Below are 55,781 nucleotides of genomic sequence, written 5' to 3'. Positions count from 1 at the left end.
CTGGGCGGGCTGCTGCTGGTCACGGGCGTGGCGCGCGATGCGCCGACCATCGGCAGCCTCAAGCCGATTCCGGCCGAACAGACGCTGCGCGAGGGTGACCTGATCCTTGCCGTTGAAGGCCGTCCGACGCCCGACACCAAGGCCTTCGGGCAGGTTCTGGGCGACCTACCGCGCACGCCGACCGTTGCCGTCACCCTGCAGCGCGACGGGCAGGAGATGACGGTGCAGGCGCCGAACCCGATGCTGCCGCTGATCGCCTCGGTCGCGGTGAAATCCGCCGCCATCGACGCCGGTCTCAAGGCCGGTGACGTGATCCTGCGCGCCGGCGGGCGGGACATGGTGACCTTCACCGATATTCAGGACGTGGTCTTCAACTCGGACGGCAAGCCGGTTCCGCTGACGGTCTGGCGCGCGGGCGAAACCTTCGACCTGACCCTGACCCCCCGCCGCCGTGACATTCCGCTGGCCGATGGTACCGGGTTCGAGACGAAATGGATGATGGGCCTTGCCTCTGGTCTGCCGTTCGAGATGGACACCCGCCCCCCCGGTGCGGTGGAATGGGTCAGCCTGACCGCCCGGCAGATGTGGGACATGACCGCCACCACATTCCAGGGCCTTGGGCACATGATCGCGGGCAAGATTTCCACCTGCAACATGTCGGGCGTGATCGGCATGGCCGAGACGATGGGCGATGCCGCCAAGGCCGGCTGGCAGAGCTTCGTTTCGATGCTGGCGGTGCTGTCGCTGGGGGTGGGCATCCTGAACCTGCTGCCGATTCCGGTGCTGGATGGCGGGCATCTGGTGTTTTACGCCTATGAGGCGGTTACCCGCCGCCCGCCATCAGACCGGGCGCTGCGCTGGCTGATGGCGGTCGGGCTGACGCTTCTGATCTCGCTCATGGTGTTCGCGCTGTGGAACGACGTGACCTGCGTCTGATCCCCGCCTGTTGCGGGTCTGAAATACCATATGTGGCAAAGTTATCCACAATTACCGCAGCCTTTTGACAAGGCTGGGCTTTCGGGCTAACCAGACGGACAGTCAGAAGAACCGCGGGGCGAGGGTATGGTCAGGTACAACATGGGTCAGATGCGCCGCACGGGACGCAGCCGTACCTCGGCCCGGCTGCTGGCGACGGCGGTTTTCCTCGGCGCTGCGGGGCTTTCCGTGCCGTCCTTCACGCCGGCACAGGCGCAGACCTTTGCCTTTTCAACGGTAAAGGTTGAAGGCAACCAGCGCGTCGATGCGTCCACGGTTATGGCCTATGCGGGAATCAAGCGCGGTCAGGAAGTGTCGGCCGGGGGGCTGAACGACGCCTACCAGCGGCTTGTCGCCTCGGGCCTGTTCGAAACGGTCGAGATTTCGCCGCAGGGATCGACGCTGGTGATCAAGGTCACCGAATATCCCTTCGTCAGCGTGATCAACTTCGAGGGCAACAAGCGGATCAAGGACGAAGAGCTGGCCAAGCTGATCAAGTCGCAGTCCAGCCGTGCCTATTCCCCGGCGACCGCCGAAGCGGACGCCGCCACCATTGCCGAAAACTATCGCGCCCGTGGCCGCATGGCGGCGACGGTTGAGCCCAAGATCATCCGCCGCGCGGGCAACCGGGTCGACCTGGTGTTCGAGATCACCGAAGGCAAGGTGGTCGAGATCGAGCGGCTGTCCTTCGTGGGCAACAAGGATTTCTCGGATCGCCGTCTGCGGCAGGTTCTTGAAACCAAGCAGGCCGGGATTCTGCGCACGTTCATCCAGCGGGATACCTACATTCCCGAACGGCTGGAGATGGACAAGCAACTGCTGACCGACTTCTACCGTTCGCGCGGCTATATCGACTTTCAGGTCATGGATGCCACGGCCGAAGTCAGCCGCGAGCGCGACGCGACCTTCGTGACCTTCACGATCAGCGAAGGCCTGCCCTACACGATCGGCAACATCACCACCGTCTCGGAAGTCGAGGGGCTGGATGCGGCCGAATTTGCCGCCGTGCAGCGTATCCGCAGCGGCCAGACCTACAACCCCGCCGTGATCGACAACAACATCGCGCGGATGGAAAACCTGGCCCTGAAGAAGGGCCTGAACTTCATCCGGGTCGAGCCGCGGATCACGCGCGACAACCGCAATCAGGCGGTGAACATCGAATTCGCCATCGTGCGGGGCCAGCGCATCTTTGTCGAACGGATCGACATCGAGGGCAATGCCACCACGCTGGACCAGGTGGTTCGTCGGCAGTTCCGCAGCGTGGAAGGGGACCCCTTCAATCCGCGCGAAATCCGCCAGTCGGCTGAACGCATCCGCGCTCTTGGCTACTTCAAGGACGCGCAGGTCAATGCCGAGCAGGGATCGTCACCCGATCAGGTGGTGGTCAATGTCGATGTGGAAGAACAGCCGACCGGGTCGCTGAACTTCGGCCTCAGCTACAGCGTGGCCAGCGGTGTCGGGTTCAACGCAGCCTTCTCGGAATCCAACTTCCTTGGCCGGGGCCAGACGCTGGCGCTCAGCCTTTCGTCGGGCACCGATACCAAGAATTCGTCCTTCACCTTCATCGAGCCGGCCCTGCTGGGCCGTGACCTGAAGTTCAGCGTGAACGCTTACTACCGCACCTCGGACAACGAGTATTCGGTGTACAACACCCGCAACATCGGGCTGGGCTTCGGGCTTGGCTTCCCGGTGGGCGACCAGTCACGTCTGAACGTGACCTACCGCCTGGCCGAGGACAAGCTCTACGACTACACCGGAAACTCGCCGATCATCACGCGGGAAGCGGCGGTGAATGGTGATGGTGCCCTGATCACCAGCGCCCTTGGCTATACTTACGAATACGACAACCGGATCACCGGCCTCAGCCCCGATTCCAGCTTCCTGTTCCGCTTTGGGCAGGAAATCTCGGGTCTGGGGGGCGATACCGAATTCCTGTCCACCACCGTTCTGGCCGTGGCCGAACGCAAGGCCTTTGCCGAGGAAGTGACCTTCCGCGCCATCTTTGAAGGTGGCTACATCCATTCCTTCAGCGATACCGGCACGCGGGTGACGGATCGGTTCTTTGCCGGCGGCGGCAAGATTCGTGGCTTCGAACCCAAGGGCCTTGGCCCGCGCGATCTGGGCGCGACCGAAAAAGACGCGCTTGGCGGCAACGCCTTTGCCGTTGCCCGCTTTGAAGCCGACTTCCCGCTGGGTCTGCCGGAAGAATATGGCCTGACTGGCGGCGCCTTCCTGGATGTCGGCTCGGTCTGGAGCCTGGACGACACCGCCGGATTCTCTGGTGAGGTCGATGACAGCTTCAACCCGCGTGTCGTGGTTGGCCTGTCCTTCCTGTGGTCCACGCCGCTTGGCCCGCTGCGCTTCAACTTCAGCAAGGCGATCAAGAAGGAAGACTACGACAAGGAACAGACCTTCGACCTCACGGTCTCGACCAAGTTCTGACATGGGCCTGCTTTCCGGCCGGTTTTGCAACCTGTTGACCCTGCCGCAGGGCAGGGTCTTGGCCGGGATGGTGGCGTTGGCAGCGGTGTTGCCGGGCCTTTCGGCCGCACAACAGGCCACACCGGCCGAGGCGCCCCCCCCGGCAACGGTGGTGGCGCCCGTGCTGACGCTGGATCAGGATCGCATGTTCCGCGAGTCTGCCTATGGCAAATCCGTTCTGGACCGCGCCGAAAAGGACTCGGCCGCGCTGGCAGCCGAAAACCGCCGCATCGAGGCCGGCCTTGAAACCGAAGAGCGGGCGCTGACCGCCCGCCGTGCCACCATGACCCCCGCCGAATTTGCGCCGATTGCCGATGAGTTCGACACCCGTGTCGAAGCCATCCGGTCAGCCCAGGCCGCCAAATCGCATGAGATCACCGACAGGCTTGAGCAGGAGCGGAAAACCTTTCTTGCCGCAACCGGGCCGATTCTTGGCGAATTGATGCAGGAATCCGGTGCTGCGCTGATCCTGAACAAGGAAGCCTACATCATCTCGCTCAGTTCGATCGACATCACCGACCGGGTCATCGAACGCCTTGACCAACGCCTGCCGCCACCTGACGTTTCCCCCGCCCAGGATACACCCGAGGCAGCGCCCGCCACGCCCTGACCGGCGCCGGGAACTTGCCCCTGCCGGCCGGACTTGCTAGCAGGAAAGGGAACGCACGGCCGCAAAGAAGGACCAGACCGTGGACGCCCAAGCTGTCACCTCTGCCGATCTTGACCTTATCCAGCGGATCATTCCGCATCGTTACCCGTTCCTGCTGATCGACAAGGTCCGCGACATCGTGCTGCACGAAAGCTGTGTCGGCATCAAATGCGTGACGCTGAACGAACCGCAGTTCCAGGGCCATTTCCCCGGGATGCCCATCTTTCCAGGCGTCATGATCATCGAGGCCATGGCGCAGACCAGCGGCGTGCTGGTCGGTCTGTCGATGGATCTGGTGGACAAGAATGCCAAGGTCTTTTTCATGGGTGTCGATGGCGTGAAGTTCCGCCGCAAGGTGGTGCCGGGCGACGTGCTGGAACTGCATGTCAAGGCGGTGCGCGGCGGTGGCCGGGTGTGGAAGTTCGAGGGCCGCGCCATGGTCGAGGGCGAACTTGCCTGCGAGGCCAGCTTCATGGCCATGTTCGACGTGCCGAAGGCCTGAGCCGATGAAAATCCATGGCACCGCCGTCATCCACCCCTCGGCCTTTGTCGAGGAAGGCGCGACGATCGGGCCTGACTGCCATATCGGCCCCTTCGCCGTGATCGGCCCCGAGGTTACCCTTGGCGCCCGCGTGATGGTGAAATCTCACGCCGTGATCACCGGCTGGACCGAGATCGGCGATGACAGCACGATCTGGCCCTTTGCATGCGTGGGCGAGGTGCCGCAGGATCTGAAGTTCAAGGGCGAACGCACCCGCCTGATCATCGGCGCCCGCACCCGCATTCGCGAAGGCGCGACGCTGAACACCGGCACCGAGGGTGGCGGCGGCATCACCCGCGTCGGCGACGATTGCCTGATCATGACCGGCGCCCATGTCGGCCATGATGCCCAGATCGGCAACCGCGTGATCCTGGTGAACAACGTCGCCATTGCGGGCCATGTCCACCTTGGCGACGATGTGATCGTCGGCGGCCTGTCGGGCATTCATCAATGGGTGCGGGTGGGGCAGGGTGCCATCATCGGGGCCGTCACCATGGTGACCAACGATGTCATTCCCTACGGCCTTGTGCAGGCACCGCGCGGCGAACTGGACGGGCTGAACCTTGTCGGTCTGAAACGCCGCGGTGTTGAGCGGGCCGGCATCACCCAGTTGCGTGCCGCCTATCAGATGCTGGCGCAGGGCGAAGGCACCTTCCACGAACGCGCCGCCCGCCTGAGCGACGATTTCGACAGCCCCTATGTGCGCGAGATTGCCGATTTCATCCTGGCCGCCAGTGACCGCAGCTTCCTGACGCCGAAGGGCCCGAAATGACGCTGGCGCTGATTGCCGGCGCGGGGGCCTTGCCTGCGGCGCTGGTTGCGGCGCTGCCCGAACGGCCCTTCATCGCCGCGCTTGACGGGTTTCCACCCGAAGGGCTGGCCCCCGACCTGACCTTCCGTATCGAGCGGCTTTATCCCTTCTTTGCGGCCCTGCATGACGCGGGCGTGACGCAGGTGACCTTTGCCGGGGCTGTCCGCCGTCCCCGGTTGGACCCGGCGCTGTTCGATGCGGCCACCGCGCAGATTGTGCCGCGGCTGATGCAGGCCATGGCACAGGGCGACGATGCCACGCTGCGCGAGGTGATCGCGCTGTTCGAGGAGGACGGGCTGGCCATTGCCGGGGCGGCCGAGATCGCCCCCGCACTGGTTCCGGGTGAAGGGCTTCTGGCCGGCCAGATCACCGCGCGCGACCAGCAGGATGCCGCCCGCGCCGCCGCCATTGCCGAGGCGCTTGGCCGTGTCGATGTGGGGCAGGGCTGCGTGGTGCAGCAGGGTCTTTGCCTTGCCGCAGAAACGCTGTCGGGAACCGATGCGATGCTGGCCACCGTGGCGGGCCTGCCGGCCGCGTTGCGCCCGCCCGCGCAGGCGGGGCGGGGTCTGCTTTACAAGGCACCGAAGCCCTTGCAGGACCGTCGCATCGACCTGCCGGCGCTTGGCCCCGCCAGCGTTGCCGCCGCCGCCGCCGCCGGACTTGGCGGCATCGCCTGGGAGGCAGGGGGTGTGATCTGTCTCGATCTGCCCCAGATGCAGGCGCTGGCCGCCGAACAGGGCCTGTTCCTCTGGGCCCGCGCGGCGTCGTCAGGGGGGCGGGCGTGACAGCGGCCCTTGTGGTGCCGGCCGTCACTTCGGGCCGCCGGGCTGCAATGGGCGCAACGGCCCGCACCGGGGGCGCGACATGAAGCTGTTTCTCATCGCCGGCGAACCCTCGGGTGACCGGCTGGGCGCGGCGCTGATGGCCGGGCTGAAGCAGCTTCATCCGGCGGTGCAGTTCGAAGGCATCGGTGGCCCTGCCATGCAGGCCGAGGGTCTGTCCAGCCAGTTCCCGATGGAAGACCTGTCGGTCATGGGCATTGCCGAGGTGCTGCCGAAGTATCTTGCGCTGCGGCGTCGGCTGCACGAAGCGGCCAGGGGTGTTCTGGCCGTGCGACCGGCCGCCCTGATTACGATCGACAGCCCGGATTTCTGCCTGCGCGTGGCCCGGTTGGTAAAGGATGTCGAGCCGGAGCTGCTGACCATCCATTATGTCGCCCCCTCGGTCTGGGCCTGGCGGCCCGGTCGGGCGGCAAAGATGGCGCGGGTGATCGACCATGTGTTGGCGCTGCTGCCGTTCGAGCCGCCCTATATGACCGCCGCCGGAATGACCTGCGATTTCGTCGGCCATCCCGTGGTGGCCGAGCCGGCTGCGACCCCGGCACAGGCGCAGGCGTTCCGCGCGGCGCACGGAATTGCGCCCCGGGCGCCGCTGATCGTGGCGCTGCCGGGCAGCCGCCGGTCAGAGGTGACGCGCCTGATTGCCCCCTTTGGCGCGGCCTTGCGCGAGGTGGCCGCCCGCCACCCCGAATTGCGCGTGGTCCTGCCGACGCCGCGGCACCTTGCCGACCATGTGACACAGGCCACCGAAGGCTGGCCCGGCCAGCCGGTGATCCTGACCGCGCCGGATGTTGCCACCCGCACGGCCGCCTTTGCCGCCGCCGATGCGGCGCTGGCCGCCTCGGGCACCGTGTCGCTGGAACTGGCGGCGCAGAACTGCCCGATGGTGATCGCCTATGATATGGCGCCCGTTTCGCTGTGGCTGATGCGGCGGATGGCGCGTATCGACACGGTGACGCTGGTCAATCTGGTGTCGGAAACCCGCTGCGTGCCGGAGTTCATTGGCAACGACTGCCGCCCCGACCGCATTGCCCCGGCGCTTCTGTCGCTGCTGGAGACCGGCCCCGGCCCGCAGGCCGCAGCGATGCGCCTGACGATGGACCGGTTGGGACGAGGGGGCGAGCCGCCGGGGCTTCGCGCCGCGGCCTCGGTCCTGGCCCATCTGGCGTGACAGCCTCCGGCGGGGATATTTTCATTCTGAAAGAAGCCGCGCCGCAACGCGAGGCGGGCTGACCCGCCCTGCTTGCCCTGCTCAGGCGGCACGCCTGCTCAGCGACCGCGCCAGATCCAGCCGCCGCCGAACACCCGGCTGCCCTCGGGGTCGTGGAACACGCAGGCCTGACCGGCGCTGACGCCGTCTTCCGGTTCGATCAGTTCGACCTCGGCCTCGGTGGCCGACAGCGGCCGGATCACCGCCGGCCGCGGTGGCCGGGTTGACCGGACCCGCACGTCCAGATGCCATTCCGCCCGGCTGTCAAAGGGGGCATCGCCCAGCCAGTTGATTTCCCGCACCGGGATCACCCGCGTGGACAGGGCCGATTTCGGCCCCACCACCACGCGGCGGGCATCGGCATCCAGCTTGACCACATACAGCGGGTCGCCCAGGCCCCCGATGCCCAGCCCCTTGCGCTGGCCGATCGTGTAATGGATCACCCCCCGGTGCGAGCCCAGAACCCGGCCTTCAAGATCGACTATCTCGCCCGGTTCGGCGGCACCCGGCCGCAGCTTCTCGATCACGGCGGCATAGTTGCCCTGCGGGACGAAGCAGATGTCCTGGCTGTCCGGCTTGTCTGCCACCGGCAGCCCGTATTTCGCCGCCAGCGCCCGCGTTTCTGCCTTGCTGGCCAGATGGCCCAGCGGGAAGCGCAGGAAATCCAGTTGGGCGGGCGTGGTCGAGAACAGGAAATACGACTGGTCCCGCGCCGGATCGGCGGCGCGGTGCAGCTCGGCCCCCGCAGCGCCCATCTTGCGCTGGATGTAATGGCCGGTTGCCATGCAGTCGGCCTCCAGATCGCGGGCGGTGGCCATCAGATCCTTGAACTTCACCCGTTCATTGCAGCGGATGCAGGGCACCGGCGTTGCGCCTGCCAGATAGGCATCGGCGAATTCCTCGATCACCGCCTCGCGGAAGGTGTCTTCGTAATCCAGCACATAATGCGGAAATCCCATCGCCTCGGCCACGCGGCGGGCGTCATGAATGTCACGGCCCGCGCAGCAGGCGCCCTTTTTTGCCAGTGCCGCGCCGTGGTCGTAAAGCTGCAGGGTGACGCCGACCACGTCATAGCCCTGGTCCTTGAGAACCGCCGCCACAACCGAGGAATCGACACCGCCCGACATGGCCACCACCACGCGGGTTTCCGAAACGGGCTTGGGCAGCCCCAGCGAGTTCAGGGTCAGGTCGCGCGGCATGGGGCAGGGTCCGGGGATCAGGGCGCCAGAGGCAATCGCAGAAATATAGGAAAATCCGCAGCACTCTCAACCCCGGCTTTCAGCATTGATTAAGCGTGATGGGCCAGTCTGTCCGCCAGACCTGCTGCCGCAAGAGGTATGGTGCCGATGTATCTGAAAAAAGTTGACGGCCCGCGACAGGTGACACTGCCGGATGGTTCGATCCTCAGCCGGGCCGATCTGCCCCCGCCCGATACCCGCCGCTGGGTTGCCAGCCGCAAGGCGGTGGTGGTCAAGGCCGTTCTGCACGGGCTGATTCCCCAGTCCGAAGCCCTGGAACGCTATGCCCTGTCGGAGGAGGAGTTCACGCTTTGGCGCCAGGCGGTGGAAACGCATGGGGAGAAGGCGCTGAAAGTCACCTCGATTCAGAAATACAGACAACTTTAGGTTGTGTGTTGATCCTGTAATGCGTTAGTAACGTTGCATTAACCATTGATCGCCAATGTCGTTAACGAAGATCCCCCGGCCCCTGACGACATCTGAGCGGAGCGAACCCCGATGCGCATTCTCCTCGTCGAAGACGATCCCACGACATCGCGCAGCATCGAACTGATGCTGACCCATGCCAATCTCAACGTCTATTGCACGGACATGGGCGAAGACGGCATCGACCTGGCCAAGCTCTATGACTACGACCTGATCCTGCTGGACCTGAATCTGCCTGACATGTCGGGGCATGAAGTGCTGCGTCAGTTGCGCATGGCCAAGGTGGAAACCCCGATCCTGATCCTGTCGGGGGCCGATGATACCGAAAGCAAGCTGCGCGGCTTCGGGTTCGGCGCCGATGATTACATGACCAAGCCCTTCCATCGCGAAGAACTGGTCGCGCGCATCCATGCCATCATCCGCCGGTCCAAGGGGCACAGCCAGTCGGTCATTCGCACCGGGCGGATCACGGTGAATCTGGACGCCAAGACCGTTGATGTGGAAGGCACGCCGGTGCATCTGACCGGCAAGGAATACCAGATGCTGGAGCTGCTTTCGCTGCGCAAGGGCACCACGCTGACCAAGGAAATGTTCCTCAATCACCTTTACGGCGGCATGGATGAGCCGGAACTGAAGATCATCGACGTTTTCATCTGCAAGCTGCGCAAGAAACTGGCCGAGGCGACGGCGGGCGACAGCTACATCGAAACGGTCTGGGGGCGTGGCTATGTGTTGCGCGACCCGGCCGCGTCGGAAAAAGCCGGCGCTCCGCGTCTGGCCGCAACCGCCTGACACCTGTCGGTCCGCCCGGACCTGAACCGGGCGGCCACCCTTTACCTGCCCCGAACCTCCGCCTAGGTTCGGCGGAAGTGTGGAGGGGGTAATGGCGCCGAAACCTGTGGACCAGTTGACCGAGACCGAGGCGCGGGCAGAGCTTGCCGACCTTGCCGCCCGCCTTGTGGCGGCGAATGAGGCCTATCACACCCTTGATGCCCCCGAGATCAGCGATGCCGACTATGACGCGCTGAAACGGCGCAACGCCGAAATCGAGGCCCGGTTTCCCAGCCTGAAGCGCGCCGACAGCCCGTCAGATCAGGTGGGCGCGGGGGTGGCTGACGGCTTTGGCAAGATCACCCATGCCGTGCGGATGCTGAGCCTGGAAAATGCCTTTGAAGAGGGCGATGTGGCCGATTTCGAAGACCGGGTGCGCAAGTATCTTGGACTTGAGGGACCGCTGCTGTTCACCGCAGAACCCAAGATCGACGGGTTGTCATTGTCGCTGCGCTATGAAGGCGGCGTTCTGGTGCAGGCCGCCACCCGTGGCGATGGTGAGGTGGGCGAGAACGTCACCGAAAACGCCCTGACCATTGCCGACATTCCGGCGCGCGTGACAGGCGCCCCTGCGGTGATGGAGGTGCGGGGCGAAGTCTACATGTCCCATGCCGATTTCGCTGCGCTGAATGACAGGCAGGCGGCGGCGGGCGACAAGACCTTTGCCAACCCGCGCAATGCCGCCGCCGGCAGCCTGCGCCAGCTTGATTCCCGGATCACAGCCGCCCGGCCGCTGCGGTTCTTTGCCTATGCCTGGGGAGAGCTGTCCGAACCGCTGGCCGCCACCCAGTTCGACGCCATCGCCCGGCTGCGCGCGATGGGGTTCCAGACCAACCCGCTGACGGCGCTGTGCGATGGTCCCGCGGCCCTGCTGGCGCAGTATCGCGCCATCGAGGCGCAGCGTGCGACGCTGGGCTATGACATCGACGGCGTGGTCTACAAGGTGAACGATCTTGCGCTGCAACAGCGGCTTGGCTTTCGCGCCACCACGCCCCGCTGGGCAATTGCGCACAAGTTTCCCGCGCAACTGGCCTGGACGCGGCTTGAGGCGATCGACATCCAGGTTGGCCGCACCGGCGCGCTGTCGCCGGTCGCGCGGCTGACGCCGGTCACGGTGGGCGGTGTGGTGGTCAGCAACGCCACGCTGCACAATGAAGATTACATCGCCGGGCGCGACAATGCCGGCCAGCCCATCCGTGACGGCAAGGACATTCGCGTCGGCGACTGGGTGCAGGTTTACCGCGCGGGGGACGTGATCCCGAAGGTGGCGGATGTCGACCTGACGAAACGTCCCGAGGGGGCGGTGCCCTATGTCCTGCCCGACACCTGCCCCGATTGCGGCAGCCCGGCGATCCGCGAGCCGGGCGATTCCATCCGCCGCTGCACGGGCGGGCTGATCTGCCCGGCCCAGGCGGTGGAAAAGCTGAAGCATTTCGTCAGCCGCGCCGCCTTTGACATTGAAGGTCTGGGGGCGAAGCAGATCGAGCTGTTCTTTGCCGACCCGGACCTGCCGGTGAAGACGCCCGCCGACATCTTCACCCTGGCCGAACGCAACGCCCGCAACCTGATGCGGCTGGAAAACCGCGACGGATTCGGCAAGCGCAGCGTTGAAAAGCTGTTCGCCGCCATCGAGGACCGGCGCAGGATCGCCTTTGAACGCTTCCTGTTCGCGCTTGGCATCCGTCATCTGGGCGAGGTGGCGGCCAAGGATCTGGCGCGGCATTACCTGAACTGGGCCGCACTTTCCGCCGCCATTGATGCGGCGCACCCCGCCGCGCTGCGCCATCTGGCCGCCGATGAGGCAGAGGCAGCCGAACGGGCCGCCGCCGCCGAAGAGGGGCGTCGTGCGCGGGTGAAAGAGGCGCGCGACAGGGTGTGGGAGACCGATCCCGTGGCGCCGGAAGCGCGCGCCGCCTGGGAGGAGATGCTGTCGATCGAGGGGCTGGGGGCGGTTCTGGCGGCCTCGCTTGTCAGCACGCTGGCGCAGGGCAGCCATGAGCGCGATGCGGTCGAGGCACTGGTAGCGCAGTTGCGCGAGATCGTGCCCCCGGTGGCCCGCGCCGCCGCCAGCCCGGTGGCCGGGCTGACCGTGGTTTTCACCGGCACGCTGGAAAAGATGACCCGCGCCGAGGCCAAGGCCCGGGCCGAGGCTTTGGGCGCCAAGGTTGCCGGCAGCGTCAGCGCCAAGACCGACCTTCTGGTCGCCGGGCCGGGGGCGGGGTCCAAGGCGAAGGATGCCGAACGCCTTGGCATCCGCATGATCGACGAGGACGGCTGGCTCGCCCTCATCGGCGCCGCATGAGCCGCCCCGAGATCCTGTTTCCGCTGTTCGCGGATCTGGAAACGCTGGATGGCGTGGGCGAAAAATCCGCCCGCGCCTTCGAGGCGCTTGAGGTGCGGCGGCCGAAGGATCTGCTGTTCCTGCTGCCCCATTCCGGGGTGGACCGCAGCCGCCGCGACAGCGTGCGCGACGTGGTGCCGCCCACCACGGTAACGGTCGAGGTCGAGGTCGGCCCGCATGTCCCGTCGCGGCGCAAGGGCGGGCCGTATCGGGTGAACGTGCGCGATGCGAAGCTTGACTGGGCGCTGGTCTTCTTTCACGCCCGGGCCGACTATCTGCAAAAGCTGCTGCCGACCGGCCAGCGCCGGGTGGTTTCGGGCAAGGTCGAGCTGTTCGACGGGCTGGCGCAGATGGTTCACCCCGACCATGTGCTGCGGCCCGAGGAGGCGGGCGATCTGCCGGCTTATGAGCCGGTCTATCCGCTGACGGCGGGCATCACGCAGAAGCTGGTGCAGAAGGCCGTGACCTCAACCCTGGCGCGGACACCGCCATTGCCGGAATGGATCGACCCCGGCCTGAAGGCGCGCGAGGGGTGGCCTGACTGGCGTGATGCGGTCGAGGCGGTTCATGCGCCGAAGGATGCCGCCGCGGTGGCGCCCGACCATCCGGCCCGGCAGCGGCTGGCCTATGATGAGCTGTTTGCCCATCAACTGACGCTGTCTCTGGCGCGCCAGACCCTGCGGCGCGGCAAGGGCATTGCCAGCATCGGCACCGGCGCCTTGCAGCGCAAGGTGCTGGACAGCCTGCCTTATGCCCCCACCGCCGCGCAGACCCGCGCGGTGGCCGAGATTGCCGAGGACATGGCATCCGGCCTGCGGATGAACCGGCTGTTGCAGGGTGATGTGGGGGCGGGCAAGACGCTGGTCGCCTTCCTTGCCCTGCTGATCGCGGTCGAGGCGGGCGGGCAGGGCGCGCTGATGGCGCCGACCGAAATCCTGGCCCGTCAGCATATGGAGGGGCTGCAGCCGCTGGCCGCCGCAGCGGGGGTGCGGGTGGACATCCTGACCGGGCGCGACAAGGGGGCGGACCGTGCGGCCAAGCTGGCCGATCTGGCGGCGGGGCGGATCGACATCCTGCTGGGCACCCATGCGATCTTTCAGAAAGACGTGGCGTTCCATGACCTGCGGCTGGCGGTGGTGGACGAACAGCACCGCTTCGGCGTGGCGCAGCGGATGGAACTGGGCGCCAAGGGGCAGGCGGTCGATGTGCTGGTGATGACGGCAACGCCGATCCCGCGCAGCCTGGCGCTGGCCAGTTACGGCGACATGGATGTTTCGGTGCTGGACGAGAAACCGGCGGGGCGGAAGCCGATCCGCACCGCGCTGGTGTCGGATGCGCGGATGGATGAGGTGGTGGGGCATCTGAACCGCGCCATTGTCGAAGGGCGGCAGGCCTATTGGGTGTGTCCGCTGGTCGAGGAAAGCGAGGTGGTCGATCTTGCCTCGGCGGTCGAGCGGTTCCAGCACCTGCGCGCCGCCTTGGGAGAGGGCCGCGTCGGGCTGGTGCATGGCCAGATGCCGCCGGCCGAGAAGGACGCCGCGATGGCGCGTTTCGTCTCCGGCGAAACCGCCGTGCTGGTGGCGACCACGGTGATCGAGGTGGGCGTGAACGTGCCCAATGCCAGCATCATGGTCATCGAGCGGGCCGAGACCTTTGGTCTGGCGCAACTGCACCAGATGCGTGGCCGGGTCGGGCGGGGCACGCAGGAGTCGACCTGCCTGCTGCTTTATCAGCCGCCGCTGAGCGAGGGGGGCGAGCGCCGCTTGAAGACGATCCGCGACACCGAGGACGGTTTCCGCATTGCCGAGGAAGATCTGGCGATGCGGGGCGCGGGTGATCTGATCGGCACCGCGCAATCCGGCCTGCCCCGGTTCCGGGTGGCCGATCTGGAACGGCAGTCGGGCCTGATGGCGGTGGCGCAGATGGATGCGCGTGCCTTGCTGACCACCGATCCGGGCTTGCAGGGCGCGCGGGGCAAGGCCGCCCGCACGCTGCTGTGGCTACTGGATCAGGACCGGGCGATCCGGCTGATCACGGTCGGATAGGCCCGCCCGCGGGCCTTCTGCGGGGATGTTCCCCCTTCGATCTCATATGTTCCTAAAAAGTTCTTTACAGGTGTTCCGTAATATGAGAACAATCAGGCAACAAAGGTTAATGGAGCACCGCCATGATCGCCCGCCTGAAAGCTGCCGTCACCCGGTCCGAGGTTTCGCTGGTAGAGGACATCCTTGGTGTGACCGTCCTTTTTGCCGTGCTGTTTGCCGCGCTGGCGCTGCCCGGCACCGTCTGATCCGTTTCTGCCTGCGGTCTGTCCCCAAGGCGCCTGCGTAACCCGTCTGTCCCGATTGCGGTTTCTGCCTCTCGCGCGCCTCAGACACGCTCCTGCCGCCGCCACCGCAACCCGGTGCGCGGCGGTTTTTTTAGGCGGTGGCGGCCTCTGCCGCGGCGCAGGCCGCGCAGGCCGCCTCCAGCGCCAGCAGGATCGAGGCGTGGCGATTCTTGTAGTCGCGCGCGGGGGTCAGCACTTCGTAGCCGTCAAACGGCGCATCAGGGACGGGGCCGCCCTGCAACATGGCGCGCAACGCTTCGCGGGCGGCCTCCAGTTCGGCCCGGCTGCGGCCGATCACCACCCGGCCCAGAATCGCCGCCGAGGCCTGGCCAAGCGCGCAGGCCTTCACATCCTGCGCAAATTCGGCCACCCGGCCGTCCCGCAGAACCACATCGGCGGTCACGGTCGATCCACAGAGCGGCGAGCGTTTGCGTGCGCTGCCCTGCGGGGCGGGCAGGCGGCCCAGATGCGGAATGTCGGTCGTCAGCGCCAGGATGCGCCCCGAATACAGCTTCACAAGATCGGCGTCGCTCATCCCTTGCCCTCCGCAAGGCCCCTATGTAATGCCAGCCGCACCCCCCGCCAAGGAGAACCGCCATGGCTTTCGATCCGTCCAGCCTGAAATACGATGCCGCCGGGCTGATCCCCTGCATCGCGCAGGATCATGCGACGGGCGAGGTGCTGATGCTGGCCTGGATGAACGCCGATGCCGTGGCACGCACGCTGGAAACGGGCCGGGTCACCTATTGGAGCCGGTCGCGCGCCGCGTTCTGGGTCAAGGGCGAAACCTCGGGCCATGTGCAGCGGCTGGTCGAACTGCGGCTGGATTGCGACCGCGATTGCCTGCTGGCGCTGGTCAACCAGACCGGCCCGGCCTGCCACACCAACCGGCGGTCCTGCTTCTACACCGCGGTTCGGGAGGGTGACGAGATGGTGATTTCCCAGCCGATGGGCTGAGGGACAAATTCCTTCGAAGGAATTTGCAAGTTTCTTCGAAGAAACCTGTCAGAGCCCGATCATCTGCCGGATGTCCTGGGGTGACAGGCCTTCGGCCCGGTAATTCGCCAGGGCGCGGGCATCGTCCCGCTTGGCCAGCCGCTTGCCGGCCTCATCCCGGATCAGCCGGTGGTGGTGATAGGCCGGGGTCGGCAGGTCCAGCAGGCGTTGCAGCACGACATGGATCGCGGTCGCCTCGAACAGGTCTTCGCCACGGGTGACTTCGGTAATGCCTTGCGCGGCATCGTCCACCACCACCGCCAGATGGTAGGAGGTGCCGATGTCCTTGCGCGCCAGCACGATGTCGCCCACTTCCCGGCACAGTGTCGGCCCGTCGAAGCTGTGGGGGCCGGGGCTTGTGCCACTGTCGGTGAAGGTGACAGTGCCCAGCCGGCGCATCGCCGCCGCCATGTCCAGCCGCACCGCGCCGCTGGCGTGCCCCTTGCTGCGGCAGGTGCCGGGATAGACCGGCCCGTCCGGCCCCATCACCGTGGCCCCTTCCTGCGGGGCGGACAGGGCGGCGCGGATGTCGCCGCGTGTGCAGGTGCAGGCATAGGTCAGCCCAAGCCCGGTCAGCCGGTCCAGCGCCGCGCGATAGGCGGGCAGGCGGTCCGACTGTCGCATGACCGGGGTTTCCCAGCGCAGCCCCAGCCAGGCCAGATCGTCAAGGATCGCGGCCTCCCATTCCGGTTTGGACCGGGCGGTGTCGATGTCCTCGATCCGCAACAGGAAGCGGTCACCGCGTTCGGCGGCCACCAGCGCGGCATAGGCATGGCCCAGATGCAGCGGGCCGGTGGGCGAGGGCGCGAAGCGCGTTACCCGAGCCATGCGAGGAAGGCTTCCTTCGCCCGGTCGGTATAGGCCTTGTAGCGATCCTTGCGCCCCTTGCGGCCGCCCTTGGCATCAATCGGGGGGAAGAGGCCGAAGTTCACGTTCATCGGCTGGAAGGTCTTGGCCTCGGCCCCGTCGGTGATATGGGTCACCAGCGCGCCCATGGCGGTTTCGGGCGGCGGCGGGGGCAGGGCCTGCCCCAGCAGTTGCATCGCCGCCATCCGCCCGGCCAAGAGGCCCATGGCGGCGCTTTCCACATACCCTTCGACGCCGGTGATCTGGCCGGCAAAGCGGATGTTCGGCCGCGATTTCAACCGCATCTGTTCGTCCAGCAGCGTGGGCGAATTGATGAAGGTGTTGCGGTGGATGCCGCCAAGCCGGGCGAAACTGGCGTTCTCAAGCCCGGGAATCATACGGAAAACATCGGTTTGCGCGCCATACTTCATCTTCGTCTGGAAACCGACGATGTTGTAGAGCGTGCCCAGCTTGTTGTCGCGGCGCAGTTGCACCACGGCATAGGGCTTGACCTCGGGCCGGTGGGCATTGGTCAGGCCGACCGGCTTCATCGGGCCGTGGCGCAGCGTTTCGCGGCCACGTTCGGCCATCACCTCGATGGGCAGGCAGCCGTCGAAATAGCCCGCCGTTTCGCCTTCGTGGAAGGCGGTCTTTTCCGCCGCCAGCAGCGCATGGATGAAGGCCTCATACTGCGGCTTGTCCATCGGGCAGTTCATGTAGGCGGTCTGTTCCTCGACCGTCTCGCCCTTGTCATAGCGCGATTGCATCCACGCGACCGACATGTCCACGCTGTCGGCATAGACGATGGGCGCGATGGCGTCGAAGAAGGCCAGCGCCTCGGCCCCGGTGGCGGCGCGGATCGACTGGGCCAGCGCGCCGCTGGTCAGGGGGCCGGTGGCCACGATCCATTGGCCCGTGGCGGGAAGTTCGGTCACCTCTTCTTCCGCGACGGACACCAGCGGATGCGACCGCAGCCGTTCGGTCACGGCTTCGGCAAAGGGATCGCGGTCCACCGCCAGCGCCCCGCCGGCGGGCAGGCGGTGGCGGCTGGCCATTTCCATCACCAGCCCGCCCGCCGCGCGCATTTCCCAATGCAGCAGGCCCACGGCATTGCGTTCGTCATCGTCCGAGCGGAACGAATTGGAACAGACCATTTCCGCGAAAAGCCCGGTGCGGTGCGCAAAGGTGCCGACCTTGGGGCGCATTTCGTGCAGGACCACGGGAACGCCCAGGCGCACCGCGGCCCAGGCGGCCTCGGACCCGGCCATGCCGCCGCCGATGATGTGAAGAGGCTCTGTCATGGCCGCGTTCTTAGGCGAAGAGCGTGGCCATGGGAAGGCTCAGAACAGGCCGCGCCGGATCAGCACATCCACCGGCTGCGGCGTGTCGAAGGCGCGGTCGGCGACCGGGTCGTCGCTGCCCGAACCGCCGAAGGTCCAGCGCAGGCCCAGTTCGACGCGGGTGTCCGACGGGGCGCCGTCGCGGCCCGAAAGCCCGTCCGTCACCACGGCCAAGGACAGGCTGGCGCCATTGCCGATCCGGTAGCGCAGGCCAAGGGCCAGTTCGTGCGCGACGGCGCGGAAGGTGGTTTCGTCGAATTCGGCCAGCATCGCCGAACCATAGATTTGCAGGCGGTCGGACAGATCGTGCGACAGGCTGGCAGAGACGGTCAGGTAATCCAGATCACTGTCCGACAGGCCAAGCCCGGCCCGGCCTTGCACAACGGTGCGGTCCGACAGCGCCAGCATCCCGGCGACGCCACCCTGCACCACGGTGAATTCCTCACCGTCCAGATCGGCCACGCCCAGAAAGAAGCCGTATTTGCGGCCGGGTGCGGGGGCAAGGTAAAGGTGGGCGTCCACGGTCAGCCAGGCGCCCGGCGGGCGGTCGGCATAGCCAAGGCCGAATTGCAGGCCATGTGCGTCCGAAATCTTCCAGTCACCCGCCAGCGTGAGGGATTTCTGATGGTCCGAATTCAGCCCGACCGAGACTTCGCCCCAGGTCAGGCCAAGGCTGTCGGACAGGGCGGGCAGGGGCGCGGACAGGGCAAGCGAAAGAAAGGCGGCAAGCAACGGGCGAGACATGGGGCACCGGGGGCTGAACCGGGGGGCACCTTCTGATCGCCATGGCCGGAATGGGTGGTCGGGGGCTTCGCCGTCCGCCGGGCGCGCGCCCGGTGCCGCCTCTATGCCGGCTGCGGGTGATTCACGAAAGAAAAACCTTAACAGTCGGTTAACGGCGGTGCGGCCCAAAGGGCGGCCCGTTCCGCCATGGCAAAGGCCGCCTCATCCTGACCGGGGGCGAAGCGGCCCAAGGCCGCGGCCTTGAGGAAGAACCCCGCCGCCGGCAACCCGCGCGACAGGCGGCCTTCGCACAGCACTGCCCGGAACGGGCGGCCAAGGGCGGCATCCTGCTCCATCAGATCTTCAAGGGCTGCGGTCAGTTCGCCCATCCGCAGCCCCAGATCGCGGGCCAAGGCGCCGTAGGTCAGGGTTTGCCCCTCCGCCGCCAGGGCGGCAAGGCGCAACTCAAGCCTCTTCATCACCCTGTTCGGCCACGCGGGCGACCGAGACCACCTCTTCCTCGCCCTTGGTGTTCAGCACCTTGACGCCACCGGCGCTGCGCGAGCGGAAGCTGATCTGATCCACCGGCACCCGGATCGACTGGCCGGAAGACGTGGCCAGCATGATCTGGTCGGTGATCTCGACCGGGAACGAGGCCACCAGCGGGCCGCCCCGCATGGCGCCGTCCATCGCCTTGACGCCCATGCCGCCCCGGCCCCGCACCGGATAGTCGTGGCTGGACGACAGCTTGCCCGCGCCCATGGCGGTGATGGTCAGGATCAGGTCTTCGGCCGCCGACATTTCGGCATAACGCTCGGTCGAAAGCTGGCCGGCAGCGACGGTCTCTTCCTCGTCATCCGTGTCCCCCTCATCCTCGGTCACGCCGGCCATCAGGCGGCGCTGCTTCAGATAGGCTTCCCGTTCTTCCGGCGTGGCCTCGAAGTGGCGGATGATCGACATGCTGACCACGCGGTCGCCCGCCGCCAGCCGGATGCCGCGCACGCCTGTGGAACCACGCGACTTGAACACCCGGATCTCGGTGGTCGAGAAGCGGATGGCGCGGCCGCCGGCGGTCACCAGCATCACGTCATCATTTTCGTCCGCGATGGCGGCATTCACCAGCGACACGCCTTCGGGCAGGTTCATCGCGATCTTGCCGTTCCGCTTCACATTGGTGAAATCGGACAGGTCGTTCTGGCGCACGTCGCCATCGCTGGTGGCAAAGACGATCTGCAGGCTGGCCCAGTCTTCCTCGGGCACGTCCACCGGCATCAGCGCGGCGATGGAAACCCCTGTCTCGATGGGCAGGATGTTGACCATGGCCTTGCCCTTGGCGGTGCGGCCCGCCAGCGGCAGGCGCCAGGTCTTAAGCTTGTAGACCATGCCGTCGGTGGTGAAGAACAGCAGCCAGGTGTGCGTGTTGGCGACGAAGAGGGTGGTCACCACATCGTCTTCCTTGGTCTGCATCGAGGCCAGACCCTTGCCGCCGCGGTTCTGGCTGCGGAATTCGGCCAGCGGTGTGCGCTTGATGTAGCCGCCCGAGGTGATGGTCACGACCATATCCTCGCGCTCAATCAGGTCTTCGTCGTCCAGATCGCCTTCCCAGTCGACGATCTCGGTCCGGCGCGGCACGGCGAACATCTGCTTCACTTCCAGCAACTCGTCCGAGATGATGCCCATGATCCGGTCGCGCGACGACAGGATGTCGAGATAATCCTTGATCCGCGCCGCCAGCTCTTCCAGCTCGTCGGTGACTTCCTTCACCCCCATCGCGGTCAGCCGCTGCAGGCGCAGTTCCAGAATCGCACGGGCCTGCGCTTCGGACAGGTTGTAGGTGCCGTCCTCGTTGATCGGATGCGTCGGATCGTCGATCAGCCGGATATAGGCCACAATGTCATGCGCGGGCCAGCGGCGCGTCATCAGCCGGTCCCGCGCTTCCGCCGGGTCGGCCGAGGCGCGGATGGTGGCAACCACCTCGTCCACGTTCGACACGGCAACGGCCAGACCGCACAGGATATGGCTGCGTTCGCGCGCCTTGCGCAGTTCAAACGCCGTGCGCCGGGCCACCACCTCTTCGCGGAAGGTAATGAAATGGCTCAGGAAGTCGCGCAGGGTCAGGGTTTCCGGGCGCCCGCCATTCAGGGCCAGCATGTTGCAGCCGAACGAGACCTGCATCGGCGTGAAGCGGAACAACTGGTTCAGTACAACGTCCGGCGTGGCATCGCGTTTCAGTTCGATGACCACGCGCACACCGATGCGGTCGCTTTCGTCGGCCACGCCCGAGATGCCTTCGATCCGCTTGTCGCGCACCAGTTCGGCAATCTTCTCGATCATGGCGGCCTTGTTCACCTGATAGGGAACCTCATCCACCACGATGGCCCAGCGGTCCTTGCGGATTTCCTCGACATGGGTCTTGGCGCGGATGATCACGCTGCCGCGGCCTTCAAGATAGGCCTTGCGCGCGCCGGACCGGCCCAGGATCAGCGCCCCGGTGGGAAAGTCGGGGGCGGGCACGATGTCCATCAGCGCTTCCATGCTGATGTCGGGGTTCTGGATCATCGCCAGCGTGGCGTCGATCACCTCGCCCAGATTGTGCGGCGGGATGTTGGTCGCCATGCCGACGGCGATGCCGCCGGCGCCGTTGACCAGCATGTTGGGAAAGCGGGCGGGAAGGACGGTGGGTTCCTTGTCCTTGCCGTCATAGTTGTCCTGGAAATCGACGGTGTCCTTGTCGATGTCTGTCAGAAGGAAGGCGGCGGGCTTGTCCATCCGCACTTCAGTATAGCGCATCGCCGCGGCGGTATCGCCGTCCATACTGCCGAAGTTGCCCTGACCATCCAGCAATTTCAGCGACATGCTGAAAGGCTGCGCCATGCGGACCAGCGCGTCATAGATCGCGCTGTCGCCATGGGGGTGGTATTTCCCCATCGTGTCGCCCACCGGGCGGGCCGACTTGCGATAGGGCTTGTCGTGGGTGTTGCCGGTCTCGCTCATGGCAAACAGGATGCGGCGGTGAACTGGCTTCAGCCCGTCGCGCAGGTCGGGAATGGCGCGGCTGACGATCACGCTCATCGCGTAATCAAGATAGGCCGTGCGCATCTCTTGCGCGATGTCGATTTGCGGTCCGTGATAGGTGGGCCGTTCGGGCGTTTCGCCCTGGTTTTCGCTGTTCTCGGGGATATCCGACACGTTCTGCCTTGCCTGCCCCTTGGGGGCCCAGATTTTGTTGGCTGCAAGTTACACCATACCGCAGATGGGGTGCAATGGTGGCGGGCGCGGACTGGCAGCAGCCTTTCGCATTGAGTGACAATTCATTGAAATTATTGCATAAAAATATGAATCTGGCAGGATGGCCCAGAGGTGCAGAAAGGAGGCCGCGACGATGCAGGCAAGCGAGACCGAACTGATGCTGAAGGGCTACGGGCTGACGACCGCCGAAATCTACTATCGGATGCCGGATTATAGAAGCGTTATTAATACCTTCGTCTGGCAGGCCTATGATCTGGCGCCGGATTATCCCGAACTGTTCCGATTCATCGAGTTCTGGCAGCAAAGTCTGGACGGGCCGCTTCATTCGGTGCGCTTCACGCACCGCAAGCTGATCTCGCCGGGCGACTGGCGGCATGTGGTGAAAGAGTTCCGGTTGCACTGACAGGCCGCTTTCCGCGCGTCCTTCCGGTGGCTTCGGCAAAGCTGTGCTTGCGGCGCAGGTGGGGCGGCGATAGAGCGCCCGCGTCATGACCGAAACCTTCCGCCCCGATGCCTTGCCGCGCGCCCTGACCGGCGTGGATGACCTGATCCGCGAGGGTCTGGCCGATCCGGCAGACGGCCCGCAGCTTGAGGCGGTGGCGGCCGAGTTCCGCATCCGCATCCCCCCGGCGCTGCCGCGCGACAGTGCGGGGGTGCGCGCGCAGGTGGTGCCCTCGGTGGCCGAACTGATGATCCGCCCCGAAGAACTGGCCGATCCGATCGGCGACGATGCCCATCGCCCGGTGCCGGGCCTGACCCACCGCTACCCCGACCGCGCCATCCTGCACGCCACCCAGACCTGCGAGGTCTATTGCCGCTTCTGTTTCCGCCGCGAGACGGTGGGAGATACCGGCAGCCTGTCCGAAGACGGTTTCGCGCAGGTGCTGGACTATCTTCGCGCCACCCCTGCGGTGCGCGAGGTGATCTTTACCGGGGGCGACCCGCTGGTGCTGTCACCGCGCCGGCTGGGGGCAATGCTGACGGCGCTGGAAGATATCCCCTCGGTCGAACTGGTGCGGTTCCACACCCGTATTCCCGTGGTCGCCCCCGAAAAGGTAACGCCGGCCCTGGCCGAGGTGCTGGACCGCCGGTTGCCGGTCTGGGTGGTGATCCACACCAACCACCCCGACGAGATCACGCCCGCCGCAGCGGCCGCCTTCCGCCGGCTGACCCGCGCCGGGCTGCCGCTTCTGTCGCAGACCGTGCTGCTGCGCGGGGTGAATGCCGATGCCGGCACGCTGGAATCCCTGTTCCGCAAGCTGATCGCGCATCGGGTGAAGCCCTATTATTTGCACCATCCAGATCTGGCCAAGGGCACCGGCCATTTCCGCCTGCCGCTGGCCGAGGGGCAGGCGATCATGGCCGCCTTGCGGGGCCGGCTGACCGGCATCGCGCAGCCGCTTTATGTGCTGGACCTGCCCGGCGGCCACGGCAAGGTGCCGGTGGGACCGGGCTATCTGCAACCGGACGGGCAGGGCGGCTGGATCGTGACCGACCCGCAGGGCAACCGGCACAGCTATCGCGACCGCTGAAAAGGCGCCTCCGGCGGGGGTATTTGAGCCAAGTGGAAGATGTCTTGCCCTTCCAGTTGGCGAAAATACCCCGGGGGTCCGGGGGCGGCGCCCCCGGCCACGGACGGGGTCATTTCGACCGGGTTGGCTGGTCGAACACGTTTTTCCTCCAGGCATGATCTTTCGCACGGTCGGCGCGGCGGGCCAGCCGTTTGCGGTCTGCCGCTGCAAAAGGCATCTGGCAGATGCACAATGGCGCGACCCATTCGCGCAGCCCATGGCATCCGCCATCGCTGCCCGGTAGGATACCGCGCGAAGGAGACCGCCAGATGATCGTCGAGCTAGGCCATTTTGCCCTGATCCTTGCCCTGATGGTGGCGGTCTTGCAGACCGTCGTGCCGCTGTGGGGCGCGCAGCAGCGCAACCCGGCGCTGATGGCGCTGGCGGCCCCCGCCGCGGTGACGCAGCTTGCGCTGGTTGCCTTTGCCTTCGGGGTTCTGACCTGGGCCTTTGTCGTGTCGGATTTCTCGTTGGCGGTGGTGACGGCCAACAGCCACACGCTGAAGCCGATGCTCTACAAGGTCAGCGGCGTCTGGGGCAATCATGAGGGGTCGCTTCTGCTCTGGGTGCTGATCCTGGCGCTGTTCGGGGCGGCGGTGGCGTGGTTCGGGGCCAATCTGCCGGCCACGCTGCGCGCGCGGGTGATTGCGGTGCAGGGGTCCATCGGGGTGGCGTTTCTGGCCTTCCTGATCTTCACCTCCAACCCGTTCTGGCGGCTGGCCGAGCCTCCGTTGAACGGGCAGGACCTGAACCCGCTGTTGCAAGACCCCGGTCTCGCCTTCCATCCGCCGTTCCTTTACCTGGGCTATGTCGGCCTTTCGATGGCGTTTTCCTTTGCCGTCGCCGCCCTGATCGAGGGCCGGGTTGATGCCGCCTGGGCGCGTTGGGTCCGGCCCTGGACGCTGAGCGCCTGGGTCTTCCTGACCATCGGCATCGCCCTTGGGTCCTGGTGGGCCTATTACGAACTGGGCTGGGGCGGGTTCTGGTTCTGGGATCCGGTCGAGAACGCCAGTTTCATGCCCTGGCTGCTGGCGGTGGCGCTACTTCATTCCGCCATCGTGGTGGAAAAGCGGGAATCGCTGAAAAGCTGGACCATCCTGCTGTCGATCCTTGCCTTCGGCTTCTCGCTGATCGGCACCTTCATCGTGCGCTCGGGCGTCATCACATCGGTCCATTCCTTCGCCAGCGATCCGGCGCGGGGTGTGTTCATCCTGGCGATCCTTGCCTTCTTCACCGGCGGTGCGCTGCTGCTTTTTGCGCTGCGGGCCGGGGTGATGGAGGCGAAGGGGCTGTTCGGGCTGGTCAGCCGCGAAAGCGCCCTGGTGGCGAACAACATCCTTCTGGCGGTGTCGGCCTTTGTGGTCTTCATCGGCACGATCTGGCCGCTTCTGGCCGAGGTTGTGATCGGGCGCACCGTTTCCGTGGGCGAGCCGTTCTTCAACGCGGCCTTCACGCCCTTCATCGTGGTGCTGGCGGTGATCCTGCCGGCGGGGGCAATGCTGGCGTGGAAGCGCGGCAATCTGGGCCGGGCGCTGGCGGGTCTTGGGCCGGTGCTGGTGCTGACCGTTGCCTTGGGTGGGCTGGCCTTCGCGATGCAGACCGGACGGTCGGCGCTTGGGCCGGTGGGCGTGGCGCTTGCGGCCTGGGTGGTGCTGGGGGCTGCGCTTGACCTGTGGAGCCGCACCGGCCGCGGCGGAAACCGGCTGGGCAGGCTGTTCCGCCTGCCAAGGGCAGACTGGGGCAAGGCCACCGCCCACGCCGGCCTGGGCATCGTGATCTTCGCTGTGGCCGCGCTTCATTCCTGGAAGGTCGAGGTTATCCGCGTGGCCCAACTGGGCGAAACCTTCCCCCTTGGCGCCTATGAGATCACGCTCAAGGATGTGCGTCAGGTTCCGGGGCCGAACTATACCTCGACCATGGCTGAGATGGTGGTGACCAAGGCCGGCGCGGCGGTGGCGACGCTTTATCCCGAAAAGCGGGTCTATCCGGTGCAGGCGATGCCCACGACCGAGGCCGCGATCCATCAGGGCGCCTTCCGCGATCTTTATCTGGTGATCGGCGATCCCCAACCGGCCGGTGGCTGGGCGGTGCGCGGCTATATCGAGCCTTTCGCAAGCTGGCTGTGGACCGGCTGCGCGCTGATGGCGCTTGGCGGGTTGCTCAGCCTGACCGATCGCCGCTATCGCGTGGCGGCCGGGGCGGCCAAGACCCGGCTGGCCGGAGTGCCCGCCGAATGACCGCCCTCCGCGCTGCCCTTCTGGCCCTGCTGCTGGCCGCCACGCCCGCGCTTGCGGTGCAGCCCGACGAGATGCTGGCCGATCCCGTGCTTGAGGCGCGGGCGCGCGACATCAGCCGGCAGATCCGCTGCCCGGTCTGTCAGGGCGAATCCATCGACGATTCCAACGCCGCCATCAGCCGCGACCTGCGCATCATCATCCGCGAGCGGCTGACCGCCGGGGACAGCGACGAACAGGTGATCGACTTTCTGGTCGACCGCTATGGCGAATTCGTGCTGTTCAACCCGCGCGTTAGCGGATCGAACCTGATCCTGTGGCTGGCCGGACCCGCGATGCTGCTGGTGGCCGGCGGCATTGCCTTTGCCACCTTTCGCCGCAAACCCACGCCCGAGGATGGCCTTTCCGCCGATGAACAGGCGCGGCTGGAGGAAATCCTGAAGAAGTGACGCCGCGTTCCCCTTTGCGGGCCGGCGCGCGCCACGCCATCCTGCCCGCAAGTTGTGGGAGGGGCATCGAATGGCGTGGGAAACGATCCGGGTAACCGAAGCTGGCGGCGTGACGACCATCGCGCTGAACCGGCCCGAGGTGATGAACGCACTGTCCTCGCTTCTGCGCCGCGAACTGGCCGAGGCGCTGCGGCAGGCGCAGACCTCGGCGCGCTGCATCGTGCTGACGGGCACCGGACGGGCCTTCTGCTCGGGGCAGGATCTGCAAGATGCGCAATCCATCGCGGCGGTCGATTTCGAGGGCATCCTCAACAATGAATATGTGCCGCTGCTGCGGCTGATCACCGAATGTCCGGTGCCGGTGATTGCGGCGGTCAACGGGGCGGCGGCCGGGGCAGGGGCCAATCTGGCGCTGGCCTGCGACGTGGTGATCGCCACCGAAAGCGCCAGCTTCATCCAGGCCTTCACCCGGATCGGTCTGATCCCCGATGCCGGCGGCACGCATTGGTTGCCGCGCCAGATCGGGCTGGCCCGCGCCATGGGGGCGGCCCTTTTTGCCGAAAAGATCAGTGCCCGGCAGGCCGCCGATTGGGGCATGATCTGGGAAGCGGTGCCCGATGCCGAATTCGAGGCGGTGGTGACGGCGCGGGCGGCGCATCTGGCCAATGGCCCGACCGTGGCCTATCGCGCGCTGAAACAGGCGCTTCGGACCAGCTTTGATCTTGACCTTGGTGGCGCGCTGGCGCTGGAGGCACGGTTGCAGGGCGAATGTGGCCGCAGCGCCGATTTCCGCGAAGGCGTCATGGCGTTTCTGGAAAAGCGCGCGCCCCGGTTTCGCGGCGGCTGAACCGGCACCTTCCGGCGCGGGCGCGGCTGCGGCATAGTCCGGTCGCTGTGACCGCCCCGGAGCGCCCGATGACCGACACCGATCGCGACGATGTTCTGCGCGCCTATTACCGGATGCGCCGCACCCTGGGTTGGCTGGGGCTGGCGCTGCCGCTGGTGTTGATCGTGGGCGGTCTGGCCAGCCAGCACAGTATCGAGCCGTCGATTTCCGACTATTACCACACGCTGATGCGTGACGCCTTCGTAGGCGTTCTGACGGCAATCGGGCTGTTCCTGATCGCCTATCCGGGCCATTCGCGGGGCAGGGGCGAACATGTCTCGGATGACCTGATGACAACGGTGGCCGGCATCGCCGCCTTCGGCGTGGCCTATTTCCCGAACGAGGTGCGGACCAATGCCAATCTGCTGGGCTCGATCACCCAGCAGGCTTTTGGCTACAAGATTGCGGCGCTGGCGCATTATGCCAGTGCCATCGTCTTTCTCTGCGCCCTGGCGGCGGTCTGCCTGCGCAAGTTCGCCCGCACCGCCCGCCCGCTGCGCCGGCGCATCTACCGGGCCTGCGGCTGGACGATCCTGATCATGGCGGGCGCGGTCATCGTCGCGTCATGGTTTCGCATCCGCGGGCCGGAGGGGCCGCAGAAACTGGTCAGCGACGGGATGCTGATCCTGTGGTTCGAGGCCATCGCCATCTGGGCCTTCGCGGTGGCCTGGCTGGTCAAGGGCCGGGTCGAGGAGCGGCTGATGCGGCGCAGGCGCGGCTAGAAGGCGTTGGCCAGCACGAAAAGCGCCGACTTGAGCAGCGCGTAGCCAAGGCCCGCGACATAGATCAGCGCGCCGGTCGCGGCGGCAAGGCCGATCATGATCCACACGCCGTCCCGTTCCAGAACGCCAAGGCCGATCAGACAGATCGCCACCGAGGGCGCCATGTTCGCAAAGGGAATCGGCAGCGCCAGCGCGATGGACAGGATCAGGCAGACCCCGCCGATCAGCCGCTGCGATACCGGCCAGGCCAGCATCTGAAGCCGCGCCTTCAACAGGCGCTCTGCCCGTTCCAGCCACGGGGTCAGCCGGGTGACCATGCCCGCGAAAGTGCTGCGCGGCATCGAGCGGCGGGCGATGACCTGCGGCAGCCAGGGGGAAATGCCCAGCATCATCTGGGTGGACAGGAAGATCAGCGGCAGGCCAAGGATGCCCGCCAGCCCCGGCGGCGAGGGCAGGATGTTCGGAAAGGCAAAGATCAGCAGCAGCGCCCCGAAGGCGCGGGCCCGCATGGTTTCCAGCATGTCGGCAATGGCCACGCGGTCGCGGCTTTCATCCTCGGCCAGGGTGGACAGGATTTCGCTCAGGCGCGGCGGCCGGGGGCGCGGTGCGGGCGGCGGGGGGCCGGGATGATGCGCCGACCAGTCGGCGTCGGGCACCACGGGTTGCGCCCCGGCCGCAGGAGGGGTGTCCTCTGTCACGGGCGGGCCGTGGCCTGACGCTCGCGCCAGGAAATATACACCGCCGAAGCAATCAGCATGGTCACACCTGCAAAGGTCCATCTGTCGGGCCAGTCGCCGAAATACCACCAGCCCAGGATGGTGGCCATCACGATTTCGGTGAAGGCCAGCGGCGCCAGCAGCGACGCCTCGGCATGAACATAGGCGCGGGTGATCAGCAGGTGGCCCAGCGTGGCGATCAGGCCGATGCCGATCAGCATCAGCCATTGCGGCACGGTTGGCGCCTGCCAGACCAGCGGCAGAAGCGCGGTCAGCAGGGCCGACCCGATGATATTGGTCTGGAAGGTCAGCACCGAGGCCTCGGCCCGGGCCGCCATGGCGCGGGTCATCACGAAATAGCTGCCAAGCGCAAACCCCGCTGCAAGCGCCAGCAGCGTGCCGGGGTTCATCTCGACAAGGCCGGGGCGGATGATCACCAGCGTGCCCAGGAACCCGAAGGCGACAGCGGCCCAGCGTCGGGGGCCGACCGTTTCGCGCAAGACCAGGGCGGAAAGGGCCGTGATCACCAGCGGGTTGACGAAGAAGATCGCCAGCGCATCCGCAATGGGAAGGAATTTCAGGGCTTCGAAGAAGCAGAAGGTCGCGCTGAACAGCAAAAGCGCGCGGCCAAGGTGTTGAAAAGGGTTTTCAGGTCGCAAGGCCGCGGGACCGGCCGCCCGCAGCGCGAAGGGCAGCGTGACCAGAGATCCGAAGACGGCACGCGCCCAGACCACCAGAACGATGGGCAGGCCGGCCTGTCCAAGGAACTTGGCCAGCACGTCGATGAAGGGCAGGATCGCCATGGCCAGAAGCATGAGGCCGATGCCGATCAGGGGGCGTGGTTCTGTCATGCGGCCGGACCCTAGGGGCAAAAGCCCCGGTCCGGCCGTCTGGAAACGACAGATCGCCGGTTGCGGCGATTATTGGCCGTGGCGGGCCAGCCAGTCCTGCATCCAGGCGATTTCCTGTTCCTGGGCTGCAATGATGCCCTCGGCCAGCTTGCGGACCTCGGGGTCTTTGCCGTGTTCCAGCACGATGCGCGCCATGTCGATGGCGCCCTGATGGTGGGGGATCATCCCACGGATGAAATCGACATCGGCATCGCCGGTGAAGGCGATGGCCATGTCGCCGTGCATCTTCGCATTGGCCTCCATAAAGGCAAGGGTCGAGGCGCTTTCGGCGCCGGTCATCATGTGGCCGGTATGGTCCATGGTGCCTTCGGCCAGCAGGGGCAGGCCGGTCAGGGCAAACGTGGCGGCGGTGATCAGGGCAAGGCGGCGGAACATCGGGTATCTCCTGCGCGGTGGGACGGCCTTTCTTCTCGCAGGTTCCTGCGGCTGGAAGGAAAGTCACGTCCGGGTGAGCGGACACCAAAGGTGCAGGAGGAGAGAGCGACTGTGCGCGGCTTTGCACTTCACCGGGGTCCATACCGGGGCTAGTGTTGCATCCACATTGCGTGTTTTCGGATGTCGTGCCCATGGCCAAGCCCAATTCTCGCCGTCCTGTCGTTGGCATCATCGGCAACGCCCATGCGTTGAACGATCAGTATGAGGTGCACGCCGTTGGCCGGATGAATTCCGAGGCGGTGGCCGATGTGGCCGGCTGCCTGCCTCTGATCATTCCGTCTGACCCCCGGCTGGTATCGGTCGAGGATCTGCTGGACCTGTGCGACGGCTTTCTGCTGACGGGCGGGCGGCCCAATGTTCACCCCAGTGCCTGGGGCGAAGAAGAGACGCCGGCGCATGGCGCCTTTGACCGGGGGCGCGATGCGATCACGCTGCCGCTGGTGCGGGCCTGCGTGGACCGGGGCCAGCCCTTCATCGGCATCTGCCGCGGCTTTCAGGAAGTGAACGTCGCCATGGGCGGTTCGCTGCACCCCGAGATCCGCGATCTGCCGGGGCGGATGAATCACCGGATGCCGCCCGATGGTTCGCTTGAGGAAAAATTCGCCCTGCGCCATGCGGTGCGTTTCACGCCGGGGGGCGTGTTCCACCGGCTGATGGGCGCGGAAGAGGTGATGACCAACACGCTGCACGGCCAAGGCATCGCGCGGCCCGGTGCGCGCATCGTGATCGACGGCGTGGCCCCGGACGGCACGCCCGAGGCGATCTATGTCCGCGACGCGCCCGGCTTTACCCTGTCGGTGCAATGGCACCCGGAATGGCAGGCGGGGGAAGACCCGGTGTCGCGCCCGCTGTTCCACGCCTTTGGCGCGGCCTGCGCCGATTGGGCCGCGGGCCGGCGCCCGGTGGTGACAGGCGTCGCCTGACCGATTTGCCCTGTCGCGGACTTTGGCGCGCTAGATCTTCAGCAATAGCGCCAGCAGGGCCAGTGCGGCGGGCACCGCCTGCACGAACAGGATGCGGCGCGAGACCGTGGCGGCCCCGTAAAGCCCGGCAGAAATTACGCAAAGCAGGGTGAAGACGGCCATCTGCCAACCTGCGGCCTGCAATCCCGCGACGCTGGCCCAGATCAGCCCGGCAGCAAGGAACCCGTTGTAAAGCCCCTGATTGGCCGCAAGCACTTTTGAGGTTTCGGCGAATTCGGCCGTGGTCCCGAACACCCGCCGCCCCTTGGGGGTGGTCCACAGCACCATTTCCAGAACCACGATGTAAAGGTGGATCGCCGCCACCACCCCGACCAACACTTGCGCAATCATGACTGTCCCCTGCTTGCCGCGCCCCTTGCCGCCGGTATAGTTAGCGCCAACATCGGGAGGGGTGCAATGAAACGCTCACGCATCAACGACATCATGGCGGCTGCGGACGAAATGATCCGCCATCACGGCTTTGCGCTGCCGCCGTTTGCCTATTGGTCGCCGGATGAATTCAAGGCCCGCGCGGCCTCGGCCAGCCGGGTTATCGGTGCGCGCTGCGGCTGGGACATCACGGATTACGGCGAAGGCCGGTTCGATGAGATGGGGCTGTTCCTGTTCACCCTGCGCAACGGCAGCCTGTCAGACCTGCAGCGGGGCGGCGGCATGTGTTATGCCGAAAAGCTGCTGATCAGCCGGCAGGACCAGCTTTCGCCGATGCACAGCCATATCCTGAAGGCCGAGGACATCATCAACCGTGGCGGCGCGACGCTGGTGGTCGAACTTTATGGCAGCGACGATCAGGGCCGCTTTGCCGAGGATCGCGGCGGGCTGGTGCGGTGCGACGGCATCGACCGGCCCTATGGCCCGGGCGACAAGCTGAAACTGGCGCCGGGGGAAAGCGTCACGCTGATGCCGGGCGACTGGCACGCCTTCTGGGGCGAGGGCGGTGATGTCCTGATCGGCGAGGTTTCGACCGTGAACGACGACCTGACCGACAACATCTTCCGCGAACCCATCGGTCGCTTTGCCGAGATCGAGGAAGACGTGGGGCCGACGCATCTGCTGGTCAGCGACTACGACCGCTGGCTGGGCTGACCACCAGGCAGTTGCCGTCCATGAAAAGGGCCGCCCCGATGGGCGGCCCTTTGTCATTCGCGATATGTGGCGCGCGGATCAGCCCTGCGGGCACTTGCCATCAACCAGCGGCACCGGGCAGGTCGCCGGCATCACGGTGTCTTCGGCCGGTGCTGCGGCCGGGGCAGTTGCCGCCGGGGCCGGCACGGTAGTGGCGGCCGGTGCGGCCGGGGCTGGGGTTGTGGCCGGGGCCACCGCGGGCGTGGCGGCAGCCGGCCCGGTCACGATGGACGGCGGCGGCAGGACCGACAGCGCAGGCACCACGGCCGGGGCGGCGGCCTTCGGCTGCGCCGGGGCTGCGGCCTTCTTAACCGCCGGGGGCTTCGGAATCGACAGACCCTTGGGCATTTCGCCCGAAGCGGTCAGCACGATCACCTTTTCGCCGCCGGTGACACGCTCATACAGGTCCATCACATCCTGGTTGATCATGCGGATGCAGCCCGACGAAGCGTTGCGGCCGATCGACTGCCATTCCGGCGTGCCGTGGATGCGGTAGCCGTAATCGACGCCGCCCGAGGTCAGATAGATGGCGCGGGCGCCCAGCGGGTTGGTCGGGCCGCCCGGCTGGCCTTTTTCCCATTTCGACAGTTCCGGCTTGCGGGCGATCATTTCCTTGGGCGGGGTCCAGGTCGGCCAGGGGCGCTTGTTGGCAACAATCGCCTCACCCGACCATTGGAAGCCGGCCTTGCCCACGGCGATGCCGTAGCGGATCGCCTTGTTCTTGCCGGTGACGTAATACAGAACCTTGTGGGCCGGGTCGATGATGATGGTCCCGGGCGCCTGATCGGTGGTGTAATCCACCACCTGGCGGCGATAGGGTTCGGGGATCTTCTCGACGGGCAGGGCAGGAACCGTGAACTGGCCATCGGATTTGGCCACATAGACGTTTTCCGTGACCACAGGTGCCGCAGCAGGCGCCGCGCCCGGAACCGTAGTCTCGACGCAGGCGCTGAGAAGACCTGCGGACAGAACCGCCATGGCAGAAAGTTTCAAAAGGGCGGAAAAACTGGTCGCGCGCATCGTTTGGCTCATTCTTTTCACGTTCCGGAAACACATGTTTCCGGCCACAATTTCCCGGACCCTAAAGGAAGCCCGCCGCTGCGTCAAACCGCGCTTGGGGGCCGGCGATGACAGGATTGTGAGAATCCTGCGTTTTCGCCGGCCCTTTGCCGCGCCCGGAGCCCCGGTTCAAAGCGTGGTGCGCAGCGCCCAGAGTTCGGGGAAAAGCTGGATGTCAAGCATCCGGCGCAGATAGGCCACGCCCGAGGTGCCGCCGGTGCCGCGCTTGAAGCCGATCACCCGTTCGACCGTTGTCAGGTGATTGAAGCGCCAGCGGCGGAAGTAGTCCTCGAAATCCACCAGCTTTTCGGCAAGCTCATAGGCCGCCCAGTGTTTCTGCGGATCGCGGTAGACGATTTCCCACGCGGCCAGAACGCCGGCGTCATGGACCCAGGGCGCCCGCAGATCGCGGGTCAGCACGGCTTCGGGCACGGGCAGGCCATGGCGGGCCAGATGCCGCAGCGCCTCGTCATACAGGCTGGGGCGGGCAAGTTCGGCCTCAAGCCGGGCGGTCAGGTCGGGACGGTGGGCATGGGGTTTCAGCATGGCAAGGTTGCGGTTGCCGACGGCATATTCGATCAGCCGGTATTGCCAGGACTGGAACCCCGAAGACTGGCCAAGCCCGGCCCGGAAGGTGGAATAGTCGCTGGGGGTCATGGTCCGCAGCACATCCCAGGCGCTGTTGAGCTGCTCGAAGATGCGAGCGATCCGCGCCAGCATCTTGAACGCCTCATGCGGAGTATCGGCCGCGATCTTGCGGCGCGCGGCGTCCAGCTCGTGCAGGGCCAGACGCATCCACAGTTCCGAGGTCTGGTGCTGGATGATGAACAGCATCTCGTCATGCGCGGGCGTCAGCATCGCCTGCGCATCAAGGATCTGGTCGATGCGAAGATAGTCGCCATAGGACATGCGGCCATCGAAGGCCATCTGGGCGCCATCCTCGGCGGGGTTGAAGGGGCAGGTGGTCATGCGTTTTCTCCTGGTGACGTAAGATCGGATCAGGGAAGGAAACGCAGCCTCCGGCAGGACAGGATCGACAGGTTGCCCAGACGCCGCCACAGCGCGACCCAGCCCGCGGGGCGGCACAGGGGCAGGCGCGGTGTTGCGGCGGCAAGCATGGCTCTCGGTCCTCAGGTCACGCGGGCGCGGGCCTTGAACTGCGGCTGGTCCCACGACCCGGTGGTCATGATGCGGGCCAGGATCGCCGCGGCGCGGTCGATGTCGCCTTCGTCGATGTACAGCGGCGTGATGCCGAAGCGCAGGATGTCGGGCGCGCGGAAGTCGCCGATCACCCCTTCGGCGATCAGCGCCTGCATGATGGCATAACCTTCGGCGTGGCGGAAGCTGACCTGGCTGCCGCGCTGACCATGATCCCGCGGCGTGGCCAGCGTCAGCATCGGGCAGGCGGTCTCGACCGCGGCGATGAAACGGTCCTGCAGGGCCAGCGCGCGGGCGCGCAGGTCGTCCAGATCGACACCGTTCCACACATCCAGCGCGGCATCCAGCGCGGCCAGTTGCAGGATCGGCGGCGTGCCGACCCGCATCCGCTCGATCCCGGCGCCGGGGCGGTAGTCCAGATCGAAGGCAAAGGGCGCCTCATGCCCCAGCCAGCCGGACAGGGCGGGGCGGGCGGCGTCCTGATGGCGCGGCGCCAGATAGATGAAGGCCGGGCCGCCGGGGCCCGAGTTCAGGTATTTGTAGGTGCATCCCACCGCGAAATCGGCCCCGTCGCGCGCCAGATGCACCGGGAAGGCCCCGGCGGAATGGGCCAGATCCCAGACCAGCAGCGCGCCATGCGCATGGGCCTTGGCGGCCAGCCGGGCCATGTCGTGGCGGCGGCCGGTGCGATAGTCGACCTCGGTGACCATGACCACGCCGACACTGCCGTCGATGGCGTCTTCCACCGCCTCGGGCGCCACGGTCTTCAGCACGTGGCCGTCGCCCAGCGTGCGGACAAGGCCGTCCGCGATGTACAGGTCGGACGGGAAGTTGCCGGTATCGGACAGGATCACCCGCCGGCCCGGCACCAGTTCCAGCGCCGACGCCAGCGCCTGGTAGACCTTGATCGAGAGCGTGTCGCCCATGACGACGCTGCCCGGTTCGGCCCCCACCAGACGGGCGATCCGGTTGCCCACGCGGGCGGGCATGTCCATCCAGCCGGCGGTGTTCCAGCCGCGGATCAGCATCTGGCCCCATTCATCGGCCACGGTGGTCTGCAACCGTTCGGCCACGCCGCGGGGCAATGGCCCCAACGAGTTACCGTCAAGGTAGATTACCCCTTCGGGCAGCAGGAACTGGCGTTTGGTGGCGGCGAAATCTGTGGTCATGGGGCGCTCCTCTTGGCCCTGTCATGCCTTACTGCGGCGGATTCCTCCAGCCCCGCCGTTCCGGGATGCGTCCTTGAGGCCGCTTGCGTTCCGGTCATGCCCTGCGCCAGTGTCGGCTGTCGCGGGGTTTGCAGCAGGAGCAGGGCATGAAGGCGCTGGATTGGCCGCCGGTGTGGACGATGGCGGCGGTAGCCTTGGCCTGGGGTCTGGGCCGCCTCTGGCCCTGGGATTTCCTGTCGCCGGTCGGTCCGGCCCTGGGGATGCTGCTGGCGCTGGCCGGCGTTGCGCTGATGGCGGTGGCGGGGGCGCAGATGGCCCTGGCCCGGACCACGGTGATTCCGCGCCAGATGCCATCGGTTCTGGTGACCGGCGGGGTTTTCGCCTGGTCGCGCAACCCGATCTATCTGGGCGATCTGATGGTGGTCGCGGGCGCTTGCCTTGGCTTCAATGCGCCTTGGGCGTTGCCCCTGCTGGCAGGATTCGTCTGGATCATCGAAACCCGCTTCATTCTTGATGAAGAGGCGCGGCTGCGCGCCCGCTTTGGCGCCGGTTTCGACACATGGGCGGCCGGCACTGCGCGCTGGATGACCGGGGTTCCCTTTGGTAACGGCCTGCGGCGATGAGACATTCGGTCAATCCGCAATTCGGGATTGAAAGAAAGTTGCGCAGCACGTAGGCACGAAGAACGATAACGGCCGCCACAGGAGGCTATGACGGTGAAAATCGGTGCTTTGACGGAAGTGTTTGCGGGTGAGAACCGGGTGGCGATGACGCCAGAGTCGGCGCTTGCCATTCAGAAGCTGGGCCATAGCTGCTGCATCCAGTCGGGTGCGGGCGACAAGGCCGGCTTCACCGATGCCGCCTATGCGGCGGCAGGGGTCGAGGTGCTGGCCGATGCCAAGGCCGTGCTCGCGGCCGCCGATGTGGTGGTCAAGGTGCGCGGCCCCGAGGAAAAGGAAGCCAAGGCGCTGCGGCAGGGGCAGACCCTGATCAGCTTCTTCTGGCCGGCCCAGAACCCGGATCTTCTGGAAACCGTCAAGGCACAGGGCGCGACCGTCGTCGCCATGGACATGGTGCCGCGGATTTCCCGCGCCCAGAAGATGGATGCGCTGTCGTCCACCGCAAACCTTGCCGGCTACCGTGCGGTGATCGAGGCGGCGAACAACTTCCCGCGCTTCTTCACCGGGCAGGTGACGGCAGCGGGCAAGGTGCCCCCGGCCAAGGTTCTGGTGGTGGGCGCGGGCGTGGCAGGTCTGGCCGCGATCGGGGCCAGCGTCAGCCTGGGCGCCATCACCTATGCCTTCGACGTGCGCCCCGAAGTGGCTGAGCAGATCGAATCGATGGGGGCCGAGTTCGTCTATCTCGACTTCGCCGAACAGACGCAGGACGGGGCCGCGACGGGCGGCTATGCCGCGCCTTCCAGCCCTGAATTCCGCGAAGCCCAGCTCAAGAAATTCCGCGAGCTGGCCCCCGACATGGACATCGTGATCACCACGGCGCTGATCCCCGGACGTCCGGCCCCCAAGCTGTGGACCGAAGATATGGTGCGCGCGATGAAGCGCGGCAGCGTGATCGTCGATCTGGCGGCCGAGCGGGGCGGCAACTGCGACCTGACGGTGCCGGATGAAAAGATCGTCACCGACAATGGCGTCACCATCGTTGGCTACACCGACTTCCCCAGCCGGATGGCGACGCAGGCATCAAGCCTTTATTCAAACAATATCCGTCACATGCTGGCGGACCTTACGCCCAAGAAGGACGGTGTCATCGTCCACAACATGGAAGATGACGTGATCCGCAGCGCCACTGTGGCGCATGACGGGGCGATCACCTATCCGCCACCGCCGCCCAAGGTTCAGGCCATTGCAGCCGCCAAGCCGAAGGAAAAGGCCAGGGAACTGACCCCGGAAGAGCGCAAGGCGCAAGAGGCCGCGGCCTTCAAGCAGCAGACGCGCAATCAGGTGGTGATGCTGGCCGCGGGCGGGGCGCTGATGGGGCTGGTGGGGCTGTATGCGCCCGCCAGCTTCATGTCGCACTTCATCGTCTTCGTGCTGGCCTGTTTCGTGGGCTTCCAGGTGATCTGGAACGTCAGCCATAGCCTGCACACGCCGCTGATGGCGGTGACCAACGCGATTTCCGGCATCATCGTGCTGGGGGCGCTGTTGCAGATCGGGTCAGGCAACTTCTTCGTGCTGATCCTGGCGGCGGTCTCGGTTCTGATCGCCACCATCAATATCGTCGGCGGCTTCCTGGTCACGCGCCGGATGCTGGCCATGTTCCAGAAGTCGTGAGGGTAGGGCCATGAGCATCGGATTGACCCAAGGCGCCTATATCGCGGCTGCCGTTCTGTTCATTCTCAGCCTTGGCGGGCTGTCGGGCCAGGAAAGCGCCAAGCGCGCCGTCTGGTACGGCATTGTCGGCATGGCGATTGCCGTTGTCGGCACCATCTTCGGACCGGAAGTCAGCCTTGGTTTCTTCGGCTGGTTCTTCCTGATCGTCATGCTGGCCGCGGGCTCGGCCCTTGGTTACATGGCGGCGACGCGGGTCCAGATGACCGAGATGCCACAGCTTGTGGCGGCATTGCACAGTTTCGTTGGTCTTGCGGCGGTGTTCATCGGGCTGAACGCCCATATCGAGGCCGCCCGCGTGGCCGCGATGGATGACATCGCCCGATCTGCGCTGGCAGGCTTTGCCGCCGTTCTGGCGCACAAGACCACGGTCGAGTTGAACATCCTGCGGGTCGAGGTCTTCCTTGGCATCTTCATCGGGGCCGTCACCTTCACCGGCTCGGTCGTGGCCTTCGGCAAGCTGGCCGGCAAGGTGGATGGCAAGGCCAAGCAGTTGCAGGGCGGGCATCTGCTGAACGCAGGGGCGGCGATCCTGTCGCTGCTGATGCTGGTGCTTTACCTGAAGACCGCGTCGATCTTCCCGCTGTTCCTGATGACGGCGCTGGCGCTGTTCATCGGCTATCATCTGATCATGGGCATCGGCGGCGCCGACATGCCGGTCGTGGTGTCGATGCTGAACAGCTATTCCGGCTGGGCGGCGGCGGCCATCGGCTTCACGCTGGGCAATGACCTTCTGATCGTGACCGGCGCATTGGTGGGGTCTTCGGGGGCCATCCTCAGCTACATCATGTGCAAGGCGATGAACCGCAGCTTCATCAGCGTGATCCTGGGCGGGTTCGGCAATACCACCGGCCCGGCGATGGAGATCGCGGGCGAGCAGGTTGCGATTGATGCGGAAGGTGTGGCGGCGGCTTTGAACGATGCTGACAGCGTGATCATCGTGCCGGGCTATGGCATGGCGGTGGCGCAGGCGCAGCAGTCGGTCAGCGAGCTGACGCGGAAGCTGCGGGCGCGGGGGAAAGAGGTGCGTTTTGCCATCCATCCGGTGGCCGGCCGCCTGCCGGGGCACATGAACGTGCTGCTGGCCGAGGCCAAGGTTCCCTATGACATCGTGCTGGAAATGGATGAAATCAATGAAGATTTTCCGTCTACCGATGTGGTGATCGTCATTGGGTCCAATGACATCGTGAACCCGGCGGCGCAGGAAGATCCCAATTCCCCCATCGCCGGGATGCCGGTGCTGGAGGTCTGGAAGGCCAAGCAGGTGTTCGTCAGCAAGCGCGGGCAGGGCACGGGCTATTCCGGCATCGAGAACCCGTTGTTCTACAAGGACAATACCCGGATGTTCTATGGCGATGCCAAGAAAAGCCTGGATGCGCTGATCCCGATGATCGACTGAGGTCGCGGGAAACAGGACACAGGGGGCGGCCCGTCGGGGCCGCCCTTTTTCATGGCGCCGCCCCCTGCTGCGGAACAGGCATCTTGCGTGCATCCGACGTGCATAAAACAGTCATACCCTGCGACAGACGCCAAATTCCGGCGTCCGGCAGCCGGCAGGCCCACAGGTCCGTTGACAGACGAGGGGGCTGCTGCCCTATGGTGCGGCTCTGGGATCTCTGTGCCGTGCCTTGTGTCTTTGCCGGTCTGCAGGGCGAGGACATCGGTCAGCCGGGCGAGACCCGAGCAATGAAAAGCGGGCAAACCGCTGTGCACTGACCCAAAGTCAACCAGGGAGAACGAACTTGACCACGCTTACCCCCCTTAGCCGCCGCCGGTTCCTGAAAACCTCGGCGGCGGGCGCCGGTCTTCTGGCCGCGCCTGCCCTTATTTCGTCCAAGGCGCTGGCCTCATCGGGCGAAATCAACTTCGTCGGCTGGGCGGGCTATCCCGCGCTGACCGAAAAGGTGTTTCCGGCCTTCGAGAAGGCCACCGGCATCAAGGTGAACTTCAAGGAACTGCCCGATCAGGACACGATGTTCGCGGAAGCCAAGGTCGCGCTGGAGGCCGGCGGCATCGACGTGATCGAGCCGACGCTGGACCGCTGGGGCGGCTGGAATTCGAACGGCCTGCTGGCGCCGTTCGACGAAGCCAAGCTGGCGATGTCGAACTATCTGCCCGGTCTGGCCGATGGCGCGGCGGGCGACCGTTCGCGCGCCGATGGCAAGCTGTTCTATGTCCCGTCGGTCTGGGGCACGGAATCGCTGGTGGTGAACGAGGCCGACGCCAAGCTGTCGACCCCGCCCAGCCTGGGCGACCTGTTCAACGCCGAGAACCAGGCCGTGCTGCGGCCCCATTCGACGCTGGCTGCCATGGGCCGCTGGCTGGACGCGACCGGCAAGCTGCCGCGCCCGTGGATGGACGGCTATACCGACATGGCTGCCATGACCGAGCTGTGGGACATTGCGCTGGCCGAGGCGATCAAGGCCAAGGGCAATGTGGTGCAGTGGTGGTCGGGCGAGAACGAGGCCAATGCCGGGTTCACCGCGAACGGCGCCACGATCGGCTTGTGCTGGGATTCCACCGGCTTCAACCTGCGCAAGGACGGCTACAAATACGTTGCCCCGGTGGAAGGGGCCTTTGCCTGGCATCAGGGCTTTGTGCTGATGAAGAACGCCAAGAACGTCGATCAGGCGCATGAGTTCGTGAAATACGTCTCGACCGCCGAAGGGGCGGCGGGCTGGGCTTCGGCCTTCTCGTCCAACCCGGTGGGCAAGGGCGCGGCCGATCTGATGGACCCGGAAGTTTCGGCCTATTACAACGGCACCTTCAACGACGAGGCGCTGGCCAAGCTGTGGTGGTGGCCCGAGCAATCGGCCGAGTTCATCGCCAAGCGGACCGAATACGCAGACAAGTACAAGGCGGCCTGACACCGCCGGGGGCGCGGCAGAGCGCGCCCCGTTTGATAGGCGGAAGGCGGCGTGCGGATTCGCGCGCCGCCTTATTTTTGTTCACTTTTCTGTCGCTTGACCGTTACATGGGCGTGGCAAGGCACCGCTCAGCGCGCCTTGCGCCATGCAGGAGAGAGAACATGACCTTCCACCTCAACCGCCGCCGTTTCCTTCAGACGACTGCCGCCGGTGCGGGCCTTCTGGCCGCGCCCGCGATCATTTCGTCCAAGGCGCTTGCCTCGTCGGGCGAGTTGAACTTCATCGGCTGGGCCGGCTATCCGACCCTTGCGGAAAAGGTCTTTCCGGCTTTCGAAGCCGCGACCGGGATCAAGGTGAACTTCAAGGAAGTTCCCGATCACGAGACCATGTATGCCGAAGCCAAGATCGCGCAGGAAACCGGCGCGCTGGACCTGATTGAAACCACCATCGACCGCTGGGGCAGCTACAATGCCAACGGTCTGCTGCAGGCCTGGGACGAATCGAAGGTGGCGCTGGATGCCTATCTGCCGGGTCTGGCCGATGGCGCGGCGGGCGAGATGTCGCGCCTTGACGGCGCGCTGATGATTGTGCCTTCGGTCTGGGGCACCGAGGCGCTGGTCGCGTCGGAAGCCGATGCCAAGCTGGCGACGCCGCCCAGCCTGGGCGACCTGTTCAGCGCCGACAACGCGGCCGTGCTGCGGCCCCATTCGACGTTGGCCGCGATGGGCCGCTGGCTGGAAGCGCAGGGCAAGCTGCCGCGTCCGTGGCGCGATGGCTATGTCGACATGGCGGCCATGACCGAGCTGTGGGACATCGCGCTGGCCGAGGCGATCAAGGTCAAGGGCAATGTGGTGCAGTGGTGGTCGGGCGAGAACGAGGCGGTGGCCGGCTTCCAGGCCAATGGCGCCACCATCGGCCTGTGCTGGGATTCGACCGGCTTCAACGTGCGCAACGACGGCTTCAAGTACATCGCGCCGGTCGAGGGCGCCTTTGCCTGGAATCAGGGCTTCTCGTTGCTGAAGGCCGCGAAGAACGCGGATGCCGCCGCCGAGCTGGCGAAGTTCGTTGCCACGCCGCAGCCCTCGGCCGACTGGGCCACCGCCTTCAAGGCGAACCCGGTGGCAAAGGGCGCGCCCGACCTGATGGATGCGGAGATTGCCGCCTTCTACAAGGGCACCTTCGATGACACGGCGCTGAAATCGCTGTGGTGGTGGCCCGAGCAGACCGCCGAATTCGTGGCCAAGCGCAGCGAATACGCCGACAAGTACAAGGCCGCCTGACGGGGCCCCGCGATGGCGGGGATTGCCTGAAACCGCAGCACGCCGGGCAGAAACTGCCCGGCGTGCCCGTCTTGCGGACCATCGTGTCGCGCTTGGGCCTGCGGTTGACGCAAAAATTCGTTGCGGTGTGCGCGGCGACTGTTAGCGTGACGACAAATCAAAAAACGATAACCCCGGGGAGACAGCGACGCGATGAGCGCCGGAATCGATCTTGAAAACGTGTGCTGCGATTTCGGCAGCTTTCGGGCTGTCGACAACGCCAATGTCTCGGTCAGGCCGGGAGAGTTCTTTTCCTTCCTGGGCCCCTCGGGCTGCGGCAAGACCACCATCCTGCGCATGGTGTCGGGCTTTATCGAGCCGACGCAGGGCGTGATCCGCATCGGCGGGCAGGATGTGAAGGGCAAGCGCCCCAACCAGCGCCCGACGGCGCTGATCTTCCAGAACCTGGCGCTGTTTCCGCTGATGCCGATCTGGGAAAACATCACCTTCGGGCTTGAGGTGCGGGGGGTGGACAAGGCCACGCGCCGCAAGAAGGCCGAAGAGCTGCTGACGCTGGTCGATCTGCCGGGGGCGGGGGACAAGATGGTCAGCCAGTTGTCGGGCGGGCAGAAGCAGCGGGTGGCGATTGCGCGCGCGCTGGCGGTAGAGCCGCAGGTGATGCTGCTGGACGAGCCGCTGTCGGCGCTGGACCTGAAGCTGCGCCAGCACATGCGGGCCGAGCTGCGCGCTATCCAGAAGCGGACGGGCGTGACCTTCATCTACATCACCCATGACCAGGGCGAGGCGCTGGCGATGAGTGACCGGGTGGGGGTCATGTCGCAGGGGCGCATCCAGCAGATTGCCGACCCGCGCGACATCTACAACAATCCGGTGAATGGGTTTGTGGCCGCTTTCGTGGGCGAAAACAATGTGTTCAGCGGCGAAGTTCAGAATCCTGCCGGCGGGATGGCGGCCTTTGCCACGCCGCATGGCACCTTCCGCGCCCGGTTGGGCGCAAGTGCCGGCGGCAAGGGGGTGAAGCTCTATGTCCGCCCCGAACATACGCGGCTGAGCCAGACCAGGGCGGACGAGAATTCGATCCCGGTGACCATCAGCGAAGTGTCCTTCGAGGGCAATTTCATCTCGATCCTGGCGATCAGCGAGACCGGGGCGAAGCTGGCGGCGGAAATTCGCAACGACGGGCAGGCGACGGTGCCCGGGATGGGCGCGAAGATGTTCATGTCGTTTGATGCCGAACGCGCCGCGATCCTGCCCGATGCCAATGTGCGGGGCTGAGCCATGCAGGACATGCTGCGCCGCTATGGCCCCGGACTGACGCTGCTGATCTGCCTGCTGGTGGCCTTCTGGCTGCTGATGCTGGTGATCGTTCCGAACATCACGCTGTTCGAACAGAGCTTCCGCCCCTATCTGCCGGTGGTCGAGATCGGGGGGCCGCGCGATACCTACAGTTTCGCCAATTACCTGAAGGTGCTGGACAGCAGTGTCGAGAAAAGCCTGTTCGGGTACAGCTTCTCGATCCCGGTGCATGTCTATACCTTTTCGCTGACCATCTTCTATTCGATGCTGGTCACGGTGATCTGCTTTGCGCTGGCCTATCCGCTGGCCTATTACATGGCCAAGATCGTCAACCCCAAGACGCTGCCGACCCTTCTGCTGATGCTGTTCATTCCGCTTTGGGTGTCGGAAGTGCTGCGCGCCTTTGCCTGGTGGATCATCCTGGCGTTCAAGGGGCCGCTGAACGCGATGCTGCTGGGCATCGGCCTGATCGACGCGCCGGTGCGCTGGACCAACATGGGCTATACCGGCGTGGTGATCGGGCTGATCTATACTTACGTCCTGTTCATGCTGTTCCCGGTCTATAACGCCGTGCAATCGCTGGACACCAACCAGATCGAGGCGGCGGAAGACCTGGGCGCGCCGTGGTGGAAGATCCACTGGCGGATCGTGCTGCCCCATGCCAAGCCCGGCATCGCCAGCGGGTCGGTCATGGTGTTCATGCTGTCGGCGGGGTCTCTGCTGGTGCCGTCGATCCTGGGATCGACCACTTCGCAATGGTTCACGCAGACCATCGACCAGTGGTTCAAGGACGCGCTCGACTGGAACACCGCCAGCGCCTATGCCTTCATGCTGCTCAGCCTGTGCACGGTCTTTGTGACCATCGCCATGTGGCTGTTCAAGGTGAAGCTGTCCGATATTGCGAAATAGGGGGGCAGGACCATGCACAAGCTGAGACAGAACCTGTCGCACCTCTATACCGTCCTGTTCCTGTGCTATCTGATCGCGCCGCTGGTGGTGATGTCGGGCGCGGCCTTCAACGACAGCAAGCTGCCGTCCATCGTGCCGTGGAAGGGCTGGACGGGCCGCTGGTTCGTTGATCTGTGGAACGACGACCGGATGCTGATGGCCTTTGCCAATACCCTGTGGGTGGCGGCGGCGGTGGCGGTGATCTCGGTCATCATCGGCACGGCGGCGGCCATCCTGATCAATTCGATCTCGGGCCGGGTGCGGACGGTGCTTTACAGCATGATGATCGCCACGATCCTGATTCCCGGCGTGGTGATCGGCATTTCCACCATGATCATGTGGACCAAGCTGGGCGGTGCACTGTTCGGGCCCGAGGGCAAGCCGTTTCCCTTCGTTCCCGGCCTGCACCTGAGCGTGCTTGGGCAGGTCAGCTATATCGCCGCCATGGTGATGCTGCTGGTGCTGGCGCGGCTGCAAAGTTTTGATCCCGGTCTGGAAGAGGCGGCGCTGGACCTTGGTGCCAGCCACGGGCAGGTGATGCGGCGCATCCTGCTGCCGCATCTGTATCCGGCAATCTTTGCCGGCGGCGCGGTGGCCTTCTTCCAGTCGATCGAGAACTTCAACGTGACGCAGTTCACCCGGGGCGGGGCCGACACGCTGACGGTCTATGTCTTCTCGAAGGTGCGGTCGGGGATCACCCCCACGATCAACGCGCTGGCCTTCCTGCTGATCTGCGTGACGCTGGTTCTGGCGGTGATCTACGAGATCAACCGCCGCCGCCGCGCCCGGATCGAGGCTGCGCGTGAGGCCGAGGCGCGGCGCGCCGAGGAAATGGCCGAAGTCACCGGCGTCGCCTGAGGCGGCGCCGGGATCGGCGGGCGCGGTCAGCCTGTCAGCAGCGCCACAAGATCCGAGGCCGGATCGGCCAGCGCGTCGATCACGTTGAAATGGTGGCAGCCCGGGGCGGCGGTCCAGCCGCAACCCCATTCTTCGGACAGGACGCGGGCCTGCCAGAGAAAGGCGGGGCGTTCGTCCGCTCCCACCCAGACATGCGCGCGGGTTCCGGGGCGCAGCGGCAGGCGGGCGGGGCTTTCAGCGGCGACCTCGGCCATGTCCAGCTTGAGTGTGGTGTTCATCTGGGTGGCCATCAGCGGCCCCAGTTCCGACAGGGGCGAGATCGGCACCACCCGCGCGACGGGGGCGTCGATGTCGGCGCAGCCCATGCGGGCGGACAGATGCCCGCCGGCGGAATGGCCCGTGACGACCAGCGGCCCGTCGACCATGGTCGCGATGCTGCGGCAGGCCGCGGCGATTTCCTGCGTCATCTCGGCGATGCGGGCGGCGGGGGCCAGCGTGTAGGAGGGCATCGCCACCGCCCAGCCCTGCGCCAGAGGCCCGGCGGCCAGATGCGACCACGCTTCGCGCCCGAAGGCCATCCAGTAGCCGCCATGGACGAAGACCACGCAACCGCGCGGCGATTCGGCGGGAAGGAACAGGTCGAACCGATGCTGGTCCCCGGGGCCATAGGGCAGGTCCAGCCGGGCAGAGGCGCCTTGTGCGCTACGGAAGGCGGCGGCGGCGGCTGTCCAGTGGGGAACATAGGCGTCGGCCCCGGCGATGAAGGCGCCGTTGGCATAATCGCGGTCTGGGTCGGGCCAGGCGTAGGCAGGGGGTGCGTTTGTCATGGGCGCAGACTGCCCTGCCGGAGGGCGCGGCGCCAGAGGCTGACATGCAAAAGGGCAGGCGCGAGGCCTGCCCTTTTTCGTCTTGTTGTCGGCGTCAGGGTGTGACGGTCGGCGGGTTCAGAACGGGCGGGTTCAGAACAGGCGCCCCAAGGCCGGGGGCCGGTGCCGGTGCCGGGGCGGGCGTTGCGGTGCCGCCAGTCCCGAAGTTCGGGGTGCCAAGTGCGGGCGCACCGGGCAGACCCGCCGGCGCCGGCGCAGGCGCCGGGGCGGTGCCGCCGCCGAAGTTCGGCGCCCCCAGCGCGGGGCCGCCCAGCGACGGTGTGCCGGGGGCGGCGGGCGCCATCGGCGTGAAGCCCGGCACCTTGATCTCGACCTTCGACACGTCCACCGGGGCGGGCTTGTAGTGCATGACCAGCCCCGGGAAGGCGATCACGACGCCGATCATCACCACCTGGATCACCACGAAGGGCGTGGCACCCCAGTAGATCTGCCCTGTGGTCACGCCGGCCACGCGCTGGCCCGTCACCTTGTCGGTATAGGGGCCTTTCGGCGCGACCGAGCGCAGGAAGAACAGCGAGAAGCCGAACGGCGGGTGCATGAACGAGGTCTGCATGTTCACCGCAAGGATGACGCCGAACCAGATCAGGTCGATGTCCAGCGCCACGGCCGGGGCCACCAGCAGCGGCACGATGATGAAGGCCAGCTCGAAGAAATCGAGGAAGAAGGCCAGCAGGAACACCAGGATCGACACGATGATCAGGAAGCCGGTCTGTCCGCCCGGCAGGCCCACCAGCAGGTGTTCCACCCAGACATGGCCGTTCACGCCGTAGAACGTCAGCGAGAACACCCGCGCGCCGATCAGGATGAAGATCACGAAGGAGGAGAGCCGGGTGGTTGAGGCCAGCGCCTGGCTGATGACGGGGAAGTTCAGCCGCCCCTTCAGCGCCGCCAGCAGCATCGCGCCGACCGCGCCCATGGCGCCGCCTTCGGTGGGCGTCGCGATGCCAAGGAAGATGGTGCCAAGCACAAGGAAGATCAGCGCCAGCGGCGGGATCAGCACCATGATCACCTGGCTGGCCAGCCGCGACAGCGTGTTCAGCTTCAGCGCGCGGTCGACCAGCGCATAGATGTAGATCACCGCCACGCCGACGACGCCGCCAAGGATGTCGGCATCGGCGCCGTAGGTCGGGTACAGCGCCTTGTGCGCACCGTAGCCGATGCCGATGCAGACGGCCAGCGCCACGATCAGCGACAGGATGCCGTGGCCCAGCGTGCGCGCCTCGGGCGGCAGGGCGGGCACCCAGGACGGGCGGAGGATCGAGACGACGAAGATATAGGCCATGTAGAGCCCGGTCAGCACCAGGCCCGGCAGCATGGCGCCGGCATACATGTCGCCCACCGATTTGCCCAACTGGTCGGCCAGAACGATCAGCACCAGGCTGGGCGGAATGATCTGGGCCAGCGTGCCGCTGGCGGCGATCACCCCCGAGGCAAGGCGCCGGTCGTAGCCGTAGCGCAGCATGATGGGCAGCGAGATCAGGCCCATCGCGATGACCGAGGCGGCGACAACGCCGGTGGTGGCGGCCAGAAGCGCGCCGACGATGACCACGGCATAGGCCAGGCCGCCGCGGATCGGGCCGAAGAGCTGGCCCACGGTATCGAGCAGGTCTTCGGCCATGCCGCTGCGTTCAAGGACGATGCCCATGAAGGTGAAGAAGGGAATGGCCAGCAATGTCTCGTTCGACATCACCCCCCAGATGCGTTGCGGCATGGTGCCAAGCAGGGGCCAGTCAAGCGTGATGGTGTTGCCGGAATAGGGCGCCAGCCAGACGCCGATGGCAAAGAACAGAAGGCCGTTCGCGGCCAGCGAGAAGGCCACCGGATAGCCAAGCAGGAGAAAGATCACCAGCGAGGCGAACATGATCGGGGCCATGTTCAGGGCGATGAATTCGATCACTTGCGGGCCTCCTGGGCCAGGCGGGCCACTTCGCGGGCGAGTTCTTCGCCCTCCTTCTCGGCCGCTTCATGGGCCGAGATGAAGGGATGCGGGTCTTCGATCAGGCCGCGCATCACCGCGATCTTCTTGATGATTTCCGACAGGGCCTGGAAGATCAGCAGCACGAAGCCCGCCGCCAGCAGGGCGCGGGCCGGCCAGATGATCAGGCCACCCGAGCTGGAGGAGACCTGACCGATCTTCCAGGCGCCATAGGCGTAGGGGACCATCATCCAGGTCATCAGCACGACGAAGGGAAGCAGGAAGACCACATGACCGAACAGGTCGATCCAGTGCTGGGTGCGGCGCGTGCGGGTGCCGTAGAAGATGTCGATGCGGATATGTTCGTTCTGTTGCAGCGTGTAGGCCGCGGCGCCCATGAAGGCGGCGCCGAACAGATACCATTGCAATTCAAGCAGCGAGTTCGAGGACCAGTTGATCGCCTTGCGCACGATGGCATTGGTCGCACTGACAAGAATGGCCACGAAGATCAGCCACATCACGCCCTTGCCGACCAGGGCCGTGATGCGATCTATCAGGCGCGACAGCGCCAGTAGTGGTTGCATGGACTCCCCCTGTTTCGGTCACATGTCCGGCCTGCCGGGGTGTTCCCCGTGCGACAACCGTCCTTGGGCCAGATAGTCAGGCGAGGTGGCGCGCGTCAACGCCGACATTGCCTTGAGGTGCAAGTCTTTTCGGCAGAACGGGCGGGGTGGCGAGGCGGGTCCGGCACGGTTTGCCCGTTCCGGTGGCACTTGCCGCTTTTGGTGGCGGTTGTGACGGTTTTGAACCCCGGTCAGTCGCGCGGCATCCGCGCTTCGGGCAGGGCGATGCGGGCCACCTGTTCGGCGATCGGGTCAACCGACAGCGGGTGCAGTTCGGCGGTATGGTCGGCGGGGCTTCCGATGGGCTGCCACTGACCGGCCTTGTAGATTTCCAGCGCCGAGAAGCCGGCCTTGTAGCCCATCTTGCGGCTGCCGGGCACCCAGTAGCCCAGATAGACATAGGGCAGCCCGGCTTCGCGGGCGATGGCGATGTGATCGAGGATCAGATAGGTGCCCAATGACCGATCGGTCATGTCGGCGTCATAGAAGCTGTAGACCATGCTGAGGCCGTCATCGAAGACATCGGTCAGGCTGACGGCGGCCAGCGGGCGGCCCTGTTCGCCGGGGCCGGCCGGGCGGCTGTATTCGATCACGCGGCTTTTGATCGGGGTTTCCTCGATCATGGCGGCGAATTCGAAGATGTCCATGTCGGCCATGCCGCCATCGGCGTGGCGGCTGTCCAGGTAGCGACGGAAAAGCTGGAACTGGTCTTCGGTGGCCCAGGGGCTGGTGGCGTTGCGGGCCAGGGCTGCGTTCTTTTTCAGAATCCGCTTCTGGGTGCGCGAGGGCTGGAAATCGGCCACGCGAATCCGGGCCGAGAGGCAGGCCGAACATTCCGCACAGGTCGGGCGGTAAAGCACGTTCTGGCTGCGGCGGAAGCCTTGTTTCGACAGCGTGTCATTCAGGCGCTGCGCATGTTCGCCCTGAAGGGCCGTGAACAGCTTTCTTTCCATCCGCCCGTCAAGATACGGGCAGGGCTGCGGGGCCGTCACATAGAACTGCGGCGCGATGGGAAGCGTGTGACGCATGGGCGCGGCCCGGGGTGAGAAGGGGTGTTCAGGGGCGAAGCCTAGCAAGCCATGCGGGCCGCGCCAAGAGGGTGACGCGGCCCGGCGGCGCGGGCGGCCCCGGCGCGGGGGGCGCCGGGGCCTCGTGGCCAGACTTGCAGCCAGTCTTGCGGTCAGTATTCGCCGCGACGGGCGGTGCTGTCGGCGGGCGTCACATCCTGCGCCGAGGCTTCGCGGGCGCGGTCTTCCATGAAGGCATCAAATTCCTTCTTGTCCTTGGCGTCGCGCAGCCGTTGCAGGAAGGATTCAAAGGCTTCCTGTTCGTCTTCCAGCCGTTTCAGCGTATCGGCCTTGTAGGCCTCGAACACGCTGTTGCCCGAAGGGCGGAAGGCGTGGCCCCAGCGGTGGGCCTGGTCATGGCGACGGGCGTGGCAGGATTTTCCGAACATGCGTTTTCCCCAGATCATATAGGCAAGAAGGGCAAGGCCGACGGGCCAGAAGACCACGAACCCCGCCACCATGGCGGCGATCCAGGCCCCTTTGCCCCGGGCATCAAGCCAGGCCTCGGCCCGGCGGAACCAACCCATGCGGGCGGCGGCAGGCGCGGTGGCGGTGGTGTACATCGACGGTTTCTCCCCGGTTTGTGCGTATGTGAATGTCTTTCACATTGGGGAAGATGGGCGCAGCGCCCGAGTCGCGCAAGGGGGTATGTGAATATAATTTACATCAGCCGGGCAGCGGAGCGCAGAAGGCGGCAAGGCGGGCGCCGGCAGCGCGGGCCAGATCGGCCGGGGCGGCGGCGAAGATGTGGCGCGGCGTGCCGGCGGCGGCCCAGACGGTGGCGAAATCCATCAGCCGCGGGTCCATCCAGACCGGCAGCGGGGTGAGGTGGCCCAGCGGGGCCACGCCGCCGATGGCAAAGCCGGTGACGCGGCGCACCGTCTCGCCATCGGCGCGGCCAAGGGGTTCGCCGGCCAGGGCCGAGGCGCGCGCCTCGTCCACCCGGTTGCCGCCGGCGGTGAGGAACAGGTAAAGCCGCCCGCTGGCGCCCTGAAACAGGATCGACTTGACGATCTGGTCCAGCGCGCAGCCGGCGGCTGCGGCGGCCTGTTCGGCGGTGCGCGTCTCGGCCGGCATCTCGACGGGGGTGGCGTCCAGACCGGCGGTGGACAGGGCGGCGCGCAGGCGGGCAAGGCTTTTGGACATCACGGGGCTCCGGCAGGGTGGCCGGACCTTGGTAGCGGGAGGCGGGGACGAAGGGCAAGGTGGAGGGGCGGAACTGGCGGCGGCTATTGCGCCGCCACAGCGGCCCGGTGCCCCTTGTTGGCCGGGTGCCCCAAGCACCCGGCCAGCGCCCGCCCCGCCCGTGGCGGGCGCTTCTCGCCCGCCGGGGCAGGCGCCGGCCTTTGTGGAGTCTTGCGGAGCCGGTCTTGCCGCGCCGGTGTGCGGCGGGCGGGGAAACGCGCTGCGTTTCCTGACCCGCCCGGACAGGCCGGGTTGACAGGCCGCGCTGACAGGCCACGCTGATCCGCAAGACCCTGCGCGCGCTGCGCATTGACCCTGCGGCGCGGCGCACCCATTCTGCGGCCATGTCGCTTGCCCCTTTCGCCGCCCGCCTGAACCGCCAGCCCATCGCCTTTGATCCCGAGGCGGCGGCAGATACCCTGCGCAGCCTGCCGGCCCTGCCGCCGGATGTGGCCGGGCTGGTGGGCGCCACGGCGGGCTGTTCGCCCTATCTGCGCGACCTTGCCCTGCGCGAGGGGGACTGGCTGTGCGCTGCGCTGGCAGGCGTGCCCGAACAGGCGCTGGAGGCGGAGCTTGCGGCGGCGGCTGCCGCGCCGCTGGACACGCTGGGGGCCGCCTTGCGGCGGGCCAAGCGGCGCATCGCGCTGTTGGCGGCGCTGTGCGATCTGGGCGGGGTCTGGCCGCTGGAACAGGTGACCGGCGCGCTGACCCGGCTGGCCGATCTGGCGGTGGACCTGTGCCTGAAGCGGCTGGTGGCCGAGGAAATCCGCCGGGGCAAGCTGCCCGGGGCGACGGCGGACGATGCCGATACCGCCGGGGGCATGGTTGTGCTGGCCATGGGCAAGATGGGCGCGTTCGAGCTGAACTATTCCTCGGACATCGACCTGATCTGCCTGTTCGACCAGGACCGGTATGGGGAAGAGGCCGCCGAGGCGCGGGCGGCCTTCATCCGCGTCACGCGCAAGATGACGGCGCTTTTGTCGGATGTGACGCAGGACGGCTATGTCTTCCGCAGCGATCTGCGGCTGCGCCCCGATGCCAGCGTGACGCCGGTCTGCCTGTCGATGGCGGCGGCCTACAGTTACTATGAGGCCGAGGGCCGGACCTGGGAGCGCGCGGCCTATATCAAGGCGCGGCCCTGCGGCGGCGATCTGGCGGCGGGCGAGCGGTTCCTGAAATCGCTGGCGCCCTTCGTGTGGCGCAAGCATCTGGATTATGCCGCCATTCAGGATGCCCATGACATGCGGCTGCGCATCCGCGACCACCGGGGGCTGCACGGGCCGGTCACGGTGGAGGGCCACAACATGAAGCTGGGGCAGGGCGGCATCCGCGAGATCGAGTTCTTCACCCAGACCCGGCAGTTGATCGCGGGTGGGCGCGACCCGGACCTGCGCGACCGCACCACGGTGGGCGGGCTGGCGGCGCTGGCCGAAAAGGGCTGGATTCCGGGCGATGTGGCGGCAGAGCTGACGCAGCTTTACCGCGCGCATCGCGAGGTGGAGCATCGCTTGCAGATGGTGAACGACGCGCAGACCCATGCGATGCCGGCCACGGCGGAAGGGGTGGCGCGGATCGCGGCGTTTTGCGGGCAGGACGAGGCGGCGTTCCGCGCGGGCCTGCTGGAGCGGCTGGTCAGCACCGACCGGCTGACCGAGGGTTTTTTCGCGCCCGCCGAGGCCGAGGACGGGCCCGAGCTTTCGGCCCATGCGCAGGCGATCGTGGCGGGGTGGCGGTCCTATCCCTGTCTCAAGTCCGACCGGGCGCAGGCGATCTTTCGCCGGCTGCGGCCGCAGTTGCTGAAGCGGCTGGAACGCGCGGCCAGCCCGGATGAGGCGTTGGTGGCGCTGGACGGGTTCCTGAAGGGGCTGCCGGCGGGGGTGCAGATCTTTTCGCTGTTCGAGGCCAATCCGTCGCTGGTGGACCTGATCATCGACATTGCCGGCACCGCGCCGGGGCTGGCGCTGTATCTGTCGCGCAATGCCAGCGTGCTGGATGCGGTGATCGGCGGCAGTTTCTGGGCGCCCTGGCCGGGGGCGCCGGGGCTGCTGGCCGATCTTCGGCAGCGGCTGGATGAGGGCGATTACGAGCGGAAGCTGGATTCCGCGCGGCGCTGGATGAAGGAATGGCATTTCCGGGTGGGCGTGCATCACCTGCGCGGGCTGATCGACGCCTTCGAGGCCGGCAAGTGCTACGCCGATCTGGCCGAGGCGGTGGTGCATGGGCTGTTGCCCGAGGTGCTGGCGGATTTCGCGGCCAAGCACGGGCCCTGTCCGGGGCAGGGTGCGGTGCTGCTGGGCATGGGGTCGCTGGGGGCGGGGCGGCTGAACGCCGGGTCTGACCTGGACCTGATCCTGATCTATGACGCCGACGGGGTGGAGCAATCCGACGGCCGCCGTCCGCTGCCGACGCGCACCTATTATGCGCGGCTGACGCAGGCGATGGTGACGGCCCTTTCGGCGCAGACCGCCGAGGGGCGGCTTTACGAGGTGGATGTGCGGCTGCGGCCCAGCGGGCGGGCCGGGGCGGTGGCGACCGCGATCACCGGCTGGCGCGATTATCAGCAGAGCGAGGCTTGGACCTGGGAACATCTGGCGCTGACGCGGGCGCGGGTGATGGCGGGGCCGCCCGCGCTGGCCGATGCGGTGGAAACCTTCCGCCGCGAGATCATCGCGGCCAAGGGCAAGGACGCGGGCCGCGTGCGCGCCGATGTGGCCGAGATGCGCGAGCGGGTGCAGGCGGCGAAGCCCGCGCTGGGCGGCTGGGATGCCAAGAACGGCGCGGGCCGGATCATGGACATCGAATTGTGCGCCCAGATGGCGGCGCTGCTGGGCGGCAGCCCGGCACGGCAGGTGGAACGGCAGGTGGCGGCGGCCGGCGGCGGGATCGCGCCCGCCGACCGCGAGGCGCTGCTGGGGGCCTATCGGCTGTTGTGGCGGCTGCACGCCTCGGCCCGGCTGCTGACGGACCGGGCGCTGGATCTGGACGCGCTGGGCGAGGGCGGGCGGGCGTTCCTGCTGCGCGAAACCGGGGATTCGTCGCCCGCGTCGCTGGCGGACCGGCTGGCGTCGGCGGTGGCGCTTGCCGAAGCGGCGATTGCGCGCCAGTTTCAGGTCTGACGGATGACGGGGAGGCGCGCGGTGCGGCTGGAAGAGGCAGACCCGAAGGGGCTGGTGCGGGAAAGCTACCGCATCGACGGTATCAGCATGGGCGAATGTCGGTCGATCTTTGTGGACTGGGCGCTGAGCCTGCCGCAGGGGCGCGAGGTGCCCGATGCGCTGCGGGCGCTGATCGCGCATTACGGCGCCGATGCGCCCTACCATCCGATGACCGAGACGCTGACCGCCGGGCTGGCGGCGCCCCCGGTGCCGGGGCGGCGCGGCGGGCGGCTGGGGCGGCAGCGCGCGGTCTGACTTGCGGGGCCTGACCGGCGGGGCGGTCAGCCCTCGGCCGGGGGCGGCGGGTCGATGCCGGCCTGCGGCAGCAGGGTTGCGATCTTGTGGCGCAGGGCGCGGGCGGCGCGGGCGCGGGCGGGATCGGTTTCTTCCACCAGACGCAGGCCGGTGGCCAGCGCGTCGATTTCATCCACGGTGAACATGGTCGGCGGCAGCATCAGCGGTGCGCGCAGGATATAGCCAAGGCCGCGCCCGCCCGTCACCGGCAGGCCGGTGGCCGCCATCATCGCCATGTCGCGCCAGATGGTGCGCACCGACACGCCGCAGGCCCGCGCCAGTTCGGCGGCGGTGTGCAGCCGGCCGTCGCGCAGGATCTGCACCAGATCGTAAAGGCGGCTGTCGCGGCTCATGGCGGTTCCGGGCATCGGGGACTTACTGACAAAATACTGTCAGTTGCGTGCGGGGTGCAAGCGCCTTTGACCTTGGAACCGGGCGGCTGCTGGCCCTAGAACGGACCATCACGTCATTCACAGCCCGCCGTTTCCTGCGGGATTCAGAGGAGAAGACACATGCACGCTCCGGGACCCATGCAACTGTTGCTGATTGCCATCGTCCTTCTCGTCCTGTTCGGCCGCGGCAAGATCGCCGGCATGATGGGCGAAGTCGGCAAGGGCATCACCGCCTTCAAGAAGGGCATCAAGGAAGGCAGCGAAGAGATCGAGAAGGCCAGCGCCGAAGGGGCCAAGGACGTTACCCCCGAGAAGGACAAGGTCTGATCCTACTCATCCTTCGGGAGTGCGAAGATGGACTTCAGTTGGTCCGAGATGCTGCTGGTCGGGATCGTCGCGTTGATCGTGATCGGTCCCAAGGATCTGCCGGCCATGTTCCGGGAACTGGGCAGGATCACTGCCAAGATCCGGGCGATGGGGCGTGAATTCAGCCGTGCCATGGAGCAGGCGGCCAGCGAGTCGGGTGTCAAGGACGCCGTTGACGGGCTGAAGGCGGTCAGCAATCCGACCGGGGCGGGCCTTGATGCGGTGAAATCCGCGGCCGACCGATTCGAGAAATGGGACCCGATGAAGCACCCGGCCGTAACCGCCAAGCCGCTGACGCCGCCGCCGGTGCCGGCCAAGGCCGTGGCCGCCGCGGATGCGGCGGCGCCAGAGCCGGCGGCTGCGGCGGTTGGACCGGCCACCGAGGCGCTTTACGAACAGAAGGCGGCACGCAAGGCGGTGATGGATGAGGCGGCGGCGAAGCTGAAGGCGATTGCCCAGCCTGCGGATGCCCCTGCGCCCCGGACGCCGGGCCGACGCCGGAAGAAGCCCGCAAGCACGGGCGGGGAAGAGGCATGACCGCCAAGGACGACATCGACGACAGCTCGGCCCCGCTGGTCGAGCATCTGGCCGAGTTGCGCAACCGCCTGATCTGGTCGGTCTGCGCCTTCATGGTTGGCATGATCGTCTGCTTCATCGTGGCAGACCCGATCCTGCATTTCATGCTGCAGCCGATCGAAAAGGCCATGCGGGCGTTGGGCAACCCCAACCCGGTGATGCAATACACCGCGCCGCAGGAATATTTCTTCACGCTGATGCATATCGCGATGGTCGGCGGGCTGATGGTCAGCTTTCCGGTGATTGCCTATCAGTTGTGGCGGTTCGTGGCCCCTGGCCTTTACCGCAGCGAGAAGCAGGCCTTTCTGCCCTTCCTGATCGCGTCGCCGGTGCTGTTCCTGGTGGGCGGGGCCTTCGCGCATTTCGTCGTGACGCCGATGGCGATGAAGTTCTTCCTGGGCTATGCGGACAGCGCGTCGATCCTGACGGCGCTGGTTCCCGGCTTTGGCCAGACGCCGGGCGATGTGGCCGTGATCACCCCGCC

55 protein-coding genes (2 of these 55 cut by a window edge) are annotated in these 55,781 nt (G+C 66.4%); 34 read left to right on the top strand and 21 right to left on the bottom strand.

All coding sequences use genetic code 11. The features are described 5' to 3' along the window. The 7 genes from rseP to lpxB form a co-directional block, all read left to right on the top strand. Positions 1–936 carry the 3' portion of an RIP metalloprotease RseP gene (rseP, locus tag C5F44_RS12455; protein ID WP_107673861.1) on the top strand. It extends 390 nt beyond the left edge of the window, so only the last 936 of its 1,326 coding nucleotides appear in the window; its start codon lies beyond the left edge, outside the window; it ends in the stop codon at positions 934–936. Positions 937–1,062: 126 nt separating this feature from the next. Continuing rightward, positions 1,063–3,417, top strand: a complete 2,355-nt coding sequence (bamA, locus tag C5F44_RS12450) for an outer membrane protein assembly factor BamA (RefSeq protein ID WP_235822625.1) — start codon at positions 1,063–1,065, stop codon at positions 3,415–3,417. 1 nt (position 3,418) lies between these two features. Further along, positions 3,419–4,066: an OmpH/Skp family outer membrane protein gene (locus tag C5F44_RS12445; RefSeq protein WP_107673859.1), complete on the top strand. Its 648-nt coding sequence runs from the start codon at positions 3,419–3,421 to the stop codon at positions 4,064–4,066. A 79-nt stretch (positions 4,067–4,145) separates the two neighbouring features. Then, on the top strand, positions 4,146–4,607 hold the full coding sequence (fabZ, locus tag C5F44_RS12440; RefSeq protein WP_107673858.1) for a 3-hydroxyacyl-ACP dehydratase FabZ: 462 nt from the start codon (positions 4,146–4,148) through the stop codon (positions 4,605–4,607). Positions 4,608–4,611: 4 nt separating this feature from the next. Then, on the top strand, positions 4,612–5,418 hold the full coding sequence (gene lpxA, locus C5F44_RS12435; RefSeq protein ID WP_107673857.1) for an acyl-ACP--UDP-N-acetylglucosamine O-acyltransferase: 807 nt from the start codon (positions 4,612–4,614) through the stop codon (positions 5,416–5,418). After that, positions 5,415–6,242: a UDP-2,3-diacylglucosamine diphosphatase LpxI domain-containing protein gene (gene lpxI / locus C5F44_RS12430; protein ID WP_107673856.1), complete on the top strand. Its 828-nt coding sequence runs from the start codon at positions 5,415–5,417 to the stop codon at positions 6,240–6,242. The genes lpxA and lpxI overlap by 4 nt, the downstream gene beginning before the upstream one ends. A gap of 79 nt (positions 6,243–6,321) precedes the next feature. Next, complete coding sequence (lpxB, locus tag C5F44_RS12425) at positions 6,322–7,467, top strand: lipid-A-disaccharide synthase (RefSeq protein ID WP_107673855.1); 1,146 nt, start codon at positions 6,322–6,324, stop codon at positions 7,465–7,467. 98 nt (positions 7,468–7,565) lie between these two features. Here the strand turns inward: lpxB and mnmA are convergent, their stop codons facing one another. Further along, entirely contained in the window at positions 7,566–8,705 is a 1,140-nt protein-coding gene (gene mnmA, locus C5F44_RS12420) for a tRNA 2-thiouridine(34) synthase MnmA (protein ID WP_107673854.1), read from the bottom strand. A 147-nt stretch (positions 8,706–8,852) separates the two neighbouring features. Between mnmA and sciP the strand changes: the two genes are divergently transcribed. From sciP to C5F44_RS18270, 5 genes are all read left to right on the top strand, one after another. Continuing rightward, positions 8,853–9,131 carry a CtrA inhibitor SciP gene (gene sciP, locus C5F44_RS12415; RefSeq protein ID WP_107673879.1) on the top strand — a complete coding sequence of 93 codons (279 nt, stop codon included), beginning with the start codon at positions 8,853–8,855 and terminating at the stop codon, positions 9,129–9,131. 111 nt (positions 9,132–9,242) lie between these two features. Beyond that, positions 9,243–9,962 carry a response regulator transcription factor CtrA gene (gene ctrA / locus C5F44_RS12410; protein WP_107673853.1) on the top strand — a complete coding sequence of 240 codons (720 nt, stop codon included), beginning with the start codon at positions 9,243–9,245 and terminating at the stop codon, positions 9,960–9,962. A gap of 91 nt (positions 9,963–10,053) precedes the next feature. Next, on the top strand, positions 10,054–12,303 hold the full coding sequence (gene ligA, locus C5F44_RS12405) for an NAD-dependent DNA ligase LigA (protein ID WP_107673852.1): 2,250 nt from the start codon (positions 10,054–10,056) through the stop codon (positions 12,301–12,303). Next, positions 12,300–14,387 (top strand): ATP-dependent DNA helicase RecG, encoded by a 2,088-nt coding sequence (gene recG / locus C5F44_RS12400; RefSeq protein WP_107673851.1) that lies wholly within the window; start codon positions 12,300–12,302, stop codon positions 14,385–14,387. The genes ligA and recG overlap by 4 nt, the downstream gene beginning before the upstream one ends. 122 nt (positions 14,388–14,509) lie before the next feature. Then, positions 14,510–14,632, top strand: a complete 123-nt coding sequence (locus C5F44_RS18270) for a hypothetical protein (protein ID WP_257791674.1) — start codon at positions 14,510–14,512, stop codon at positions 14,630–14,632. Between the two features lie 130 nt (positions 14,633–14,762). Here the strand turns inward: C5F44_RS18270 and C5F44_RS12395 are convergent, their stop codons facing one another. Next, positions 14,763–15,206 carry an iron-sulfur cluster assembly scaffold protein gene (locus tag C5F44_RS12395; RefSeq protein WP_107673850.1) on the bottom strand — a complete coding sequence of 148 codons (444 nt, stop codon included), beginning with the start codon at positions 15,204–15,206 and terminating at the stop codon, positions 14,763–14,765. A 62-nt stretch (positions 15,207–15,268) separates the two neighbouring features. Here C5F44_RS12395 and hisI point away from each other — a divergent pair, with 62 nt between their 5' ends. Then, positions 15,269–15,628 carry a phosphoribosyl-AMP cyclohydrolase gene (gene hisI / locus C5F44_RS12390; protein WP_107673849.1) on the top strand — a complete coding sequence of 120 codons (360 nt, stop codon included), beginning with the start codon at positions 15,269–15,271 and terminating at the stop codon, positions 15,626–15,628. 48 nt (positions 15,629–15,676) lie between these two features. Here the strand turns inward: hisI and gluQRS are convergent, their stop codons facing one another. The 5 genes from gluQRS to gyrA form a co-directional block, all read right to left on the bottom strand. Further along, entirely contained in the window at positions 15,677–16,495 is an 819-nt protein-coding gene (gene gluQRS, locus C5F44_RS12385) for a tRNA glutamyl-Q(34) synthetase GluQRS (RefSeq protein WP_107673848.1), read from the bottom strand. After that, positions 16,483–17,814 carry a methylenetetrahydrofolate--tRNA-(uracil(54)-C(5))-methyltransferase (FADH(2)-oxidizing) TrmFO gene (gene trmFO / locus C5F44_RS12380; RefSeq protein WP_107673847.1) on the bottom strand — a complete coding sequence of 444 codons (1,332 nt, stop codon included), beginning with the start codon at positions 17,812–17,814 and terminating at the stop codon, positions 16,483–16,485. The genes gluQRS and trmFO overlap by 13 nt, the downstream gene beginning before the upstream one ends. Positions 17,815–17,853: 39 nt before the next feature. Next, positions 17,854–18,597: a hypothetical protein gene (locus C5F44_RS12375; RefSeq protein ID WP_146161946.1), complete on the bottom strand. Its 744-nt coding sequence runs from the start codon at positions 18,595–18,597 to the stop codon at positions 17,854–17,856. A 137-nt stretch (positions 18,598–18,734) separates the two neighbouring features. After that, positions 18,735–19,055 carry a hypothetical protein gene (locus C5F44_RS12370; protein ID WP_146161945.1) on the bottom strand — a complete coding sequence of 107 codons (321 nt, stop codon included), beginning with the start codon at positions 19,053–19,055 and terminating at the stop codon, positions 18,735–18,737. After that, the gene (gene gyrA, locus C5F44_RS12365; RefSeq protein WP_107673844.1) at positions 19,042–21,765 is read right to left on the bottom strand and encodes a DNA gyrase subunit A; all 2,724 of its coding nucleotides are present in this window, start codon (positions 21,763–21,765) and stop codon (positions 19,042–19,044) included. Before gyrA ends, C5F44_RS12370 begins: the two co-directional genes overlap by 14 nt. 193 nt (positions 21,766–21,958) lie before the next feature. On the opposite strand from gyrA, the gene C5F44_RS12360 reads away from it, so the two are divergent. From C5F44_RS12360 to C5F44_RS12335, 6 genes are all read left to right on the top strand, one after another. After that, positions 21,959–22,228: an usg protein gene (locus tag C5F44_RS12360; protein WP_107673843.1), complete on the top strand. Its 270-nt coding sequence runs from the start codon at positions 21,959–21,961 to the stop codon at positions 22,226–22,228. 85 nt (positions 22,229–22,313) lie between these two features. After that, positions 22,314–23,357 carry a lysine-2,3-aminomutase-like protein gene (locus C5F44_RS12355; RefSeq protein WP_107673842.1) on the top strand — a complete coding sequence of 348 codons (1,044 nt, stop codon included), beginning with the start codon at positions 22,314–22,316 and terminating at the stop codon, positions 23,355–23,357. Between the two features lie 308 nt (positions 23,358–23,665). Next, positions 23,666–25,633, top strand: a complete 1,968-nt coding sequence (locus tag C5F44_RS12350; RefSeq protein WP_107673841.1) for a heme lyase CcmF/NrfE family subunit — start codon at positions 23,666–23,668, stop codon at positions 25,631–25,633. Next, on the top strand, positions 25,630–26,079 hold the full coding sequence (locus tag C5F44_RS12345) for a cytochrome c-type biogenesis protein (RefSeq protein ID WP_107673840.1): 450 nt from the start codon (positions 25,630–25,632) through the stop codon (positions 26,077–26,079). Before C5F44_RS12350 ends, C5F44_RS12345 begins: the two co-directional genes overlap by 4 nt. Before the next feature lie 70 nt (positions 26,080–26,149). Then, on the top strand, positions 26,150–26,926 hold the full coding sequence (locus C5F44_RS12340) for an enoyl-CoA hydratase-related protein (RefSeq protein ID WP_107673839.1): 777 nt from the start codon (positions 26,150–26,152) through the stop codon (positions 26,924–26,926). A gap of 68 nt (positions 26,927–26,994) precedes the next feature. Continuing rightward, on the top strand, positions 26,995–27,687 hold the full coding sequence (locus tag C5F44_RS12335) for a hypothetical protein (protein ID WP_146161944.1): 693 nt from the start codon (positions 26,995–26,997) through the stop codon (positions 27,685–27,687). Here the strand turns inward: C5F44_RS12335 and C5F44_RS12330 are convergent. The 3 genes from C5F44_RS12330 to copM form a co-directional block, all read right to left on the bottom strand. Next, positions 27,684–28,385 (bottom strand): exopolysaccharide biosynthesis protein, encoded by a 702-nt coding sequence (locus C5F44_RS12330; protein WP_235822624.1) that lies wholly within the window; start codon positions 28,383–28,385, stop codon positions 27,684–27,686. The genes C5F44_RS12335 and C5F44_RS12330 overlap by 4 nt on opposite strands. Then, entirely contained in the window at positions 28,382–29,254 is an 873-nt protein-coding gene (locus C5F44_RS12325; RefSeq protein WP_107673836.1) for a DMT family transporter, read from the bottom strand. The genes C5F44_RS12330 and C5F44_RS12325 overlap by 4 nt, the downstream gene beginning before the upstream one ends. A gap of 69 nt (positions 29,255–29,323) precedes the next feature. After that, positions 29,324–29,689, bottom strand: coding sequence for a CopM family metallochaperone (gene copM / locus C5F44_RS12320; RefSeq protein ID WP_107673835.1), 366 nt, complete (start codon positions 29,687–29,689; stop codon positions 29,324–29,326). Positions 29,690–29,880: 191 nt separating this feature from the next. Between copM and C5F44_RS12315 the strand changes: the two genes are divergently transcribed. Continuing rightward, the gene (locus C5F44_RS12315; protein WP_107673834.1) at positions 29,881–30,672 is read left to right on the top strand and encodes a gamma-glutamyl-gamma-aminobutyrate hydrolase family protein; all 792 of its coding nucleotides are present in this window, start codon (positions 29,881–29,883) and stop codon (positions 30,670–30,672) included. Between the two features lie 30 nt (positions 30,673–30,702). Here the strand turns inward: C5F44_RS12315 and C5F44_RS12310 are convergent, their stop codons facing one another. Continuing rightward, complete coding sequence (locus tag C5F44_RS12310; RefSeq protein WP_107673833.1) at positions 30,703–31,062, bottom strand: DUF1304 domain-containing protein; 360 nt, start codon at positions 31,060–31,062, stop codon at positions 30,703–30,705. Positions 31,063–31,128: 66 nt separating this feature from the next. Here C5F44_RS12310 and C5F44_RS12305 point away from each other — a divergent pair, with 66 nt between their 5' ends. Then, positions 31,129–31,815 carry a D-lyxose/D-mannose family sugar isomerase gene (locus tag C5F44_RS12305; protein ID WP_107673832.1) on the top strand — a complete coding sequence of 229 codons (687 nt, stop codon included), beginning with the start codon at positions 31,129–31,131 and terminating at the stop codon, positions 31,813–31,815. Between the two features lie 78 nt (positions 31,816–31,893). Here the strand turns inward: C5F44_RS12305 and C5F44_RS12300 are convergent, their stop codons facing one another. The 3 genes from C5F44_RS12300 to kynU form a co-directional block, all read right to left on the bottom strand. Next, positions 31,894–32,832 (bottom strand): L,D-transpeptidase, encoded by a 939-nt coding sequence (locus C5F44_RS12300; RefSeq protein ID WP_181318261.1) that lies wholly within the window; start codon positions 32,830–32,832, stop codon positions 31,894–31,896. Between the two features lie 210 nt (positions 32,833–33,042). Continuing rightward, complete coding sequence (gene kynA, locus C5F44_RS12295) at positions 33,043–33,882, bottom strand: tryptophan 2,3-dioxygenase (protein WP_107673830.1); 840 nt, start codon at positions 33,880–33,882, stop codon at positions 33,043–33,045. 161 nt (positions 33,883–34,043) lie between these two features. Continuing rightward, positions 34,044–35,240: a kynureninase gene (kynU, locus tag C5F44_RS12290; RefSeq protein ID WP_107673829.1), complete on the bottom strand. Its 1,197-nt coding sequence runs from the start codon at positions 35,238–35,240 to the stop codon at positions 34,044–34,046. Between the two features lie 146 nt (positions 35,241–35,386). On the opposite strand from kynU, the gene C5F44_RS12285 reads away from it, so the two are divergent. The 8 genes from C5F44_RS12285 to C5F44_RS12250 all read left to right on the top strand — a co-directional run bounded on the left by C5F44_RS12285 (position 35,387) and on the right by C5F44_RS12250 (position 44,837). Then, positions 35,387–35,863, top strand: a complete 477-nt coding sequence (locus C5F44_RS12285; RefSeq protein WP_107673828.1) for a methyltransferase family protein — start codon at positions 35,387–35,389, stop codon at positions 35,861–35,863. Positions 35,864–35,956: 93 nt separating this feature from the next. Continuing rightward, positions 35,957–37,531 (top strand): Re/Si-specific NAD(P)(+) transhydrogenase subunit alpha, encoded by a 1,575-nt coding sequence (locus tag C5F44_RS12280; protein WP_107673878.1) that lies wholly within the window; start codon positions 35,957–35,959, stop codon positions 37,529–37,531. Between the two features lie 10 nt (positions 37,532–37,541). Beyond that, positions 37,542–38,987, top strand: coding sequence for an NAD(P)(+) transhydrogenase (Re/Si-specific) subunit beta (locus tag C5F44_RS12275; RefSeq protein ID WP_107673827.1), 1,446 nt, complete (start codon positions 37,542–37,544; stop codon positions 38,985–38,987). A 343-nt stretch (positions 38,988–39,330) separates the two neighbouring features. Beyond that, positions 39,331–40,455: an extracellular solute-binding protein gene (locus C5F44_RS12270; protein WP_123876520.1), complete on the top strand. Its 1,125-nt coding sequence runs from the start codon at positions 39,331–39,333 to the stop codon at positions 40,453–40,455. Between the two features lie 161 nt (positions 40,456–40,616). Then, a complete protein-coding gene (locus tag C5F44_RS12265; protein ID WP_181318260.1) occupies positions 40,617–41,735 on the top strand; it encodes a twin-arginine translocation signal domain-containing protein in 1,119 nt (372 codons plus the stop codon). Between the two features lie 192 nt (positions 41,736–41,927). Next, positions 41,928–43,010 (top strand): ABC transporter ATP-binding protein, encoded by a 1,083-nt coding sequence (locus C5F44_RS12260; RefSeq protein WP_107673824.1) that lies wholly within the window; start codon positions 41,928–41,930, stop codon positions 43,008–43,010. Between the two features lie 3 nt (positions 43,011–43,013). Then, entirely contained in the window at positions 43,014–43,940 is a 927-nt protein-coding gene (locus C5F44_RS12255) for an ABC transporter permease (protein WP_107673823.1), read from the top strand. Positions 43,941–43,952: 12 nt separating this feature from the next. After that, on the top strand, positions 43,953–44,837 hold the full coding sequence (locus C5F44_RS12250) for an ABC transporter permease (RefSeq protein WP_107673822.1): 885 nt from the start codon (positions 43,953–43,955) through the stop codon (positions 44,835–44,837). A 26-nt stretch (positions 44,838–44,863) separates the two neighbouring features. On the opposite strand, the gene C5F44_RS12245 is transcribed toward C5F44_RS12250, so the two are convergent. The 6 genes from C5F44_RS12245 to C5F44_RS12220 form a co-directional block, all read right to left on the bottom strand. After that, positions 44,864–45,664, bottom strand: a complete 801-nt coding sequence (locus C5F44_RS12245; RefSeq protein WP_107673821.1) for an alpha/beta hydrolase — start codon at positions 45,662–45,664, stop codon at positions 44,864–44,866. 94 nt (positions 45,665–45,758) lie between these two features. Beyond that, positions 45,759–47,621: a TRAP transporter large permease gene (locus tag C5F44_RS12240; protein WP_107673820.1), complete on the bottom strand. Its 1,863-nt coding sequence runs from the start codon at positions 47,619–47,621 to the stop codon at positions 45,759–45,761. Continuing rightward, entirely contained in the window at positions 47,618–48,223 is a 606-nt protein-coding gene (locus tag C5F44_RS12235) for a TRAP transporter small permease subunit (protein WP_107673819.1), read from the bottom strand. Before C5F44_RS12235 ends, C5F44_RS12240 begins: the two co-directional genes overlap by 4 nt. Before the next feature lie 230 nt (positions 48,224–48,453). Beyond that, entirely contained in the window at positions 48,454–49,290 is an 837-nt protein-coding gene (locus C5F44_RS12230) for an arginyltransferase (protein WP_107673818.1), read from the bottom strand. Between the two features lie 152 nt (positions 49,291–49,442). Then, positions 49,443–49,892, bottom strand: coding sequence for a DUF2852 domain-containing protein (locus C5F44_RS12225; protein ID WP_107673817.1), 450 nt, complete (start codon positions 49,890–49,892; stop codon positions 49,443–49,445). A gap of 103 nt (positions 49,893–49,995) precedes the next feature. Beyond that, positions 49,996–50,475, bottom strand: a complete 480-nt coding sequence (locus tag C5F44_RS12220; protein ID WP_107673816.1) for a YbaK/EbsC family protein — start codon at positions 50,473–50,475, stop codon at positions 49,996–49,998. A gap of 383 nt (positions 50,476–50,858) precedes the next feature. On the opposite strand from C5F44_RS12220, the gene C5F44_RS12215 reads away from it, so the two are divergent. After that, positions 50,859–53,630, top strand: a complete 2,772-nt coding sequence (locus C5F44_RS12215; protein ID WP_107673815.1) for a [protein-PII] uridylyltransferase family protein — start codon at positions 50,859–50,861, stop codon at positions 53,628–53,630. A 21-nt stretch (positions 53,631–53,651) separates the two neighbouring features. Continuing rightward, on the top strand, positions 53,652–53,924 hold the full coding sequence (locus tag C5F44_RS12210) for a hypothetical protein (RefSeq protein WP_107673877.1): 273 nt from the start codon (positions 53,652–53,654) through the stop codon (positions 53,922–53,924). Positions 53,925–53,950: 26 nt separating this feature from the next. On the opposite strand, the gene C5F44_RS12205 is transcribed toward C5F44_RS12210, so the two are convergent. Then, positions 53,951–54,331: a helix-turn-helix transcriptional regulator gene (locus C5F44_RS12205; RefSeq protein ID WP_235822623.1), complete on the bottom strand. Its 381-nt coding sequence runs from the start codon at positions 54,329–54,331 to the stop codon at positions 53,951–53,953. A gap of 162 nt (positions 54,332–54,493) precedes the next feature. Between C5F44_RS12205 and C5F44_RS12200 the strand changes: the two genes are divergently transcribed. The 3 genes in view from C5F44_RS12200 to tatC are tightly spaced (at most 27 nt apart) and all read left to right on the top strand, a layout consistent with a single transcriptional unit that may run on beyond the window. Continuing rightward, the gene (locus C5F44_RS12200) at positions 54,494–54,682 is read left to right on the top strand and encodes a twin-arginine translocase TatA/TatE family subunit (protein WP_235822622.1); all 189 of its coding nucleotides are present in this window, start codon (positions 54,494–54,496) and stop codon (positions 54,680–54,682) included. 27 nt (positions 54,683–54,709) lie between these two features. Continuing rightward, positions 54,710–55,258 (top strand): Sec-independent protein translocase subunit TatA/TatB, encoded by a 549-nt coding sequence (locus C5F44_RS12195; RefSeq protein ID WP_107673812.1) that lies wholly within the window; start codon positions 54,710–54,712, stop codon positions 55,256–55,258. Then, positions 55,255–55,781: the 5' portion of a twin-arginine translocase subunit TatC gene (tatC, locus tag C5F44_RS12190; RefSeq protein WP_107673811.1), read on the top strand. 376 nt of this gene lie beyond the right edge of the window; the window shows 527 of its 903 coding nt (coding positions 1–527); its start codon is at positions 55,255–55,257; its stop codon lies beyond the right edge, outside the window. The genes C5F44_RS12195 and tatC overlap by 4 nt, the downstream gene beginning before the upstream one ends.

Source organism: Fuscovulum blasticum DSM 2131, assembly GCF_003034965.1.
GTDB lineage: Bacteria > Pseudomonadota > Alphaproteobacteria > Rhodobacterales > Rhodobacteraceae > Pseudogemmobacter > Pseudogemmobacter blasticus.
The sequence above is the reverse complement of the archived record's forward strand: the minus strand, read 5'-3'. Positions and strand labels throughout refer to the sequence as shown.

Excerpts from the sequence above, each read along its gene's own strand:
- bamA (WP_235822625.1), top strand. The coding sequence starts at position 1,063 with ATGGTCAGGTACAACATGGGTCAGATGCGCCGCACGGGACGCAGCCGT.
- C5F44_RS12445 (WP_107673859.1), top strand. The coding sequence starts at position 3,419 with ATGGGCCTGCTTTCCGGCCGGTTTTGCAACCTGTTGACCCTGCCGCAG.
- lpxA (WP_107673857.1), top strand. The coding sequence starts at position 4,612 with ATGAAAATCCATGGCACCGCCGTCATCCACCCCTCGGCCTTTGTCGAG.
- lpxI (WP_107673856.1), top strand. The coding sequence starts at position 5,415 with ATGACGCTGGCGCTGATTGCCGGCGCGGGGGCCTTGCCTGCGGCGCTG.
- lpxB (WP_107673855.1), top strand. The coding sequence starts at position 6,322 with ATGAAGCTGTTTCTCATCGCCGGCGAACCCTCGGGTGACCGGCTGGGC.
- mnmA (WP_107673854.1), bottom strand. The coding sequence starts at position 8,705 with ATGCCGCGCGACCTGACCCTGAACTCGCTGGGGCTGCCCAAGCCCGTT.
- sciP (WP_107673879.1), top strand. The coding sequence starts at position 8,853 with ATGTATCTGAAAAAAGTTGACGGCCCGCGACAGGTGACACTGCCGGAT.
- ctrA (WP_107673853.1), top strand. The coding sequence starts at position 9,243 with ATGCGCATTCTCCTCGTCGAAGACGATCCCACGACATCGCGCAGCATC.
- ligA (WP_107673852.1), top strand. The coding sequence starts at position 10,054 with ATGGCGCCGAAACCTGTGGACCAGTTGACCGAGACCGAGGCGCGGGCA.
- recG (WP_107673851.1), top strand. The coding sequence starts at position 12,300 with ATGAGCCGCCCCGAGATCCTGTTTCCGCTGTTCGCGGATCTGGAAACG.
- C5F44_RS18270 (WP_257791674.1), top strand. The coding sequence starts at position 14,510 with ATGATCGCCCGCCTGAAAGCTGCCGTCACCCGGTCCGAGGTTTCGCTG.
- C5F44_RS12395 (WP_107673850.1), bottom strand. The coding sequence starts at position 15,206 with ATGAGCGACGCCGATCTTGTGAAGCTGTATTCGGGGCGCATCCTGGCG.
- hisI (WP_107673849.1), top strand. The coding sequence starts at position 15,269 with ATGGCTTTCGATCCGTCCAGCCTGAAATACGATGCCGCCGGGCTGATC.
- gluQRS (WP_107673848.1), bottom strand. The coding sequence starts at position 16,495 with ATGGCTCGGGTAACGCGCTTCGCGCCCTCGCCCACCGGCCCGCTGCAT.
- trmFO (WP_107673847.1), bottom strand. The coding sequence starts at position 17,814 with ATGACAGAGCCTCTTCACATCATCGGCGGCGGCATGGCCGGGTCCGAG.
- C5F44_RS12375 (WP_146161946.1), bottom strand. The coding sequence starts at position 18,597 with ATGTCTCGCCCGTTGCTTGCCGCCTTTCTTTCGCTTGCCCTGTCCGCG.
- C5F44_RS12370 (WP_146161945.1), bottom strand. The coding sequence starts at position 19,055 with ATGAAGAGGCTTGAGTTGCGCCTTGCCGCCCTGGCGGCGGAGGGGCAA.
- C5F44_RS12360 (WP_107673843.1), top strand. The coding sequence starts at position 21,959 with ATGCAGGCAAGCGAGACCGAACTGATGCTGAAGGGCTACGGGCTGACG.
- C5F44_RS12355 (WP_107673842.1), top strand. The coding sequence starts at position 22,314 with ATGACCGAAACCTTCCGCCCCGATGCCTTGCCGCGCGCCCTGACCGGC.
- C5F44_RS12350 (WP_107673841.1), top strand. The coding sequence starts at position 23,666 with ATGATCGTCGAGCTAGGCCATTTTGCCCTGATCCTTGCCCTGATGGTG.
- C5F44_RS12345 (WP_107673840.1), top strand. The coding sequence starts at position 25,630 with ATGACCGCCCTCCGCGCTGCCCTTCTGGCCCTGCTGCTGGCCGCCACG.
- C5F44_RS12340 (WP_107673839.1), top strand. The coding sequence starts at position 26,150 with ATGGCGTGGGAAACGATCCGGGTAACCGAAGCTGGCGGCGTGACGACC.
- C5F44_RS12335 (WP_146161944.1), top strand. The coding sequence starts at position 26,995 with ATGACCGACACCGATCGCGACGATGTTCTGCGCGCCTATTACCGGATG.
- C5F44_RS12325 (WP_107673836.1), bottom strand. The coding sequence starts at position 29,254 with ATGACAGAACCACGCCCCCTGATCGGCATCGGCCTCATGCTTCTGGCC.
- copM (WP_107673835.1), bottom strand. The coding sequence starts at position 29,689 with ATGTTCCGCCGCCTTGCCCTGATCACCGCCGCCACGTTTGCCCTGACC.
- C5F44_RS12315 (WP_107673834.1), top strand. The coding sequence starts at position 29,881 with ATGGCCAAGCCCAATTCTCGCCGTCCTGTCGTTGGCATCATCGGCAAC.
- C5F44_RS12310 (WP_107673833.1), bottom strand. The coding sequence starts at position 31,062 with ATGATTGCGCAAGTGTTGGTCGGGGTGGTGGCGGCGATCCACCTTTAC.
- C5F44_RS12305 (WP_107673832.1), top strand. The coding sequence starts at position 31,129 with ATGAAACGCTCACGCATCAACGACATCATGGCGGCTGCGGACGAAATG.
- C5F44_RS12300 (WP_181318261.1), bottom strand. The coding sequence starts at position 32,832 with ATGGCGGTTCTGTCCGCAGGTCTTCTCAGCGCCTGCGTCGAGACTACG.
- kynA (WP_107673830.1), bottom strand. The coding sequence starts at position 33,882 with ATGACCACCTGCCCCTTCAACCCCGCCGAGGATGGCGCCCAGATGGCC.
- kynU (WP_107673829.1), bottom strand. The coding sequence starts at position 35,240 with ATGACCACAGATTTCGCCGCCACCAAACGCCAGTTCCTGCTGCCCGAA.
- C5F44_RS12285 (WP_107673828.1), top strand. The coding sequence starts at position 35,387 with ATGAAGGCGCTGGATTGGCCGCCGGTGTGGACGATGGCGGCGGTAGCC.
- C5F44_RS12275 (WP_107673827.1), top strand. The coding sequence starts at position 37,542 with ATGAGCATCGGATTGACCCAAGGCGCCTATATCGCGGCTGCCGTTCTG.
- C5F44_RS12265 (WP_181318260.1), top strand. The coding sequence starts at position 40,617 with ATGACCTTCCACCTCAACCGCCGCCGTTTCCTTCAGACGACTGCCGCC.
- C5F44_RS12260 (WP_107673824.1), top strand. The coding sequence starts at position 41,928 with ATGAGCGCCGGAATCGATCTTGAAAACGTGTGCTGCGATTTCGGCAGC.
- C5F44_RS12255 (WP_107673823.1), top strand. The coding sequence starts at position 43,014 with ATGCAGGACATGCTGCGCCGCTATGGCCCCGGACTGACGCTGCTGATC.
- C5F44_RS12250 (WP_107673822.1), top strand. The coding sequence starts at position 43,953 with ATGCACAAGCTGAGACAGAACCTGTCGCACCTCTATACCGTCCTGTTC.
- C5F44_RS12245 (WP_107673821.1), bottom strand. The coding sequence starts at position 45,664 with ATGACAAACGCACCCCCTGCCTACGCCTGGCCCGACCCAGACCGCGAT.
- C5F44_RS12235 (WP_107673819.1), bottom strand. The coding sequence starts at position 48,223 with ATGCAACCACTACTGGCGCTGTCGCGCCTGATAGATCGCATCACGGCC.
- C5F44_RS12230 (WP_107673818.1), bottom strand. The coding sequence starts at position 49,290 with ATGCGTCACACGCTTCCCATCGCGCCGCAGTTCTATGTGACGGCCCCG.
- C5F44_RS12225 (WP_107673817.1), bottom strand. The coding sequence starts at position 49,892 with ATGTACACCACCGCCACCGCGCCTGCCGCCGCCCGCATGGGTTGGTTC.
- C5F44_RS12220 (WP_107673816.1), bottom strand. The coding sequence starts at position 50,475 with ATGTCCAAAAGCCTTGCCCGCCTGCGCGCCGCCCTGTCCACCGCCGGT.
- C5F44_RS12215 (WP_107673815.1), top strand. The coding sequence starts at position 50,859 with ATGTCGCTTGCCCCTTTCGCCGCCCGCCTGAACCGCCAGCCCATCGCC.
- C5F44_RS12205 (WP_235822623.1), bottom strand. The coding sequence starts at position 54,331 with ATGCCCGGAACCGCCATGAGCCGCGACAGCCGCCTTTACGATCTGGTG.
- C5F44_RS12200 (WP_235822622.1), top strand. The coding sequence starts at position 54,494 with ATGCAACTGTTGCTGATTGCCATCGTCCTTCTCGTCCTGTTCGGCCGC.
- C5F44_RS12195 (WP_107673812.1), top strand. The coding sequence starts at position 54,710 with ATGGACTTCAGTTGGTCCGAGATGCTGCTGGTCGGGATCGTCGCGTTG.